The organism is Saccharospirillum sp. MSK14-1, assembly GCF_003054965.1.
Classification (GTDB): domain Bacteria; phylum Pseudomonadota; class Gammaproteobacteria; order Pseudomonadales; family Natronospirillaceae; genus Saccharospirillum.
In genome coordinates this window covers 518,920-576,590 of the sequence record NZ_MIES01000033.1, presented here as the reverse complement: position 1 = coordinate 576,590, position 57,671 = coordinate 518,920, and the positions used below count along the sequence as shown (strand labels likewise).

Below are 57,671 nucleotides of genomic sequence, written 5' to 3'. Positions count from 1 at the left end.
ATCTGCGCGCCTTTGCGAGCGACGTCTTTCATCAGCGCATCGTCGTCGAAATATTTCAGCGCTTCGACACCGGCCACAAAGGAGAAACCCTGACCGCGGAACGTGCCGGTATGTTCACCCGGGTTCCAGTGTTTGTCGTGCTCGGGCTTCACCAGGTTCATCGCCAGTGGAGTACCAAAACCGCCGATGCCTTTGGCCAGAGTAATGATGTCCGGATCCAGACCCAGACCATCGAAACTGAAGTAATTACCGGTGCGACCACAGCCCGCCTGGATGTCATCCAGAATCACCAGCGCACCCAGATCTTTCGCCAGTTTTTGCACCGCTTGCAGCCATTCGCGAGTGGCAACATGCACACCCCCTTCTGCCTGAATGGGTTCAATCAAGAAAGCGGCTGGCGCCTCCAGTCCACTGGACGGATCGGCAAAGAGCGCGCGCAATTCTTCAACCCGGTCAACGCCCAGAGACGGATCACCATTTTCAGCGCCGAAGGGTTCGCGGATGACGTTTTCCAGTGGTACACCGGCTGCATTACGGAAGGCCGCGTTGGCGGTGCACGCCAAAGCGCCCAATGTCATACCGTGGAAACCATTGGCATAAGCGACAATATTGCGGCGACCGGTGACCCGACGCGCCAGCTTCAGCGCCGCTTCAACGGCGTTGGTTCCGGTCGGTCCCATAAACTGCAGTTTGTGATTCATACCACGCGGCTTAAGCACGGTTTCAACAAACTTGTCGATAAAGGCGCGCTTGGGTGTGGTGTGCATATCCAGGCTGTGCGCGACACCGTCGTTTTGAATAAATTCAATCAGCGCCGCTTTCATGCGCTCGTTGTTGTGACCGAAATTCAACACCCCGGCACCGGCAAAAAAGTCGATGTATGATTTGCCGTTTTCATCCACCTGCCGGGCGTTAGAGGCCGATGTAAAAACCGTTGGGTACAAACGGCAGTATCCGCGTACATCGGATTCCCACTGTTCAAATGTGCTCAAATCCATAACAGCCTCTCCTCTGTTGAGCCGTGAAATTCGACGCTGGTTAGACTCGTTTTGCCAGCATCCGGTTTGAAAATTTTCGTGGCGCGACCTGATTATTTCGAGGTCGGTAAGGGTGCACCCACCAAGCGTGCATAGACCCGCGCCACATGGGCAATCAGCGCATCGTTAAAATCGTACTTCGGGCTGTGACAAGGCCAGTCGTGCCCGTCACCATCGTCCGACCCAATCAGAGCGAACGCACCCGGGATATGTTGAAGGTAGTAACTGAAGTCCTCGGACGCCATGATTGGCACGGCAACCTGAGTGGCCAGCGCTTGATCACCAAACTCGTCAAGCAGCGCCTGGCGGTACAAAGCCGCCTCATTGGAGTGATTGATGGTAGCGTCATAGCGCGGGTAAACCGTGACCTCACAGCGCACACCATAGGCGTCGGCGGTGGATTGGGAGACGGACTCAATCAACTCAGACAGCACCGCACGAGTGCTCGGATCTGCCAGTCGAAAGCTGCCTTCAAGCACCGCACGATCAGGAATCACCGTCACGCCCGAACGGGCATCAAAGGACGTGACACTCAATACGGTCGCTTGCTGAGGCGGCAAGCGACGCGCCACCACCTGCTGCAATGCCACGATTAACGCAGAGCCGGCCAAAACCGGGTCCCGACACAGTTCCGGCTGACTGGCGTGGCCACCTTGGCCAATGACTTCGATGCGGAACGTGCCGTTACCCGCCATGACGGTGCCATCCGGGCACACCGCCTGACCGTAGGGGATGGCTGGCCAGTTATGCCAACCGAAAATGGCATCAACCCCTTCCAGAGCACCCTCTTCAATCATCTTCTTGGCACCGTGCCCCCCTTCTTCTGCCGGTTGAAACAGTAACGTCACCGGGCCGGGCAAATCGGCTTCGTGCTGTTTTAACCAGCGGGCTGCAGCAAACAGCGCCGCCGTATGGCCATCGTGACCGCAAGCATGCATACAGCCTTCGGTTTCGGACGACCAGGCTACGCCACTGTCTTCCACAATGGGCAAGGCATCAATGTCGGCGCGCAACGCCAGATGTCGACCTTTCGCCTTCGGGTTCAGGGTTGCCACCGTGCCGGTTTCCGCACAGACCCGCCACTCGATGTCCAATTGCGTCAGACGTTCACGAATGGTCGCTGCGGTTTGCTGCTCCGCCCAGGTCAGCTCCGGCTGACGATGCAGGTCACGACGCAGTTCGACGGCGTCTTTTACCAGGGCTTTCCAGCTTGTCTTAGCGGACTGAGACACGGGGCACTTCCTTTCATCGAACAGCCGGTTCGAGAGCACAATATCGACCGACTGACGTTGCAATATTTTGGACGTTGGTACGTCCGATTTCATTCACCTGTTTATAAAATCAAACATGAATAATTAGGCTTTCGTAATAACCCAAGCCGAAGGTCAAACTACCCTAGATTTTTTAACCAAGGGCTTGCAAGTTTTTTTTGTTTTTTTGCGCAAAGTGGCGCGAGAAGACAGGCAAAGCGCGGCAAACCACACCCTATGGAATTACATAAAAATTCGATTAATAGCTTTATATTTCAATAGGTTAGCAGTTACTGATTTGGCTATCACTGATCGTATAGCGCAGCTATCGCGCGCTTTGACGGATTTTTTGAAAGATCGAGATCGTCAAATTTAAATCTCGAAAAAATGCCGTAAACCGAACGAAATATTTTTAAGGGGAATAATGGTTAGGTCCCTAAAAATTACGCCCCTGAGCATCGCTTTTGGCGCATCGAATCAACTCTCAGCGCCAAAATTGTGCAATTTATCGAACAACTATGACCAGGGCAGCCAACCGAAGTGATCGGCAATCTGACTGAATGACATCAACAGACAAATGGAGATAACCAGTGGCCGAATCAATCGCGCGCCCCCGGCTAACATGGTGTGACTGCCAATATAAGCGCCGGCCACCTGCCCTAACATCATGGCGCCACCGATCACCCACACCACCTGACCACCGGCAGCAAACAAGGCCAGGGAGGTGACATTGGTGGTGAAGTTCAGCAACTTAGCGCGGATGGTCGCCGTCAATAACGTTTGGCCGCGAAAGGCGACGCCACTGGCGGCAAAGAGCGACCCGGTTCCGGGCCCGAATACTCCGTCATAAAACCCGAGCAAAGGCACAACAAAACCGGCCCAGCGTTTTTCACTCATGCGAGCTTCAGCTTCCATTTCGCCCAGTTTGGGCGTAAGCAAAAAATACAGCGCTACCAGAATTAATAAGACGGGAATAAACCAACTGAGCCAATCGGTATTAATGTGCTGGACCAGCCAGGTTCCAAGTGCCGAACCAATGGCCGCCATTACCATCAACCACAATAGATGCCGACCACGCAGATGACCTTTAAAAAAGAGCGTTAACGTTGATGTTAAGGTGCCAACCACACCCTGGCTTTTATTCGTAGCCAAGGCGTTCACCGGCGGAACACCGGCCAATAATAAGGCGGGCAAAGCAATTAAACCGCCACCGCCGGCGAGCGTATCCACCCAACCAGCCACAAAGGCAACACAGAAAAAAATCAATAACAGGGAAACGGACCAATCCACTTCGACCACGACGGTCTCCAGCAATCAACAAGCCCGCTATTGTGCCTGAGCAAAAAGCGATAAGGCACTCAACCGCCCATAAAAAAAGCGCCACGAATGCAGCGCTTTTTAACATCACTATTGAGCGTTATGTGGGTTATTCCAGCGATGGCATCACACCGACACTGCTCAGACTTTGCCAAGCGCGACGCGCATCGGCTTCGTCATCAAAACCGGTCGCCAATAACTGATAGTTTTGATCGTTATCGGACCAGTTGACCACCAGTTCCAGCGGGCGATCGTTAATCGATTGATACGCTTGAAACCACAGCACTTCAGGCGAGACCAGTCTGGCCAGAACCGCATCGGCAGTGGTTTCGTTATCCAGCGACAAGCTGTAAGCGTCTGGCGTTTTACCCAGGGTATAGACGTAAATGTCACCCACCGGCAGACGCGGATTGTCACGATGCTGAGCGTCGAGTTCGCGACTTTCCAACCAAGCGCGCCAGCGATCGAGTTGAGCCGGGTTGGAAAAACCGTCGAGATAGAGCCAGCCCTGATTTTGCGCTGCGTTCCACACCAGGCGATGACGGCCAGGCAAGGTAGTATTCGCAGGGCTCAACACCGGCGTTCTGAACTCTGGGTCGGCAAGCCAGGCTTCGACGCGCTCGGCGCTGACCGGGCCCACCACCAAGGTGTCGGTCATCATCGGCACGGGCTTGGGTTCGACGCTGTTCATCGCCTCACGATCCGGCGCTGGCTTAGCGTCCTCTGGCACCTGATTCATGGCCGACACATCCGGTGCGGGTGGCCGCTGACCCGGCAATGAATTCATGCGAGCAATTTCTTCCGGTGTGTAGGTCGGCTCGGTGCTGCGTTCAATGGTTTCTGTGGCAAAGGCTTGCTGCTCCATTGCCTGTCCATCGCTGCCGGGAACCACACGTTTGACGCGCGCCTGAATGCCGGAACGACGCAACTGCCGGCGCCAGTGATCGGTCGCTTCCAAAGACGCATATTCACCCAGATAAAACCCGACGGCGCCGCCCTGACTGTTCTGTCCCAGGAAGACCGCCTGCGGGTCTCGCTCATAAGCCACGGTATTAAAAAACTGGCGCAAGCCTCGGTATTCCATAGCGCGAACCGCCTGTGACATCGACGAAAACTCGCCGAGCTGCAAGGTGTAAGGTCCTTCGGGATAGCACTTGCACAGCTGCGACAATTCAATAATAGGCGGCAACGATTGCGAGCTGTGACGCGGAATGTATTGCGGCACTTGGGGATCAATCTGCACCGGCGGCTCTTCAGGCGCTGGTTCAGCCCCCGACTGCGCACGCGTTTGCTCTGCCATCGCCTGGCTTTCCAACGGCGTTGGCTGCGTACCGAAGGTCAGACGCAGGCCATAGCGCCAGCGCCATTGATCGGGGATCTCTCCATCGAAAAAACCTTGATAACCGCCATTAGCAAAGACGCGCAAATGATCAAACACCGGCACGGAAATATCGGCATCGACGCGGTAACCAGGCGTGAACTGATCAATGACCGAGTCACCCAGGTTATTTTCCACACCGACGGTGGACATAATCAGGCCGCCGATGACCTGAAAGCGCGGACCCAGGTTGCCCTGTTGCAGAATTAATCCGGTTTCAGCCTGACTGAAGGTGCTTTGCAGCGTGTCGCCCTGGAAGTCGTATTCCAGAGCGCTGAGATAGCGATAGCCCAGATCGAGGCCAAGGTAGGAATTGAACATCCACTGACCGTGACCGGCGATGCCCCAGCCTGTTGCGTGGTCACTGCTGGCGGCACCCAGGTCCAGACTCAGTTCGTCGGCATGCGCCGGCACCAGACTGACCACCAGCCCAGCGAGTATATTGATCATCCCACGATGGCCTAAGTGCCATCTGTGAATCCGGCTTGCACGCATTGAGTTTCAACCTTTGTCTTGACGAAGCAGCCGGTGTCATCGGTACACAGGCTCCCCAAGGTTATCGCCCGCCAAGACAGAAAGTTTAGGCGCCCGCCTCGTCCGGGTTGAGGTTCACCTCTAATACGTAACGGCTGGCTTTGATTGGCTTGCGGATGTCGTGCTCCCACAACTCGGCGTCATAGCGTGATTTCGCCCACTCGGCCAGGTCGTAAAAAGGTTGGCGGCCTGGGTCAGCAATCAAAACCTGACGAACACCCGCTTTATCGGCACGCTTAATCAGTTTTTTCCAATCGTCACGCAGACTGTCCCAGAAACAAATGTCACCACCGACGATGGTATCGGCCATGGACAAATCATCGCGACTGAGTTGATTCAATTTACGCTGCCAGAAAACCGGTTTAAAACCGTTCAGTTCGCCGTGCAAATGCAGGTAGGGTTTGACGCTTTTATCGGCGTCGATCGACATGACTTTGGACTGAAAGTGTTTCTTTAAAAAGAACGTCGTGGGTCCCCAGCCACAGCCAATATCAAAGACAACCCGATGACTGGGAATGGGATCAAGCAACAGATAATCCATCAGTACAAAGCTGGAGTCCCAGACTTTGGTGCCATGAATATTGGCTTCACCGTGTTCTTCGCGAATGGCTCGAACGGATTTGTGACCGGGCTTTAAAAAGGTCAGACCATGAGCTTCGATATGCTGTTTGGGCAAGGACTGCTCCGCTGGTTTAGGCGCGAAAGCAGCAGCATAGCGGTTGAGGTCGGCGCCGCCAACCGCTGTCTTAATAACCGACGTATTGTGACCGGATTAGCCGTGCACTGGAATGCCCAGACGCCGATAGATAAAGCTCAACAACCAGGCTGGACCAACCATTAAAAACTGAATGTCCTGAAAGAAACTGGGTTTCTTACCTTCAATTTTATGACCGACAAATTGTCCGATCCACGCCAATACAAACAACCCAAGCGCAAATGCCCAAAGCGGTAAGGCAAACCCAGCCGATTGATACGCCAGGATCAGCCCGACCGACACGGCTGCCACCAGGGCCATACCCAACGTTAAGGTCCAGGACAATCGAGCGTAAAAAAGGACACCAAAGAGGATGAAAACACTGGCCCCATTCAGCCAGGGATGATCGGCCAGGCGCACTTGCCACAACAGCGCAAGAATGCACCACAAAATCACCGGCACACAGATCCAGTGGATGCGTTTATTGATTCGGTTTTGGTGGCTTTCGCCGTATTCGGACAACCATTGGTCTACGGATTTGTTCAGCATAGCGCCATCCTTTTTTATCGTTATAGATCGCACTGAACCATCCTGCCACCACCGTTTGAACCGTTCAAACGGTAATGCCTATTAGCCGTTAATGGTCACTCCCGGAAGACTCGGCAGGCGGCATTGATGCCAATTTGGCTCAACTTGCGGGTTGGCAAAGCCATTCGCCTGGTCCAGGTTTAAAACCGGTGATTCATCTTCGGGGACGCATAACCGTAAATGGATGGGTGTTAGATCGTTGATCTGCTTGGTCCGATCCAGCTGACCATCCCAAATCACCGGCGGCAAGCGCCCCCCAAAACCGAACAAGGTCCAGCGCAGCCACTTCAGTTTAAAGCCGTCCGGTTGCATACCACTGTCACCATATTGGTTGTCGTGTACGTAGATAGACTCCGGGTACGGATCGAGAACCGAGGGCTGTTGGGTTGCGTCATCGATCATGACGGTGCGCACATAGATATCGGCGGTATCGTTTTCTGCCATCCGGTTGCCGTAGACTTCAATCGCATCCCCACCGGCAATCTGAACTCCAATACCGCGCCACAGCTCAGCCAATTCCGATGCCTCGGCCGCGGTATTGTCTTTGTTGTTGCGCATAATATCGTTATCGAACAAACGAATGGCGTAGGCTGACAGGGTTTCGGTCGGTGCATTAATGATGCGAATGCCTTGGGTGTTATCGACCACGACGTTGCTGTGCAGATCGCTGTGCTGTGAGTTCCGCACATCAATGCCCATCAAACTGCCGTTAACCCGGCTCTGGCGTACCACCACAGCCGCACTGCTGCGCAGCAAAATACCCGTCTCTGTTGCACCATGAACGGTGATGTCATCGAGCAACACCCGCCGACTGTCACTGACCACGATGCCTCGGGGGCCTGCATCGACATCCTGCCACTGCACTTGCACGGCGCTCAGGGTGGCTGACTGAACACCGTCAACACGCATACCGGTATTGCGAGCGTCCGTAATACGGAGGTTACGAACCGAAATACCATCGGCCAGCAATTGCACGCTGGCCTCATCCGTCTGCTGACCAACAAACGACAGAACGGTGTCGCCATCCTCAGAACCCGCCAGCGTCAGTCCAGTAACGGTCAGCTTAATGGCTTCATCAAACTGAAACTGACCGGCGGGTAAATCAATCTGTTCGCCCGACTCTGCGGCAGCCAGCTGTTGCACTAAACGCTCTTGAAGCGACTGCGTTGGCTGCACGTCATTGTCACCCTGGCATGCCGCGAACACGACAGTTAGACACAACAACACGGCAATACGAACAAGGCGCAGACACGACAAAACAGCTTCTCCTATAAGCGGGCAACGCAGTCGAGATGTTTCTGGGAATAAGAAAAGGCGGGCAGTCTAACGAAAAAAGGACGCGAATGCGTCCTTCGATATCGATGGCTTACTCTGTCGAGTTTTTGAATAAATAAAATCCTCACCGAGCCCGAATACTTTGGATATAGGCATCCAGCTCAGTCAGGATTCCTTGGGAAGAACTGTCGATTATCGAATGATCACCAAGCGTCCCGAGCCCGACAATCTACCTTCGACAGCACCAGCGATCAGTTATCGCTGAGAACCGCTACGCCTGCAAACGTCAGTTCCTCACGCACTTCCGGCCGCGCCAGCTGGCTCAAGGTATTGTAGTTACCGCGACGACGTGACTTATGCTTGTTGACTGCACTGAGGAACGCCAGGAAGGATTTTTTAGCGGGTTCTTTCTTCTCCATTTCCGTTTCACCTTGGGATAAATGCTCTGATGGCTGTACCCCTCACCGTCAGATGACTATTGATCATTGGGTACCCTTACTACTTTAGTCCCGTTGACGACAGACATCTGCACAAATATTAGACAAACATTATTGACCTTAATTTCACAATGGTGGCTCATTGCCAATAAATCGTGAATTCGATCACACTTTTTAGGCCATTCAGTAACCAAGGTTCTTGTTGAGCGCAGTAAGACCGGTGCTTCCGGCAGTACCGGTCTTACTTGACTCATTATTGACTAAAACTCACTGAACGGCCGAATCAATGCCATGACTCTGCGTTCATTGATGAAGAATTAATCAATATTCCAGCCACTAAACAGCAGGCTGCGGTGTTCGTAGTGGCCAGTGCACCAGCAAACTCGCGCCCACCAACAAGACGGCGCCCAGGCACTGCAGCGGCGTCAGTGCAAAACCGAGGAACACCCAGTTAACGATGCCGGCGGCCACTGGAAAACACATTTCCGCCAACGCACTGTGGCGCGACGCTATGCGCTTCAGACCGCGATAATAAAATGCCATGCCCAGCAAACCGGAAATGGACACCATCAACGCGACCCAGCCCAGTTGAGGCGCCGTGACCATCAAGGCATCCGGCGCAATGGCGAATACCCACGGCAGTAAACACAGCAGGCCGACGGCAAAACGGCCGGTCATTAAGGCGCTGGTGCCATAACCCCGCTGACTCAGTTGTTTACCGAAGACGGTACTGGCACCCCAGCTCACCACCGCCAACAGCGTCAAACCGTAACCGGCCAGACGTGCCTGCAACCCGGGCTGGTAAAACCAGTCCTGACCGCCAATAAAGGGCAACAAGTCTTCCCACATCAACAACAGGCTGCCGGCCAGACAGACCGCCAGGTAGGCCAAAAACCCATGACTGATGCGCTCGCCCAGCACCCAGGCTGACAGACTGACCGCGACGATTGGTTGCAGTTTCTGCAACAGAATGACCAGCGTCGGGTTCATCAGGCTAAAGGCCTGAGTAAAGGCCACGGTGCCCAATGCCGAACCGAGTCCGCCAATGACTAACAGTGGCAACAGATCGCGCCGGGTAAACGGCCAAAGCCGAACCCCCGCAACACGGCTGACGACCACCATCATCAGCAACAACAGGCCATGCTCTAAAAACACCAGCTGCAAACTGCTTAAACCAGCGCTTAGCAGTGGGTAGCGAATGAGGGTATCGAGTGCCCACAGAACGCAGGCCAATAAAACATACAGAGTTCCTGTCACAACACTTCTCCGAGGTGACAGGGCTTGGCTTTTCGAAAGGATAAGAACGCAGACGGCCGTGCTCAGATCCACCGCGGTTAACGGCCCATCCGGAAACACCACCACCATCGCCCAACGGCGATGCTGCGATCAACTTCTTTCATCCGGACTATCACCGTCGGCTCAGGAATGAGTGAATGAATCACTGCACCTGATCTGCTGACCCTGCTTTGCATCACACAAAACAGGCGCTCGTGGGCTCTGCGAATTGGGCACCTACCCGATCGCACTACCACCGGTGGGGACTTTCACCCCGCCCTGAAGTTGAACAACGCCTTTATGTTACGCCGCGTGTTGCGCTCAAACAATGCAGTAAATTCGAACGAGTCGTTCACAGCCAAGCGACATCGCCGTGATTGTCCCAGGCCAGATTCAGCTGCCCCTGGGCTTGCACGCCCCCACCCTGCGTCGTGCGGGTGCGCCATTGGCCTAAGCCATTGGCTGCCCAAAGATCCCCGTCGGCCTCGGCAAGCATGGCAATGTCGCGCATGGGCTCGGCCGCAACCGGCTGTCCATTGCGCCAATGCAGCAAATGATGCCCCTTGGGCGAACTGACACTCACCCCACCCGGGTACGCCACCACACTGGCGATGTAATTGTTCATTTGCAGCCAGTGCCAGGGTTCGGCAGTCAGTGCTTGCCAACTCGGTTGGTGCCAACTGACTCGGTACACCAACGGCAAATCGGTGCGACCAGGGCCGTAATACTGCAATCCGACGTACACCCAGTCGGCGTCCACATCCAAATGCCGCACAGAAAACCCCGGCCCTGGTGACGGCAATTCAGCGCGCACGCCGCCCCGCTCATCGAGCAGTAACAAAGCACTGGAAAAATGGGTGTCACCCTGGCGAACGCCATTGCCCAGACCGCCCACGGCGAGCGCCGCGCCACCGGATGGGTGGGCCACAATTTGATGCGCCCCAATGCCCGGTAAAGGCAGGTCTTCAACCCAGTCATCGGCGGTTGCTGACCACTTCGCCAGATGCACGGCACTGGTTTGAGCGTGGCCTAAGGGTATCCAACATTCGTCGCCCTGCCAGCAACCGTGGCCGACAAAAATACGTTGCTCTGGTGGTGTCAGTTGCTGCTGCAGCTGACCATCCGCCGGGTTGAATAACCCCGCCCATTGACCCGGCCGACGCGCAAATACCCAGGCGCGCGGCTGCACGGAATCAACCGCAAAGCCATGAGCACGACCGGGCAAAGGCGTGCGATAGCGCAGCTGTCCGTCACTGTTCAGAGCGGCCAAGTAGTAGCCATCGTCCAAACCGTGAGCACTTCCCAGCCATATTCGCTGCTGTCCCTGGGCTCGAACCCAGGGCGCTAAAGCGGACAGCCCCGCCAGCGTTAAAAAGGTGCGCCGATCAATCGCCATCTTGATTGTTGAACCCGATCAATAAGGAATACCGCGCCGCCACGTCATCGCTGAGCCACGTCTCCACCGCGACATTCACCGCGCGGATGCGTGTACTGATGTCCCACGCTGCCTCGGCATCATCCATTGGCCAGCCCTCGGGTAATTGATCCGCCAATTGCTGCACATCGCTGCTGAGTGAATCGGCGGTGCGGTCCTGAGAATCGTCCGGGAAACCATCGGTGACCTCGACAATGCGCCGCGCCAGATCATTCAACGCCGCCTTCACTAAGGTCAGCGATTGGCCCGTTTCAGAAACGTCGCCCATAAAGGGGCGATAACGGCCGTCGGCTTCAGGTATGACTTCTCGCAAGCGCTGATTGATGCGACTGGCCTGCGCGTAGAGATCGTTGGTCGCCAGCGTCAGCGCACGATCAGCCGGTGTCAGCCGCAACGGCAATTGCTCGGTAATTTGGTCCAGATAGCCCTGATACACCTCAGCCCAATCCAGCAACAGCACACAGTCCGGTTCCGGTTGCGCCAGCAACCAATCCACCGCCTGAATACCATGGCCGGCTAACTGCAACGACTGGTAGGTTCCCTCAGCCCGTTCTTGTTGATGCGTCTGCATTTGTCGACCGACAATGCCACGACTGTCCGGCCAGAAGGCGACCCGGTAACCCAACCCCAGCTCATCGATCACCGCGGGCGACTGAGTAGTGATCACGCCCCACTGTGAGACCAGGTGCTGCCAAGCCGGTTGCACCGACTGGCGTTGCTCTGCTGATAAAAATTCCCGATCAGCACAGGCGATCTGCACTTGCTCGGCCAATTCAGACGCGGCCGCTTGCCAATCCAACACTGCCTGATTCTGTGCCGCTTCCCACTCGTCCAGCCAGGCTGCGTGCACCGGTAACACCACAGCCAGAAATACCACACCCAGATAACGCATCACTCACTACTCCTACAGGGAGTTAACAAACTCAATCAGCGCCGCACGCTGCTCCTCAGACAAGGTTTCAAACGCCTCACGGCTCGCTCGGGCTTCACCGTCGTGCCATAAAATCGCTTCGAACACCGAACTCGCCCGACCATCGTGCAGCAATTGCTGATGACCATTCACCGTCGGGACCAGACCAATGCCCCACAGCGGCGGAGTGCGCCATTCGGTGCCACTGGCGACAAATTCAGCACGATTATCCGCAAGACCCGGACCCATATCGTGCAACAACAAATCGGTAAAGGGGTGAAAGGTTTGATTCGATAACGCAGGCCGATCTGGCAAGGTTCCAGTCGTCATGGTCGGTCGATGACAAGCCGCACAGCCGGTATCACTGAACAGTGCTTCACCGCGCTGTACCTCGGGCCGGTCATGATTGCGCTGAGCCGGCACTGCCAAATGGCCGGAATAAAACGTCACTGCATCGAGTAACTCAGTGCGCACTTCCGGATCACCACCGTTGACCGACTGCGCACAAATTGGCTGACGCGGTGAACAGTTTTCACTGCGAAACAATTCGCTGGTCAGCCCCAAATCACCATTGAACGCCGCCGCATTCTGCTGCCGCAACGTTGGCTGGCCGGCTTTCCAGCCAAAGCGCCCCAACGCCTGTGATTGGCTCTGCACATCCCAGACGCGATTGGCGCGTCCTGAAACACCGTCGCCGTTGGCGTCGTCAGGGTCGGCCCAGGCCAACACCTCCTCTTCGGCCACGGCTTCGAGCAGTCCCAGACCAATCATCGCCGGGGCAAGGCGCACGGACACGCGCGTATCCGGATGCATATCGCCCGCACTTAACTGTGTGAAGACCGGCGCAGGTCGACGCAGCATCACCTCAGAGCCATCAAGTAGGTGATGTTTGTGATCGGTGAATTCGATCGTCACACGCCCTTCCGGTTGCGTGCCGGGAATGCTGGCATCCTGAAACTGACCACCATAGGTCGGCTCCGGTATCACACCATGACGGGCAATCCAGTCTTCGGCCACGCTGTCATCCGCTGGAATACTCAGACGAACCAACATGGAAACCGCATTATCGGCATCGCTTTCCGGCAAATGGCCGCGCCCATCTTTAATATGGCAACTCTGACAGGCGTTGGTATTGAACAACGGCCCCAGACCATCGCGTGCCGTGGTGGTCGCCGGGGCCGGTATCCAGGGATTGCGGAAAAACGAATTACCGACGCTGAAATCCAGCCGTTGCTCGAACGACAGATTGGCCGCTGGCAATGAAAACGCATTAACGCCGGTGCTGTGGACGGTGGTATCACCACCGGTCATGGGCAGATCGGCTGCCGACGGTAATGCCAACAAGACAGAAACAACGAAGCCGCCCAACCGAAACCGGTGGCGGCCTGGAGTCACAAGGTTCATGTGCGCTCACTTCATGATAGGCGAAGCCATACGAAGTCGGGGCCGGATCAACCAACCCCGAATCCCGTTAGAACTGATGGTCGGCATTATCCGGATTGAGACGATCAATATCCATCGCCAATGCCATCTCTTCAATAATGCGCGCTTCGGCAACCAAGGCATCGATGGCGGACTGAACCAACGCATGGCCTTCGGTATTGTCCATGGCGATCAGCTGATCGAAATGAACATTGTCCTGCTCGGCGGATGCAACCAGCTTGCTCATAGCGGCATCCACATCGGCAAAGGCGGCATCGGCACGCTCGGCCAATTGCGGATCGTTCGCCTGCAGATAACCTCGGATGGAACTGCCGTCTTCGTCGCCAAACTCACCACGGTACACATTGCGAATACCGCGAGCGTTATAGAAGTGAGAGTTGTGGGTGTTGTCGGAGAAACAGTCGTGTTCGTCTTCAGTGGAGAACGCCGACAGCGCCACCTTCATCCGCTCACCGGCCAACTCACCCAGCGCCAGGCTGCCCATGCCGTAGAAAACACGACGCAAGGCGTTGTCGGTCGGCTCGCTCAGCAACGCAGCGCGATAATTATCGGACTGATTCGGCGCCCACTGATCCACCATAAATTCCAGATCAGCGATCAACAGATCCATGGTCGCCTGCAAATAGGCACGACGGCGATGGCAATGATCGTTGGTGCAATCCGCACCCACCACGAAGTCGGTGTACGGACGCTCACCGGCACCGGCATTGGTGCCGTTCAAATCCTGACCCCACAGCAAAAATTCCACCGCGTGGTAACCCGTTGCAACGTTGGCTTCCGAGCCGCCCAGCTCATTCAGCGACGCCAGCAGTTCCGGTGACAGCGTGGTCACGTCCAACTGCTGTGAACCCACCTGAACACTGTCCGCCGCGATCAGGTTAGCGGTCGCGCCCGGGTTACCCAGCTCGTGAACGTAGCTGTCGTCCACGTAGTCAATCAACCCTTCATCCAGCGGCCAGGCGTTCAACTGACCTTCCCAGTCATCAACCACTGGGTTACCAAAACGAAAGACTTCCGATTGCTGATAATCTTCACGCGCGTCAATCCAGGCATCTTTGGCGGCTTGCAGGCCGGCTGCCGAGGGCGCACCCACAAAGCGTTCAATCGCGCGCTCCAGCGCTTTGGCCGACGTCAATGACGCCTGGTAGGTGGTCAAAGCCACATCTGCGTATTGCTCAACAACAGCATCCTTACTGGGTGCAGCGGCATGAGCGACGCCAAAAGCCAGGGAACAGGCCGTCAGCGGGACGATGAACAAGCGATGCATGGGTAACTCCTTGTTTTATGAAAATAGTTGTATGAAATAACGAGGGACTGCGATCCGCGTAATAGATGTAAAATAATCGTCATTAATGATAATGACTTGCATTAGCAAGAGCAACCGGAATTGGATCGTTACCCTTTGAAACTTGCAGCACCGGACCTGCTTTCGGCCTAATAGGCGGCTCGACACACTCAAGGAGCTAAGATGACTCAGGGTCCCATTCGTTCTGGACTGATCGGTTATGGCTTGTCCGGTCGCGTGTTTCACGCCCCCTTTATCGATGCACTGGATGCATTTTCGCTGGATGCCGTCGCCAGCCGACAAGCCGATACCGTTCAGGCGCGCTACCCTGACTGCCAGGTCGTAGCGGGCGCCAAAGATTTAATCGCTAACGATCATCTCGACCTGATCGTCATCACCGCTCCCAACGATCAACACTATCCGTTGGCCAAAGCCGCACTCGACGCGGGCAAGCATGTGCTGCTGGAAAAACCCGCCGTTACTCAATTAACGCAAATGGAAGACCTGGCCGCGCGGGCCGAACGCGCCGGACGGATACTTTGCGTCTACCAGAACCGTCGCTTTGATGGCGATTTCTTGCACCTGAAAACACTGCGCAGCGAGGCACCGCTGGGCCAATTGAAACACCTGGAATCACGTTTTGATCGTTTTCGTCCACAACCGCAGTCGCGTTGGCGGGAACAGCCCGGTGATGGCAGTGGCATCTTCTGGGATCTGGGGCCGCACTTGATTGATCAGGCCTTGCACCTGCTCGGCGCGCCTGAAGCGCTGACCGCAAACCTGAGAACCTTGCGCACCGGCAGCCAGACGACCGATTGGTTTGAACTGCAGCTGCACTACGCCGACTGCGAAGTGGTGCTGGGCTCAACACCCTATGAAGCGGGCGCCATGCGTCGCTTTAATGCCCGCTTTGAAGGCGGTGGCTGGCAGTGCTGGGGGCTGGATCCGCAAGAGGAAGCGTTGCGTGCCGATCAGGCGCCGACCGATCCGGCGTACCCCAATCTTGGTGCGCCGCAAAATGGCGAACTCGCTACCCTTGATGGCTTGCAGCACGCCACACCCACGCCCGGCGATTACCGGCACTTTTACCAACACCTGGCCCAGGCGATCACCGGACAAGGCGCCGCCCCGGTCAGCTTGGACGATGCTTGCGCACTGCTCTACACCTTAGAACGTGCAGAAGAATCCGCCCGCCTGGGTCAGCGTCTGGATTGGACGTATCAGCGGCCGACGCACAGCTGATTCGATGCGTTATTCGGCGTCAGCGCCGCGCTGTCGGTTCTGCCAATCCGTGAGGCCTGTCGACAGCAAGCGCTGAGCGGTGCCGTCTTCGATCACTTCGGTCAGAATGTGCGCCAGCTCGCCACGTAACGCTCCCGTGTTGCACGGCGAGCGATGCGACAACGTCAGGAACAGCTGTTCCTGGCTGATGGGTGGTTCCAGTGACCGCAACTGGCCGGTAAAGCCCAGTCGCTCAGCGTAAGCGGCGGCCGGAAACTCTTCGTAGAGCAGATAATCCACCCGACCCTGAACCAGCATGCGCATGGCTTGATCGAGTGTCGCCACACTGTCGATGTTCAGATGTTCGCGGGCGTAGCTGTCGAAATCCTGACCCAGGCTGTTATTAATCAGGCTGATGCCCTGCCAGCGGCTCAGGTCGGCCCAGTCCTGATACGTCAGCGTTTGATCCTGGCGCGTCCAGACCAGACTGCGAGTGGTGTAAAAAGCAGGATGGATATAGTCCATATATTGCAGGCGGGGTTTGGTTAAGAACGCGCCGGCAATCAAGTCGACTCGGCCTGCTCGTACTTCTTCCTGAGCTCGAGACCAGGAACCGGTATAAACCACCTCGATAGGAATGCCCAGTCGTTGCCCGACTTCCTCAAGCAACTGCTGATTGGCGCCGACTAAGGCGTTTTCATCCTCCGTCGAACGCCATAAATAAGGCGGATAATCCGGATTACCGGTCGCCAACAACCGATCACAATTGGATGCGACCGCGGGTAACGGTACCGACAGCGAGCACAGCCCTAACCAGAACAGTACAAACCGCCCCTGGACACTGAACATGACAATACTCCCGAGCAAGAAGACTGGGAGACGCTCCTTGTCCCGATCGTAGAGATCACATACTAGAAGTGCCCGGAGGCAATCACAACTGCCTAATTCGGTTCAGCGACGCTGCGCCAGCCAGTCTTTGAACACCGCCGAGCTGCGTTTAGGGGTACGCACCAGGGTGTCGTAATCGACATGCACAATGCCAAACCGCTGGCTGTAACCTTCAGCCCATTCAAAGTTATCCATCAGACTCCAGGCGAAATAGCCACGCACATCGACTCCGGCTGCAATGGCATTGTGCACCGCCTGCAAATGTTGATCGTAATAACCAACACGCAGCTGATCATCCACTGCACCATCAACAATGCCGGTGTTATCGGCCGCGCCGTTTTCGCTGATGTAAATCGGTGGCAGGTTGTCGTAGCGGGCATTGAAACCGGTCATCAAATCGGTCAACGCCTGCGGATAAATTTCCCAGCCGATGTCCGTTTTAGGGGCGTCTTGCTCAATCGATTCGTAGTCGCTGTTGTCGCCGGCACGAACCACAGCACGGGTATAGAAGTTGATACCCAGGAAGTCGATCGGTCGCGCCAGAATGTCCATGTCACCCGGGTATACCGTTGGCATCCATTCCGGATGGCGTTCGCGAACCGCTTGAGGGTATTCACCCGTCAGCAGCGGTTGCAGATACCAATGACTGTTTTCTTCATCGGAATAATCCGCCGCGGCTTTATCTTCGGCGCTGTCCGTCGCCGCGTAGGCGGGCGTAAAGTTCAGCACGATGCCGTGATCCGCCTTCGGAGCGTTGGCGCGCATTGCCGGCAATGCCAGACCATGACCCAGCAACAGATGATGCGCCGCCTGGAAACCCAGACGATCGTCTTTTAAACCCGGCGCATGAACACCGAGACGATAGCTCAGAAAACCGGCGCACCAGGGCTCGTTCAAGGTCGCATAACTTTCGACCCGATCCCCCAACACCCGCGTAATCTGATCCGCGTAATCGGCAAAGCGATACGCCGTATCGCGGTTAACCCAACCGCCACGGTCACCCAGATACTGCGGCAAGTCCCAATGGTAGAGAGTCGCGACCGGACGAATACCGCGCTCGAGCATGCCATCCACCAGACGATCATAAAAATCGAAACCGGCCTGATTCCAAACACCCGGCTGCGGTTCAATGCGCGGCCAGGCAATGGAGAAACGATACGCATCGAAGCCCAGTGATTGAATTAAGTCCAGATCGTCCGGCCAACGATGATAGTGATCACAGGCAACGTCGCCGTTGTCACCTCCCAGCACTTTACCCGGGGTCGCACAAAAACGATCCCAGATACTTTCGCCGCGACCATCTTCGTGGGCTGCCCCTTCAATCTGGAAGGACGCTGTGGCAACGCCAAACAAGAAGTCTTTCTGCGCCAACGGCGAATTCGCGGGTAAATTAAAACTCATAACACTCTCCAAAAATGAGCGGCCTCACGGCCTGGAAAATCAGTTTTTAACAGCGCCACTGGTCAGGCCATGAATCATTTGTCGACTGGCGAGCATGTAGATCGACACCAGCGGCAAGATGGAAATAAAGGTGCCGAGCATCAACGCGCCCCAAGGGGTATTGGGCACACCCTGCACACTGCGCAACATCTGAGTGATGACCATTTTGTCGCTGCTGGTCAGCACCACCAGTGGCTGCAAAAAGTTATTCCATAAGAACACGAACTGAACGATGGCCAAGGTTGCCAAACCCGGACGCAACAACGGCAGCGCGACACTCCAATAGGTCCGAAAGGCATTGGCACCGTCCAGGCGCGCCGCTTCCAATAAATCCTTCGGCACCGAGGCCATGACATACTGACGCATTAAAAATATGCCAAACGGATTGATTGAAAACGGCAACCAAACGGCCAGGTGGGTGTTAGTCAGGCCGAGCGCATCGATCACCATATAATACGGAATCAGCGTCAATATCGGCGGCAACATCATTGAGCAGATCATCATGGTGAACAGCACGTTACGGCCGCGGAATTTAAACACCGCCAGAGCATAACCACACATGCTGCAGAACAATAACGAAGCAGCCGTTCCAACGACCGACACCGAGAAGGAATTCAGCATACCGACCCAGAAATCCATCGCATCGAGCAAGCGTTGGTAGTTGTTCGCCAACTGATCACCGATGGCCAGATTCAAGCCGCTGCCAAACATGGTGCTGCGATCGTGCGTGGCCATCAACAATGACCAGAAAAATGGAAAAACCGTCAGAAAAACGGCTGTCAGCAACGCCGCCCACATCGCAGCCCGCAACAGCAGTTTCATAAATCGTCGAGTCAAATCTGCTTTGCTCGTTTGTTGCCAGTCATCGGCAAAGGTATCGATGGCCATCTCAGTCGCCTCCCAGGCCGCGACGGCCAAAGAACCAGAAATACAGACCGGTAAAAATGCCGATCACAACAAACAGAATCCAGGAAATAGCGGCCGCTCCGCCCATATCAAGCCACTCCCAGGCAACGCGATACAGATAGTTGGAGACGGTCATACCATTGGTCGACGCGAACTGCAGACCCCGCGTCAACACATAGGGCTCATCGAACAGATTCATGTTGCCGATGATGGTCAGCGTCACCGCAAAAAAGATAAAGGGCCGCAACAAGGGCAACGCAATATGCCGAAAACGCTGCCACGCGGACGCGCCATCCATGGTTGCCGCTTCGTACAACTCATCGGAAATGGTCGCCAGTCCGGCGGTGTATATCACGGTGTTAAAACCCACGTATTTCCAGAACACCACGAAGGCGACGGAATAACGAATCACCGAATTTTCCTGCACCCAGCCGATGGGCAGGAAATGATTTAACCAGCCAAATGCCCAAGCAGTGACCGGCCAGTTGGCCAGGCCCATCAACGCCTGGTTAATGATGCCGCTGTCGCGCGAATACATGATGTAGAAAATCATTGAGATGGCGATGGTTGAAGTGACGTAGGGCAGAAAATAGGCCGTGGTCAGCCAATGCCGCGCACGCTTACCCAGCTGCACCAACAAAAAGGCCAGTGGCAACGCCACCAGATGCTGAGGTACGCCGGAATACAACGCCATCAAGATGGTATTCCACAAGGTTTGCCACAACGTCGGGTCGGTTAACCCCAACGCATAATTTTCCAGCCCGACGAATTCCATCGACCCCAAACCCTGCACCGGGTTCCAGGTGTGGAAGGACAGAAAAATCATAAAGAAAACGGGAAAAATTCCGAACACACCGAAGATCAGAATGTACGGTGACATAAACCAGTAAGGTGTGCTTTTTGACCAGAACCGACGCCAGCGCTGATCCGGCTCCGAGGTCACAGAAGACTGCTTGGTTGTACTCATAAAACGGACCTGACAAGGCCTGCCAGATGACAGGCCAGAGGGTGTTCAGAGCCGGATAACCGGCTCGGGTTAATCAACGCACGCGACGACGAATCTGACGCTCTGCGTTGGCCAGGGCAGTATCGATATCGACACCGTCATTGAGCACTTGCTCCAAAGCCGTGGTCATCAGCGACTCGGCAATCTGGTCACCTTCGTGCGGCTGCACCGGCTCGATGTTTTCAGCGATGTCGGCAAACAACAAGCGCGCCTGTTGACCGCGCAGGAATTCGATCGACTCATCAAACATCGGGTCGTCATAGGTTTCAGTGTGCGCCGGGAAGGCGGCGATGTTTTCAAAACCCGCGCGCTGGATGTCTTCACTGATCATGTATTCAACCAGGTCCCAGGCGGCTTGCTGATGTTCAGACTGCTTGGGAATGGCAAGGAAAGAGCCGCCCCAGGTGCCGTAAATGCCGTCGGGCAGATTACTCACGCCCCAGTTACCGGACGTTTCCGGCGCCATCCAGTTTTGCAGGTGACCCAGCAGCCAGGCACCGGACAACTGAGTGGCAAAGCGGCCTTCGCGGAAACCGGCATACCACTCTTCGGTCCACTCAGAGATCTGACCATCCATGCCTTCATCACGGACCGCTTTCGCCAGTTCAAAGGCACGCTGGAAACGCGGACCGGTGACCAGCGGTTCACCATCGGCATCGAAGAACAGACCATTGCCCGGCTCAACATTAAAGTTCCAATACGCAGTGGCAACGGCCGTGGCATCACCAATCAGCAAAATGCCGTCTTCTTTCAGTTCACGGCCGTAGTCGAGATAGCTGTCCCAATCATCAATGACGTTATCGACGTCATAGCCTTTGTCTTCCATATAGTCGCGGCGGTAATACATGACGCCCGGGCCCAAATCGACCGGTACCGCATACTGACGACCATCCGCGCCCTGACCTTGAGCCACGGCGTATTCGGCAAAATCATCTTTGTAAGGCGCAAAGCGATCGGTCAGATCAACAAAGCCGCCAGAATTGATAAAGGAGCCTACAAAACCACGGTCCACCAGCACCACATCGCCGGCGCCACTGCCGGTGGCCAGGTTGGTTTTGAGTTTGTCGTGATGACCGCCGTGCTCGTTCATCAGCAATTCGACATTGTGCTGCGGAAACCCACCGAGGATGGCTTCCAGCTGGCTGTCGTAGTCGGGATAGCCGTCAAAACGAAGATCTGCAGCCAGGGTTGTGCCCGCCAGACCAGCGACGGCCATAGCGATACCAAGATTGCGCTTGAGGTTCATTGGTTGCCTCCAACCATTGTTGTTTTTGTTGTCGTCGGCCGCCGAAAAGCGGATACGACTGGCGTTGTCTGAGCGAAGTTTCAAACCCCGTGCTCGCCGAAGAAAGCCTCAGACGGTAAACGGTCCGGCGGCCAAATTGGCACATCCGATGGTTCTTATTGTGACCTTTGCCCGAGTTGGACAGAGATACTGTAACCGTTTACAGTTACCCTAAATTCGGCCGGCAGGCGTGTCAAGCGTGACCATCGTCTAACCCGGCGCAAACCTGAACCATTTCAGGATTCAGGTTTTTCACACCTTATAAAAAGAGCTCGGTATGACGCTCCAATCCAATGCCAACGCAAAAGCCCAGATGCAAGACAGCTCCGCTCTGACGGTCGGTGTTGTCGAACAGAGCCACCGAAATCTTTGCGCCGTCGGACACGCGGCGGAGCGTTATCGTCTGCACCGAGACCTGGCCTGGGGCGCCTTTCATTGGTTCAACAGCGATGCTTACCCGGGCGCACACCAGCAAGATAAACAGGCGCCGGTGTATGACCTCGACGACCGGCGGGACCTCAGTGGCGGCTGGTACGATGGACCGGATTACGGTCATTACAGCGTCACCGCCGCCTGGTCGATTGCACTGCCATTACTGACCTGGATGATCCGGCCACAAGCGCTGCCTGAGCGCATTCAACCGCTGCACAATTACCATCCGGAGCGCCCGGCGATTCTGGATCTGGTTCGCCCCCAACTGCGGTTTTTATTGGCCATGCAACGCGGCGATGGTGCGGTTCACCACCAACTGAGCAGCACCGACAGTGAAGCCCCCAGCGAGGCACCCGAGGCGGATCATCGAACCCGCTGGTTAATGCCCATCAGTACGGCAGCAACGGCAAACTTCAGTGCCACCCTTCATCTGGCCGCGCGCGCCTTTGAACGCTCGGCTTTGCCCGAAGACGGGTTATTAGCGCAGCGTTGCCGAAAAGCGGCACACCAGGCCGATCAATTTCTCAGCACCCACCTGGAATCCATCCCGTCGCCGACGACGCCTCACAAAGACGGCTTGGGCGGGGCGTACCCGGACATCGATGAACGCGACAACCGATTGTGGGCCAACGTCGCCCGTCACTGGAGCGATCCACGACCACTGAGCGATCGACAGTATTATCGGTTGTGGGAATTAGCAGGCAGCGCTCGATTGGGCGACGCCCAACCGGGTTGGCAACAGTTAAACTTCCTGGCGGTGTTTAACTATCTGGCCATGCCTGAACAGGACAGCACCCTCAAAGATGCCTTGTTAACACGCATGGAGAAGACCTTTCAGCGCGAACGTGAGCGCCAGCTCAGACACCCTTATGGTCGTCTCAATGGCCACAATGATACGCCTGCGGACGATCACAATGGCACGCTGGCAACCCTGGGAACTCAACTGCTTTGGTTGCATCAACTGACCGGACGCCCGCACTGGTACGACACCGCCTTCGATCTGAGCCCCTGGTTTTTTGGTCACAATCCCGATGCCACCATCTGGACCACCGGTGCGGCCGATACGCAAGTGCACCGTCCGAGTTTTGCGCCTCTGACCTCAGGCGCCTTAGCGGCAGCACCGGGCATGCTGGTGCGGGGACCATCGGTCAAACCGCCGGTCAACAACGAGCACAGCGCACCACCCGACAGCCACGCAGTCAGCATCGAATGGCAGGCCGCCTGGGCCTGCTATCTGTCGTTATTGGTGGCCGGGCCACGCTGAATCGCGCGGCCCGTTCAGGCCGTTTTCGGAGAGGAAGCTGGGTTGATCAGCGTAGAGCCACGTTCGATCAGGGTCGGCATAAAGCGGTTATGAATCTCACAGTCGATGCCTTCACCCAGTTTTAACGCCAGGCGACCGGCCTCACTGCCAAACTCGGCTACCGGTACGCGAACGGTTGTCAGCGGCGGCTCCAGATACCCGGCCATCAGCACATCATCGTATCCCACCAGACTGACGTCTTCGGGGATGCGCAACCCCGCTTGCTTAAAACCGTTGTAGGCACCGATGGCCATCAGATCGTTGCCCACCACCACCGCACTGAAATCCACCTTACGCTGCAACAGCGTTGTCACGGCCACTTCACCACCCGGTTCCATAAAGTCACCTTCGACCACCAATTGCTCATCGTAAGGCAAACCAGCGGCATCCAAGGCGCGGCGATAACCGGCTAAACGCTCTCGGGCATCCGCTTTATAGAGTGGCCCGGTCACGCACGCAATGCGGCGGTGGCCTTGCTGCAACAGATGCTCGGTGGCCAGACGACCACCCGCTTCGTTATCCAGGTAGACGCACTGTTCGGCCAGTTCTGGCACCAGACGGTTCACCAGAATCGCGGGCGTCGATTCGCGTTTTGACAACTCAATAATTTCCGCATCCGGAATTAAGTCCAGATGCAGAATCAACGCATCGCAGCGTCGTTTGAGCAGAAACTGAACCGCATCGCGCTCTTCTTCGAGGGTACTGTGACCGCTGGTGATGATCAGGTGCTTGCCCGCATCACGCACCGCCTGTTCGGCGAACTGCATCATTTCACCAAAGAAAGGACCGGCCAGATCGCCGACCACCATGCCAATGGTTTCCGACTTATTGGTCGCCAGACTGCGCGCAAAGGAATTCGGTTGATAGCCCAGCTCAGCCATGGCCTCGAGCACACGCTGCCGGGTCGATTCGGCCACCCATTTGTTGCCGTTAACCACGCGCGAGACCGTCGCCACCGATACCTGTGCGTGTTTGGATACTTCTCGGATGGTGGCCATCGAGCGGACGTCCTCTTGTCTGAACGGTAAGCAAAGCAGTCGGCAAGCCTACACCACTCTGCCCTCGCTTTCAGCCAAGGCTTGCTTTCTGGCGTCATTCATTAAATGATATTTATTATCAATTAAATAGTATCGAACGAGACACGCATGGCTCCCACTCCCCCTCGAATCCTCAAGGTCGTAGAGCGACAACGCCTGTCGACCAATATGCTGCGCATCCGCTTTACCGGCGACTCCCTGGCTGACTTCCCGACCGATCACAATGGCGCACATATCAAACTGCTGTTTCCGCTGCCAGGCCAGGACGAACCTCAGTTGCCGGTCTTTACGCCCAGCGGTATTCAGTGGCCATCGATGGATCTCAAACCCATTGCCCGAACCTACTCTGTGCGCCAGTTTGACGCCGAGCGTCAACTGCTGGATGTGGACTTTGTCGACCACGGTGACACCGGCCCGGCTTCCAGCTGGGCCCGCGCTTGCAAACCCGGTGACCGCATTGGTCTGGCGGGTCCAGGCGGACGCTGGCCCATGCTCAGTGATACCGAACACGCCATTCTGGTTGCCGACCTGTCAGCCTTACCGGCGCTCTATGGCATCTTGGAAGCCAAGCCGGAACGTCCGCACGCCAAGGTGTTTGTTGCGTTAGAAAGTGAGGAAGATCGTTTGACGCCACCCACGTCAGCCAACATCGAATGGCACTGGTTTGTCGGCCCTTACCCGGGCGCTTTCCGGCAATTACAAAGTGAACTGGAAGGCCATCTGCGCCCGTCAGGCAGTGTGTGCGGCTGGGTGGCCGGTGAGCGCGATCTGGTCTTGGCGGCGCGTGACTTTCTGACTCAGCAATGGCAACTGAGCAAAGCCAACCTTTATGCCGTGCCGTATTGGCGACTGGCCGAGACCGAAGAAGATTTTCACCAGGCCCGGCACGACATCATGGATGCCGAATACTGAGCCCCAGCCTCAGGTGATCTGGTATCGCCCTGGCTTGTGATTCAGGGCGATCACCACATTCAATGCGAGCGCGCCCAATATCGACAACGCCAGAATCGGCAGCGGCACCAGCAAGAAACCGATGCCGACAATGGCCACATCGACGCTCATCTGAAAGCGACCGGCGCTGAGACCAAAACGCTCCTGAACATAGAGCGCCAAAATGCCCACCCCACCCAAACTGGAGCGGTGGCGGAAAAACACCAGCATGCCGGTACCAATCAAAAAGCCGCCCATGATGGCGGCAAAAATCGGGTTAACCTGACCCAACTCAATGACCATCGACAGGTTATCGGCGAGCAACGACACCGCTGCCACAGAGATAAAGGTATTGAGCGAAAACCGCCAGCCCATGCGCGTGAATGCCAGCCAATAGAACGGTAGGTTAATCACAAAAAACACCTGGCCAAAGCTGTAGGGCACCACCTTGGTCAGCACCAGTGCCAGGCCAGCGGTGCCACCGGTCAGAAATCCCTGATGTTTGAACAACAACAGACCCAACGACACAAACAAGGCACCGGCGACCAGGGCCAGCAGATCCTCGGGGACAGAATGGGCAGTGGTTGTCGACTTCACAGGCGGCTCTCCGAATCTTGAAAGGGCCGCATCTTACCAGCGCCGCGGCCGCCGTGAAGTCATGGTCGTGGTAATGGGTGGAAAGTCTGGTTGCCAGTTGGCAAATACCACGAACGCAGGTCAGTCGCCGAGCAAGCTCACGCCATACACCGGCGGCAGTGTATGACTGAGCAACTGCCAGTGCGCGCCGCCATCGCGGCTGAACCAGCCATTGCCCGTGGTGGTGCCAAACACCAGGGTATCGCCACGGTGATCCACGGCCAGAGCGTGGCGATACACCAGATCGAAACTGCCCTGCTGTGGCAAGCCCTGACGCTGTGCCTGAAAGGAGTTGCCACCGTCGTCGCTGCGATTCACCAGCAACGCCTGATCGACCGGAAAGCGATACTCATCTTTCACACCAGGCACGAACCAGGCCGTCTTAGGTTGCTTGGGATGAACCGCCAGCGCAAAGCCAAAGGCGCTGGGTTCGGGATGGCATTCGGTGAAGGTTTCCGCGCCATCACTGGAGACAAACACGCCATTATGGTGCTGCACCCAGACCCATTGCGGATCGGACGGTGCGGCCACCAGTCGGTGCACATCCTGATGGGTCAGATTGAACTGCATATCTTCTGGCAGGTATTCCGCCCGCAGCCCCTGCCCGACCTGACGCCAATGATTACCCGCGTCCTCCGTTTTCCACACGCCACCGCTGGAAATGGCAACGGTCAGCGCATCGGAATCGTCGGGGTGAATGGCAATGGAATGCAGTCCCGGATGATCGAAGCCTCCGCCAAACCACTGTTTGCGTTCCGGGGTGTGCCACAGCGCCTCGTTCAACGACCAACTGTCACCCCCATCGTCACTGCGAAACAGACCACCGGGAAGGGTGCCCGCCCACAGCCGGCCGGGCATGTGCGAGTCCGCCTCCAGACACCAGATCTGCTCCAGCGCCCAGGGGTTTTTATCGTCGGGGTCATCGGGTTTTTCTGGATACACCGGCACTGCGACTTCCTGCCAATGCGCTCCGCGATCGGTCGAGCGATGCAGCTTACAACCAAAGTGACCCAGGGCCAGCGAACACCACCAGTCACCACCCGGCCCCACCGCAACCGCCGAGACCGGCTCACCCAGAAAATGCGTGCGGTTGTATTCAAAGCCATCGGCGCTGGCGCTGAATTCCACCAAGCCTTTGCGGGTCCAGAACAGAATGCTTTCCACCATGGTTCAACCTCTCGGTTCAGCCCCCAGACAGGGCCTGCATGATGTGCAGACGACTGCCCTGATCCAGCCGCTGACCGCGCGGTAAGGCACCTTGCACCAGTTGTTGATCGATGGCGAGCATCACGTGTTTGCGTAATTCGCCTTGATCATCGAGCACATACCCCGCCAGTGACGGATAGTCTTCAAACACCTGGGCCAGCACCTCATCAAGCGTGCCGGGCTTCACCGTCACTGCATCACAACGCAGATGTTTTTGCAGATTTTCGGTGAAGCTGACCGTAACCATAGTTGCACTCCCGGTTCAGCCGGCGGGCGTTGCTCTTTGGGTATAGATGGAAAAGTCCGGCTTGTTCGGATGATAGTTGCCGTACAACAGCGGTGAATGAATCATGTAATCGGCGCTGGCCTGATTGCAGGCCACCGGAATGTTGTACAAGGCGGCGATGCGCAGCAACGCTTTAATATCCGGATCGTGCGGTTGCGGCTCCAGCGGATCCCAAAAGAAAATCAACAGGTCGATTTCCCCTTCGGCGATCTTGGCACCAATTTGCTGGTCGCCACCCAACGGACCGCTGAGCAACTTAGTCACCGAACGCTCCAAGCCCTGCTCGATCAACTTACCCGTCGTGCCGGTGGCATAAATGCCCAACTGCGCTAACAGTTCACGGTTGGCTTGCGCCCAGGCCACCAATTCTTTTTTCTTGTTGTCGTGCGCCACCAAGGCAACATTACGGTCTGTCTTACTCATTCGGGCCTCCCGGCGCCTTGTCCAGATTGGGGGATTGATCGCATCTTATACCACAGCCAAAGCAACACAACGGCGAGCACCAGCCCGGCCAGATTGGCAAAGCCGTCGGCCACGCTGAACAACCGGTAAGCGGTCATTCCCTGCAACAGTTCGAGCAACCAACTATAGCCCCACAAAACCGGCCAAACGAACCAACGACGCGGCCAACCCAGACCCGCCAACAGGCCCAGAGCCCCCCAACCGAGCAGATGATTCAGTTTGTCATTGGGGGACAGATCCGGATGTTCCAGCGGCAGTAACGACAACACCGTCACCGCCACCAATAACCCAACACAGAGCCATCGATAAACGCGCACAACCACCTCACTGTTCGCCAACCAAAGCGTCACTCTAATGCAGTGCCGCACAGGGACAAAGCGCAACGCTTGGCTTATGCTGAGAGCTTATCGAATGCCGGAGCCTGATTTCGACATGCCGTCTGCACTGCGCCAGTTACTGTCTCGCCACGCCTTGCGCTGGGGCGCGTTATTACTCGGATTTATGATCACACTGTCGCTGGCCGGCTATCACCTGCTGGTCGCGCGTTACGATCAGAACTCCTTTATTCAGCGCCTCGATTACTTGTTTTACGACTGGCGTTTCCAGTTACTCGACAGCGGTGAGCGCTTTGCCCGCGCCGACGATCAGATCGTCATCGTCGACATCGACGAAGCCAGTCTCAAAACCGAAGGCCGCTGGCCCTGGCCGCGCGACAAACTGGCCACTCTCACCCATCAGCTAACCGAGGCGGGTGCCGTGGTCATCGGCTTCGATATTTTAATGTCGGAGCCGCAGCTAAACCCGACACGGCAGTTACAACAACAAGCACTGGCAGACGGCAACACTGAACTGGCCGATTCACTAACGCCTTTTATTGAACTCACCGAATACGATCAGATTCTGGCCGACAGCTTTGCCAACATCGACGTTGTCTTACCGTTTTTATTGCAGGCCGACGCCAGCCTGCGGGTCGGCCAATTGCCCGCTCCGGTGTATCAATTATCTCCGCAGCAAACCGAACGACTGTTGGTGGTCGAAGCTCAGGGTTATGCCGGCGCCGTGGACATTCTGCAAAACGCCGCGGTGACATCCGGCTCCATCGTGCCGACAATCGATGGCGACGGCACCTTGCGTTCCGCGCCACTGGTCACTCGATTTGAAGATGGGCTCTATCCATCGCTGTCGCTCGCCATGGGGTTAACCTACTACTTTCTCGACGGCATCGAACTCGACATCGTGCCGTTCAATCGTCAACTCGATGTCATCGAACGCCTGCACTTCGCCGATAAATCACTACGAGTGGATGCCGGCCGGGTACTGGTGCCCTACCTCGGTCCACAGGGACAATTTCCCTATGTATCGGCCACCGATGTGATCAATGGCCGAGCCGATACGGAAGTCTTTACCAACGCCTTAGTGCTGGTCGGAACCTCGTCCGTTGGCTTATCCGATTTACGAACCACACCCGTTGGTACGCAATTTCCCGGCGTTGAAGTGCACGCCAATTTGCTGAACGGTTTACTCGCCGGAAACTTTCCTTTTACGCCCGATTACGGCCACACAATGACCGCCGTTCTACTGGTCATCCTCGGTGTGATCTTCACACTTATTTCCGGTCGGCTCGGGCCGCTGGCACTGGCAACCGCTACCCTGCTGTTGCTGGCCATTCTGGTCGCCATCAATCTGTCGCTGTGGGTCTATCAGCAAATGGCGTTGCCATTAGCGAGCAGCGTATTGCTCACATTGGCGTTGGGAACACTGCATTTATTGGAAGGTTTTTTAAGCGAACGACGCCACAAACAACACGTTACCCATGTCTTTGGTCAGTACGTTCCCAAAGCGCACATCGACCGCATGCTCAACGAGCCTGAAGCGTATGGCTTTGAAGGCGAAAACCGCCAAATGACCGTGCTGTTTTCCGACGTACGTTCGTTCACCACCATTTCCGAATCGTTAAGTGCGACCCAACTCAAAGACTTACTGAACCGGTATTTCACGCCCATCACCGGCGTGATTTTTAATCATCAGGGCACCATCGATAAATACGTCGGCGATATGGTCATGGCGTTTTGGGGCGCCCCCCTGGAAGACCCAGAGCATCCGCGTCACGCCCTGGAAGCGGCGGTGGAAATGATCGACACCACCGACGCATTAAACCCGGAATTGCAGGCACTGGGGTATCCGGAAATTCAGGTGGGAATTGGATTGAACACCGGGCCGATGAACGTCGGTGACATGGGGTCAACTTACCGTCGCGCCTACACCGTACTTGGCGATGCGGTGAACCTGGGTTCGCGCCTGGAAAGCCTGACCAAATTTTACGGTGTGAAAATATTAATTGGCCCGCAGACCAGGGCGGCCATCGATGACTGGGCCTTCCGCCCCATCGACCGCATTCGCGTGAAAGGCAAAACCGAACCCGTTGCCGTGTTCGAACCCTGGGGAAAACTGGCAGACCTAACGGCCAACCAACAAGCCGAACTGGATGCCTTAGAGCACGCTCAACAACTGTACTTACAACAAGACTGGGCCGCAGCGCGCCAGGCGTTTGAGCAACTGAACGCGCACAGCGAGCACGCCAAATTGTACGAGGTGTACCTGGAACGCATTGCCATACTGGAGCACGAAACATTACCCGAAGACTGGGACGGAAGTTTCACCCACACCAGCAAATAAATGGCGGTTATTCGCTCAAGATAAAATCGACAGCGGCCTGCGCATGGATGGCGGTGGTGTCTACCAAGGGCACCACCGTATCGGGCTGTTGCACCAGCAAACCAATTTCAGTGCAGCCTAAAATCACCGCCTCGGCGCCATCGGCCGCCAATGCATCGATGATGCGCAGGTATTCGCGCTTCGATGCCGCGTCAGTTTTACCCAGACAAAGTTCCTGATAAATAACGCGATGCACAATGGCTCGATCGGCCTCATTCGGCACCACCACATCCAACCCGAATTGGTCGGCCAGTCGTCCCTTATAAAAATCCTGTTCCATGGTGAAGGCGGTGCCCAATAAACCGACGCGAGTGACGCCCTGCTTCAACAGAACGTTCGCGGTGGCATCGGCAATGTGCAAAATCGGAATGTTGAGCGCTGCTTCAATTTTCGGCGCCACTTTATGCATGGTGTTGGTACAAATCAGCAAGGCATCGGCCCCGGCATTTTGCACCTGCATTGCTGATTGACTGAGCAGGGTTGCGGTCGCGTCCCAGTCGCCAGCGTGCTGAAGTTTTTCAATGGGATCAAAATCAACGCTGTACATCGCAATCTGCGCAGAATGCAAACCGCCAAGGCGGGCTTTAACGCCTTCGTTAATCGCGCGGTAGTAACCGACCGTGCTTTCCCAGCTCATGCCGCCCAATAAACCAATGGTTTTCATTCTGCCTCGCAACCCGTCACACTTTATAGGCCACGATAATGGTCACAGGGCCGCGTGTGTGCAAGCCGACGTCAGCAGCAGCGCGGCACGACAAGCGCAGACTATTCCTCGGTCAATGCCGATCGCCAGCGATCACGAATGGGCTGCAGCAGATAATTCATCAGGCTGCGTTCGCCCGTCTTAATAAAGACTTCCACTGGCATGCCGGGGCGAACCTGATAATCGTCCAATAACCCCATCCCTTCGGGCGTTACCCGGGCATTGACCTGGTAGTACGGAACCCCGGTTTGGTTGTTGACCAGGCGGTCCGCAGAAACGGTTTCAACCCGGGCCGGAATACGCGGCGTGGTGCTGCGATTAAAGGCCGAAAAAATCAAATCGACCGCCAAACCTGGGTGCACACTGTCAACCTGATCAACCGCTATCTGCGCCTGCACTTCCAATCGCTGACCACTGGGCACAACATCCAACAGATGAGTATTGGCAGCAATAAAACCGCCTTCGGTGTGCACATTCAGATTCACCACGGTACCATCAACCGGGGCTGTGACGCGGGTATTATCGAGTTCATAACGCGCCATCTGCAGTTGCTGATCCAGCGTACGTACGCTGAGGGTGGTTTCTGCCAACTGACTGAGCACCGACTGACGGTTGTCTTCAATCTGTGCCTGTTTGCGCAATCGCGCCTCGGCGATCTGGCGCTGCAACGTGCCTTGCATGGCTCGATCTTCGGCGATGCTCGATTGCACTTCCGCCAAACGCCGCTGCATTTCCAGCACCTGGGTTTCGGTGGCAAAACGATCTCCGCTTAAACGTTGCAGACTGCTTAACTGGGTATCGAGTGTGCGTCTCTGTTCCAGTTTATTCACCAAGGTTTCAGCCACACCGGCCAGTTGTTGTTCATTCGCGGCGATGGCTTCATCCAGCGCTGCCAGCGTACTGCGCCGCGCGCTTAACCGGGCTTGCAACAACTGGTGTTCCGAAGCCAGTGCCGTTTGCAGATCGCCGTTCAGTGATGCCTTGGACGGCGCGATCAACTGATCCTGATCGCGATTTTCCGCCTGCAACCGGCTCTGCCGAGCCAGCGCCGAATGATATTGCGCGGTCAACGCATCGACCCGCGCCTGCAGTGGCACCCGGTTCATTTCCACCAGCAATTGGCCCTGCTGCACTTGCTGACCATCGCTGACCGCAATTCGCGCGACTTGTCCGCCGGTTAATTGCAGCACCGTTTTACGTTCGCCTTCGACCACCACCGAACCCGGTGCCGGTACGCCTTTATCGAGCGGTGCCAGGCTGGCCCAAAGCAGAAAGCCCACCAGACCGATCAGTAATGTTAACCAACCGGCGCGTAGCAGAGGCTGCACATTGTCGGGCAGGGTTATATCCGCAGACGCTGCCGTCCCTGCTGAGTTCATCGTAGAGAGTGTCACGCCTGACCTCCGCCACGGTTCTCAACCGGAGTACGCGGCACCGTCGATAAATGCCGCTGTTGGGCGTGACGTTGGGTGACCGCCTGAACCGAACCAAAGTCCTGCATGCGGCCCTGCCCCAGGACCATTAAATGACTGAACAGCGGCACCAGTTCACGACGATGACTGACAATAACAATCGAGCAACCGCGCTCACGTTCCGCAGCAATGGTTTTCAGCAACGCCTGAGTGCCGACTTCATCCAGGCTGGCATCAGGTTCATCCAACACCAGCAATGCCGGCTGACCATAGAGCGCACGCGCCAGACCTAATCGCTGTTTCTGCCCCTGAGACAAACCACGGCCGCCTTCACCCAAAGGCGTATCGTAGCCCTGAGCAAGCTGCAAAATGCTGTCGTGAATGCCCGCCGCCTGCGCTGCGGCAACAACCTGATCCGCATCCGCTGCACCGAAACGCGCAATGTTGTCGCGCACCGTGCCGGCGAATAACTCCACCGTTTGCGGCAAGTAACCCATGGCCGGGCCCACTTCATTTTTATTCCAGCGATACAGGTCGGCACCATCCAGCCGAACCGAACCCCCCATCGCCGGCCAGACACCGACCATCAACCGAACCAGCGTCGATTTTCCCGAACCCGACGGACCGATCAGCCCCAATACCGAGCCGGGTTCAAGGCGCGCATTAACCCCCCGCACAATGGCCGTTCGGGTGCCAGGAATGGCAGCGGTCACATTGTCCAGTGTCAAAATGCCCTGAGGCTTGGGCAACGACATGGCTTCACCGCGTTCAGGATTGGCCGCCAGCATTTCATCCAGCCGTTGCCACGCCTGGCGGGTATCCCCCCATTGTCGCCAACTGCCAATCAAGGCTTCAATCGGCGCCAGGGTACGGCTCATTAAAATGGATGCGGCGATCATCATGCCGGCGCTGATGCGCCCTTCGATCACCAACAATGCAGCCAGCCCCAACATCAACGATTGCAGCGCCAAACGCACGCCTTTGGTCACTGAGGAAATCGCCACACTGCGCGAACTGGCCTGACTTTGGTGCGCCAAAAACTGTCGTTGAAGATGCAGCCAGCGTTGTTGCAAGCCCGAGAGCATGCCCATGGCATCAATGGCCTCGGCGTTGCGCAAACTGCTGCCAGCAACTGTACTCGACTGAATCGATAACTCGCCCGCTTTCGTCAAAGGGGCCGCCGCCAGTCGTTCGTTAATTAACGTCAGCACAATCAACACAACCGCACCACCGAGCGCAAAAAAACCGAGCGTGATGTCGAACAAAAAAATGCACGACAGGTACAGCGGAAACCAGGGCGCATCCAGAAAGGCAAGGAAACCGGGACCGGTTAAAAACTGACGCACCGAGGTCAGATCGCGCATCGATTGAGCCGCATTCACATCACCACGTAACCGGTTCATCGCAAATGCCGCATGGTAAACGCGCTGGTTCAGGCTCATGTCAAACACATTTCCCAGACGCACCATCACCAAGCCACGCAACCATTCCATGGCCGCCATCAAACAGAACAAGCCGAGCACCAATAAGGTCAGCATCAGCAGCGTGGATTCGTTACTGGACGACAACACCCGGTCGTAGACCTGCAACATATAAATGGCCGGCGCCAGTAACAACAGATTGATCGCCGCACTGAAAGCAGCAACGCTGAACAAGGTGCTGCGATGTTGTGCAATGGTGGCCGCGATGTCGCCTTGCCAAAGACGGGATTTCATACCCGCTCAGCCCGACGACGGAATAATACGAGCACACCGAGTGACAACAGTGACCACAGAGAAAACGACCCGGCGTCGCTGGCATCGACGGCGTTGTCCAGATCATCGTTGTCGACCGAGAACACCTTCTCCAATTCAGTGCTGGCCGTTGCCCGGGTTTCAATGGCATTCAGGGTGCGGACGCAGTCAATATCAACGCGATACTCAACGGTACCTGTCGCATTGTCCGGGTAAGGCACAAAACGGGTTTCGGTATCTTCGAGTCCGTTGATGGCGTCGTCCGACAAGATATCCGGTGTCGAACTGACCTCGCATTCCAGCGAATCATTAAAGCTTGCGAGGTTGGAATTATTGGGGAATGACCAACCGAGATTGAAGCGTTGCGCACTGGCAATATCGTTGAGCGAAACGCTGACTTCTAACGGCGGCACCACACTGGCGGTCACAGTTGCGTCGGCGGTTTTAGTAATCACCTGTGAGGCGCTCTCGCACGTGAGCTTAAAGACGTTCTCGCCTTCAACCAGATTTAAGCTGCGTTCGATGGTCACCGAACCACTGCCTTTTTTTCTGCCCAGAGCGTCACCATCCATCGCCTGCAGGGTCAGCTCACCCGCCCAGGTTGTTTCCGTGGTACTGGTTTGACTTGCGGTGCAGATAGTATCGGCCGGTGCACCCGACACACTCCAGTCAAGTTCCAGATCCCCGGTGGTGGCGCCGATATAGGTCGAACTTCTTTCGCTGGATAGATCCACCGTAAAAGGCACACCCTGAGCCAACTGATAAAAAACAGAGCTGTCGGTTGTATCGCTGGTTGTGCCATAGAGCGCATCTGTGCCCGCATCGTAAGTCAGGCCGATGGGCGTTTTGCCGGTGGTGTCCGCGAAATCAAGGAGTGTTTCAAACACCGGGTTGGCGGTACCGATGTTATCGATATCGATCCGATACAGTACACCCACGTTGCCCGTACCACCGCTCAAGGTGGTGCCATAGAGGTGGTTGTCATCGTCCACCGCTAACGGACCTGTCGGATGGTAACCTTCCTCAATGTCACTGCCGAAATCGTGCAGAATTTCAAATTCAGTTCCATCCGGTTTTATTCTGAAGATCGCGCCACGCGTCGTGCCGGTTTTGCCGTAATCGGCGGTGGTTCCATACAGATAACCATCGTGCTCAAGCAATGCGGAGCGACTGACTGCATCGCCGCCCGGTTGACCTTGCGCTGCGCTGAAATTGTGCAAGGTTTGCAGCGCTGCCGAGCCATCGGTTTTGATGCGCCACAAACGGCCCAGACTGTTACTGCCACCGTCAGCGCCCAAGCCATACAGATAGTCGCCCACCACGAGCAAGGCTTGAGTCGTGTCTGCGGCGGTGAAGGTCTCGAATTCCGTCAGGTTATCGCCCGAATCCAGTGTCCAGATAACGCCATTGCCTTCGGCCCCAGCACCGTCACCGGTATCGGTGAAATACACACGACCGGAAGCGTCTGCCGCAATGGCACCGGTGGGCTGATACACATCGCCAACACCCAACAACGTCGACTCGGCGGACTGGCCTGGGGTGGCGTAACTGATGCCACCGGTGCAGGCTTGAGGGGCGGATGAACAGACGGGGAAAGGCAACGCCGGATTACCCGTAAAAGTTATGTAGAACCGATCACCTGTATACCCAATCGGGCTGAACGTACTGCCTGCGTTTGCACCGTATGAACTGTGCGTTGCAAACGCATAGTCGCTGCTCGGGTCGATGCTGTAATACGTATGGGCACTGCTGTTAACGCCCCCATAGATGAAGCCATCCGCCACCACGGGTGCTGTTTGCGCATGATCGCCGTTATCAAATTTCTTGATCAGACCATAACTAGGATCGTCCAGAGCAAAGGCCGGTCCGGTTAACAAAATTAACCCAACGCCCAACGTCATAAACCGTGATTTCTTTTTTGCGCAAGCACGCATTTCCATTTTCTCAACACCCACAATAAAAGGGAAAGCCTCACGGCTTTCCCTTAACACGCTTTTTAAGCAACAAATACTTCGAAGTCCGCAGCGGTCAGATTGGTCACGCCCATGACATACACCTGGTTACCATTGCCGTCGTCGATGACTGAGTAACCGGTGTAGACGGTGACGTTATCGAAGGCGTCGGCTGCGTCGGTGAATACATCATCAGCGAACGACAAGATGTCACCCGAACCGGCGGTGAAACCGTTGACCACATCCACGCCATAGTCTTCATAGAAACGGAAGGTGTCGTCACCGCCGCCGCCATTCATGACGTCATTGCCCTGGTAGCTGTCGAACGTTTCGTCAGCCGACGTACCGTCATAGGTCAGGTCATTGGCATTCAGAATGTCTTCCAGCACGCTGGTGCTGCCTGAACCACCCATACCCCCCATCAGGTCGTAAATCAGGTCGTGCGCTTCACCTTGTTCCAGAGCGTCGTAAGCGCCGTCGGAATCATTGTCGAGGAAGCCGCTGGTGATGGCGTCATCCAGGCCCGTGATGGTGAACAGTTCAGACGCCAGTGAGCCACCGCTGTAAGCGCCATCGCCAAATGTCAGCGACTCAATTTCCGCCGCGGTGGTGTGTGACGGGCTGGAGAACAGGGTGTACATGGCCACTTCTTCGGTGTACGCATCGCCGTTGCTGTCTTCCAACGTGACTTCACCACCGTCCACAACAAAGCTGACGTTATCCACCGAATCGGAGGCGTTACTCATTTCAGAACCGATGAGATCGGTGCCAAAAAACGAACCCAGATAGGTGGTAGAACCCACTTCCAGGTTGCCCGGATTGTTATGGAATTCGAGATCCGCGGCATGGCCAGAACTGCTGTAACTGTCCTGAAAATAATCCATGTAGGCGGCCAGACCGCTGGCACCGTTGTAGCTAAAGTTGGCAAAGTTGCTGTCATAACTGATCGTTAAACTCATGATCCTTCTCCAGTGATTGGTTCGAGTTTCGTGATGAGTCTGAAGACTCAGGAGCTACCGTCCCGGGCTCGGTAGTTTTGGCGGGCCGCCGCAAGGCGGCTCACCAAAATCGATCCCACCTGATGGGCGTGATACCTCGGTCAAAACGCTTTCCTTAGACGCTCTGACCGATGCCAGAACGCATCCCTGCCTGGCCGCTCGGCTTCACACTCAACTCAAGCTAATGAGAATCGTTACTATTTAGACGAAGAGGCGATTTGAATCCGTAATTATTTTTCTAAAATTTTTTAAGGCGGGTTTTCGGACGGTTCGCATCAGCCTGGGGTTTAAAAAGTCCATTGCACATTGGCGGTCAGGGTGCGACCGGGAGCGTAGGTTTTTACCACCCCATCGCCCATCGCCTGAATGTATTCGCGGTCGGTCACGTTCTTTAGGTGATACCCCAGTCTCAGGCTGTCACCCCATTGGTAAGTGCCGTATTGATCCAGCACGCAATATTCGGCCAGCCCGATTTTTTCACCGGATTCTTCGCCGTCCTGATAGCGGTAATCGCCGGTTTGGCTGGCGCAGGTCAGGTTCAATCCCAGGTCCAGCCGGCGTTGCAGCAAACGGGTTCCCAGCGTTAGTCGTCCGGTCCACTCCGGTACCGGCGGGGCATACAAATTACCGCCGACCGCGCAGACACCTTGATAGGTTCCATCGGTGTCGTAATCGCCATCCGGGTCGGGGCAATAACTATCAGGGCTTTGCCCTTCCGGGCCGCCCAACGGCCAGGCGGGAAAGACCAGCGCATGATCCGATTCATTAAACGGGCTGCCGGGGTTCGCCCTTTGCTCGGTATGCGTCACGTTTAACCCGCCATAAAAACGCCGCCACTGAAAATCCAGTTGCAGTTCCTGACCCAGAAATATTCGATCATTTAACGCATTGGCGTAGGCGCTGGGTGCGCTGACAGGCGGCTGACCTACATCGCCCGGGCGATTCACAAACATGACGTAGTCGATGTAATGCTCGGTACGGTTATAAAACTGGTTCAGCTTCAGGTTAAAGCGTTTCTGTTCATCCTCACTGCTGAGACTGACGTTAAACCCCGCCTCCCAACTGGTGGTCCGTTCCGGCTCCAAACGCCAGTTGGGAATCGTAACAACGGGCGGTGAATGAAACGGCACGGCGCTGGACGTCAGGGTTTCGGTAATCTGCGGTGGGCGCCAGGAAAGCCCCGCATTGGCAAACAATTGCAGCTGCTGCCGACGGCCGTCGATAACATCAAAAGCCGCCCCAAGGGAGGGTAAAAAGGCGGTGTCGTTGCGGTCGACATCAAAGTGCTGGAATTGCCACAGGGTTTCACCCTGATCGTCGGAATCCGGCCGATCATCCTGATCGTTGAAACCGGTTTCGCCCCACAACCGATAAGCTTCCCAGCGCAGCGCCGGGCTGAGCGTCAGTCGCTGGTATTCCCAGTCCGATGCCAGCCAGGTGCCGACCAGTAACCGCTGACCCTGAGGCGTTGCGTCAGCCAGCGCCTGGGATTGCGACGCCGTTAATTGATACGAATCGACGTCCGGTTGATTGGCATCGCGGAACGCTTCAACGCCGTAATTAAAATCCAGCCAGTGCGCGCCCAGCTCCAACGCCGATCGGTTTTGCACCACGGCACCCAGAGTGTCGGTGCGTGTCGTTAGCGTGTATTCGTTCAGCGTCGATGCGCTGTCGTTTTTGGTCGACACCCAATAGAGCTTGGTGGATAAATCGATGGCGCCCCCGACCGGGTTATAGTGGGTATCCAGCGCGTAGTTTTGCGTCAAGGTGCGGTTGTCGTTACTGACCTGATAGAGCGCTTCATCTCCCGGGTCGGACTGACAAAGCTCATGATTGGCCCAGTAATCGCTGATCGGCGGATCGCAGTACTGATCGTAATAACCCGCATCCTCAAGCATCGCACTGTTAATCGACTGGCTTTCACCGTAAGCCATCGCCGACCCCAACGCCGTCAGCTTGAGCGTCAGGTCATCCCCCAGATACCAGCTTCCTTCAGCCAACCAGGAATGCGCCTGCTGATCGGTGGCCTCAACCACATTAACCGACGCATCCGGATACAGATCTTCCGACTGCCCCCAGTACACGGCCTGACCATTCTGCCCGGGCCGATAGGATTCACTGCGCTGCACGCTGTACCCCAACAGCAGCTCGGTATCGGCACTGGGACGCAACGCCAACAGCGTTGAGCCCGACGGTTGCTGTCCGTTACCCCAGTCGCCGACGCCTGTCGTTGCGCGCACCCTGCCACCAAAGCGTTCGCCGTTATCCAGCAAATCCTCCGCATCGAGCGTGGTAAAGGTGGCCACGCCACCCGTTACGCCCGCGCCACCCGCACCAGCATAGGCGCCTTTTTGAATTTCGACTTCGTTGAGAAATTCCGGATCAAAAAACATCTCACCGTTGCGCTGACCATGACCGCTGCGCTGATAGTTCTGACGCATGCCATCAATGTTCATATTGACCCGACCAAAGTCTTTCAGGCCACGGATGTTCACCGACACACTGGGGTTTTGTTCGTTGGTCGCCGTTAAAACCCCGGCCGTTGCCTGCAAGATTTCACTGGCATGACGCGGCCCGGTGCGGTCCATCGCTTCGCGGCCGACCACAGAGGTGCCTGCCCCTTCATCGAACACCCGCTCTGGCGGGTCCACATCGCCACGCACCACCACCGCAGGCAACACCGACGAATCGCCGCTGCTGTTTTGCTGCACCAGCACCACGGTATTGCCACCACGAAACTCAAATGAAAGCCCGGTCCCGGACAACAGCAATTGCAGCGCCGACGCCGCAGTCATGTCGCCATTCACCGCCGGTGCCAGATGGCCCTGCGCCAGCTCCGTGCTGTAACCCACCTGCCAATCGGTCAGCGCAGCAAAGGCATCCAGACTGTTGGCCAACGGGCCGGCACTGAGCGCAAAGCGATACACTGAACTTGCGGAATCGGGTTCTTCAGAGGCAACAACGAACGGGAAGAGCACGTAGCAAAGCACCATCAGCCAGGAGCACGGCCGGAGCGCAGAGAGAAGTCCCCTGCGGTAGTCGGGGGTGAACAAGGGGTCTATCCTATACAAATGAGAATCGTTACTATTGATGACGACCCGGTTCCGCGAATCCGTAAATTCTCTGCACACCCGGCGCGACCCAATGGAAACCAAGCCCGATGGCCGATAGCCCCGACAAACAATTTGATGCCGTCTTCATCGCCCAGCGAGCGGTGCTGATCAGCCGGCTCAATCGACTGGTGGACAACGCGGCCGTGGCCGAAGAACTGACTCAGGAGTCCTATCTCAAGGTGCGACAATCGTTAATGCAGGGCGTGGAAATCGATCATCTGAAGGGGTTTCTGTTTCAAACCGGACGCAATCTGGCGCTCGACTATCTGCGTCAGCTCAAACGACAGAGCGGTGGTCCACTATCGGCCGACCCGCAGGAAAGCGCCGACCCGGACGATCATCCCAGTGCCCTGCCGAGCCCCGAGCAAACGCTGGCCGATACACGCCGGGTCGACGCGCTGGTGGAATCACTCAACCAACTGACCGAGCGCCAACGTCAGGTGTTTACCCTCAACCGCATCCAGGGCTGGAGCCACGCTCGCATTGCCGAGCACCTGGGCACCTCGGAAAGTACCGTGCAAAAAGAAGTCAAACTGGTCATGACCTACTGCATTAAGCGACTCTCACGTGCAGAAAAATGACGGATTGTTTAGTCTGCAACGTCTAACTATCAAACCCGATCTTCTTTTAGCTGCCGTGCCCGAGACTGCCTGTGACCAATAACACCCCATCTGACGCCGCTTTGGATGCCGCCATCGAATGGCTTGCGCTGCATCAGGGCGGCCAGCCGAACAAACAACAGCAGGCTGATTTTTTGCGTTGGCTGAATGAAAACGAGGCGCACCGCCGTGCATATGAGCAGGCCAAAAATCTCTGGCTGTCACCTGAGGTGGAGGCCGCGGCCCGACAACTGGATATGCCCGACCAACCTTCCTCGGCACACCCATTTAAATCCGTGAAATGGCTCAGCCTGGCCACAGCCGCAGCGGTGGTTGTCACCTTGAGCGTCAGCTTGCAATTGGTGGGACAAGCTCAGTACCAGACATCCGCAGGCGAACGTCAGAAAATTGCACTCAGCGATGGATCCATCGTCACCCTGAACAGCCGCACCGACATGGACACCCACTTTAGCGACAACGAGCGCCGCGTTGAGCTGCACGAAGGCGAAGCCTATTTTCAAATTGCGCGCGACGTGAACCGGCCGTTTTCCATCATCAGTGGTGATTCCCGGGTCAGCGTACTGGGCACGTCATTCAACGTCCGCACCCTGGACGACGGCATTCGCGTCAGTGTGTCCGAAGGCCTGGTCGCCGTTGCCCATCAAGGGCTCGACGAAGAACAGCTGCAAGGGGGCGACTGGGCACAAACATCCGCCAACGACATTGACGTCGCTCGCGTGGGTGTCGGCCCGGAAGATTTTGGCTGGATCAACGGTCGCTTAGTGGTCTACAACCGCAGCATGAGCAGCGTGGTCAATGAAGTGCGACGTTATGTGCCCGGTGTGATTGTGCTGCTCGGTGATGAACAACCGCAGCAGCGCGTCAGCGGTAATTTTTCGTTAGACGATCCCATTCATGCGTTGCAAACACTGGCGCAGTTGAACGATTACCAACTGATTCGACTGACCGACTACCTGCTGATCGTCCGCCCCACTCGTTAATCATCCGGCATAAAAAAAGCGACGCTCAAGGCGTCGCTTTTTGACGTTTCATTCCGTGCAATGAAGCGCACCGATGAACGGTTTATTTCAGATCAAAACGATCCAGGTTCATCACCTTATCCCAGGCTTTGATGAAGTCATTCACAAAGCGCTTCTCAGAATCGGCGCCGGCATAGACTTCACAAATGGCCCGCAATTGAGCGTTGGAACCAAACACCAGATCGTTGCGCGTACCAGTCCACTTCTGCTTACCGGTTTTGCGATCTTTGCCGACGAATTCAGATTCATCCGCATCGGTGGACGACCATTCGGTGTCCATGCTCAACAGGTTCACAAAGAAGTCGTTGGTCAGTTTGCCCGGACGATCGGTAAACACGCCGTGCTTGCTGCCACCGTGGTTGGCATCGAGCGCGCGCAGACCACCGACCAGCGCTGTCATTTCCGGCGCAGTTAAGGTCAGTAACTGAGCGCGGTCGACCAGCATGTCTTCAGCACGTACCGCATACTTCTTCTTCTGGAAGTTGCGGAAACCATCGGCAAAAGGTTCCAGCCAGTCGAAGTTTTCTTCATCGACCATATCTTGCGTCGCATCCATCCGACCCGGAGTGAACGGAACGGTGACGCCGTGACCAGCATCCTGCGCCGCTTTTTCAATCGCTGCACAACCCCCAAGCACAATCAGATCAGCCATCGACACCTGCTTGCCACCGGACTGGGCACTGTTAAATTCGCCCTGAATGCTTTCCAGTTTCTTCAGCACTTTCTCGGCTTGCTTCGGTTCAATGGCGTCCCAGTTCTTCGCAGGCGCCAAACGAATGTGCGCACCGTTGGCACCCCCACGCATGTCGGAACCGCGATAGGTGGAAGCAGACGACCAGGCCGTGGCTACCAGTTCCTGAATCGACAGACCCGAGCTGAGGATCTTCTGTTTCAGCTGGGCAATATCGGCTTCATCGACCACCGGGTGGTTCAGCGCCGGAATCGGGTCTTGCCACAGCAGATCTTCCTGCGGCACTTCTGGGCCGAGGTAACGCGTTTTTGGACCCATGTCGCGGTGCGTCAATTTAAACCAGGCCCGCGCAAACGCATCGGCAAACTGGTCCGGGTTTTCATAAAAACGGCGCGAGATTTTTTCGTACGCCGGGTCAAACCGTAGCGACAAATCCGTCGTCAGCATCGTTGGCTTACGCTTCTTCGATGGGTCGAACGGATCGGGAATAATCTCACCGGCGTCTTTTGCCACCCATTGTTTGGCACCGGCCGGACTGGTCGTTAATTCCCACTCAAATCCGAATAGGTTTTCGAAGAAATTATTGCTCCACTGCGTCGGCGTTGTGGTCCAGGTCACTTCCGGGCCACCGGTAATGGCGTCACCGGCTTTACCGCTGCCGTGCTTGCTGGTCCAACCAAAGCCCTGCTCGGCCATGCCAGCGGCTTCCGGTTCAGCACCCACCAAGGCCGCATCACCCGCGCCGTGCGTTTTACCAAAGGTGTGGCCACCGGCAATCAGCGCAACGGTTTCTTCATCGTTCATCGCCATGCGCTTAAAGGTTTCACGAATGTCCACCGCCGCTTTAACCGGATCCGGCTCACCATTCGGGCCTTCGGGGTTCACATAGATCAAACCCATCTGTACCGCCGCCAGCGGGTTTTCCAAATCGCGGTCTTGGGTGTAACGGCCATCATCGAGCCACTCTTTTTCCTGACCCCAATAAATGTCTTCTTCTGGCTCGTAAATATCTTCACGGCCGCCAGCAAAACCAAAGGTTTTAAAGCCCATGGATTCCAGTGCCACGTTGCCGGCGAGAATCATCAAATCAGCCCAGGAAATACGATTGCCGTATTTTTGTTTGACCGGCCACAGCAGACGACGCGCTTTATCGAGGTTGGCGTTATCCGGCCAACTGTTCAGCGGCGCAAAACGCTGGTTGCCGGTACCGCCACCACCACGGCCATCTTGCACGCGGTACGTACCCGCACTGTGCCAGGCCATACGAATCATAAAGCCGCCATAGTGACCGAAGTCGGCCGGCCACCAGTCTTTGGAATCGGTCATCAGGGCGTGCAGGTCCGATTTAACCGCCGCCAGATCGAGTTTTTTGAATTCTTCGGCGTAATCAAAATCAGCATCCATCGGGTTCGATTTGCGGGTGTGCTGATGCAGGATGTCCAGCCGCAGCTTTTTCGGCCACCAATCCTGATTGGTGGTACCGCCACCTGCGGCGTGATTAAACGGGCATTTGTTGTTGTCGGTCATGATGCGCTCTCCTGTGGGTGTTTGCGTTCTCACGAAACAACTCTGTCGTGGGACTATAGGTATAGTCGCTCGGGCGTCAATTACTCCAATTTATGATCTTTAAGTAGTCGATAGCTTTTAACTTAAATGATGGGAGAGCGCCGGCACAGCGGCCTTCAGACGCCGTTCACCAGCAAAAATGACAGCCGGATGACCGTCCGGTCATCGAGGTTTTTACAAGAAAAGGGTCTTAAAAAGTCCGGCGAGATAAAGAGGTTGTCTAAGCAATCCAACGGTTAAAATCCAAAACCGCCGCTCAGCGATCAAACAGCGTGGTGATCTGATAATCCTTATGCGGGCCCACCACCTGAAAACTCAGCTCAAAGCGATCGGCCGAGTGAAACACAAAGTGTCCGTCGTAATGATCGGCAATGCACAGATGATGCGATATCAGTTCGTGCGCCCGCGTAAAATCGAAGGCCAAAAATAATTCACCGGCACTGACGCCGTCGGCAAAATCGATCGTCAACCCAGAGTCGGTACGACGATACGTATAAGCCCGCTGAGCATGAATGGCCTGACCACTGGGACCCGGCCAGGAGAGTTTTTCCAAATAATCCAGCTGGTATTTGTGTACAGCGTTGTCGGTAAATTCGGCGATGCCCATCATCGCCGGTTGATCGCTCACCTCACGCTGCAAGCGCCACTGGCCGCGAAAATAATTCAGTAATTCAGTCGCGTTTAACTCAAACATAACCCTTCACTTTCATTCATCGCGACAGTAACCATCACCGGGTTCAACCTTCAGGCAGTGTTCATTATCCACTAACCATTTCATGCCCGTGCCTTCACCATCGGTGGCATAAATAGTGGCGGACTCATCATTCAGATCAAACAAAATCTGATCACCCTGCGCAACTCCGATGTAATCCACCGGTCCATCCAGACTGGCAATGGTCAGTTGAAATTGTTCCGGGCCACCGGCGATATCCAGATAAGTGCCTTCCGGCCCCCACCAGCGGCCTTGCCAATCTGATAGCGGTGGCGGGTCGTTGGTACAGGCTGAGAGACAAACCATCATAACGATCAGGGTGCTATGGATTTTCACCGGCCTTGGCCTTCTTCATTTTGCGCCGGTCAATCACGACGGTATTGGCAATACGATCGCGAACAGACAAGTAACGCCGATGCATGCCCAGTAAGACTGAATTAATCATCAGCCAAAGGGTTGGTATGCGCTGCATCAGCGTCTGAATGGTGCGGTTATTTTCAACATTCTGAGCATTTTGCATTAGCACTTCGACCGACTGGTAGGACGCCGATGCTGCTTCCAATTGCCACTGCTGCCAGTACAAATAGCCCATCAGAATGACAGCCACCGCCACGATAACCAGCTCCACCAGATAGCGTCGCACGATACCCCAAAAAAGAACGGGCTCACCGGATGAATAAACAACACTCAAGCCGAGCACCCACTTTCCGGGCGTTGCACCAAAGGCTAAATGTCCGCCTATCTTGAAGGCCGTAAAACCGAGATATAAGACAGCAATAACCAAGAGGTAAAAATAACGCGATAACATGATTGGCCAGAGGGAATACAGCAGACCGATCAAAATCAGATACAACATAATCCATATTGCACCCAAAAAAAGCCAATCGATCAGCCCCGCCAAATAGCGTTTCCATGGCGCAGCAAACCATTCAAAAACCACTGTTTCTGTTTTAAGACCGGCCATCTTTTTCCCCTGTAAATCATCCAACACGGCACCCATCAAAATGGATTCGTGTTATGAGCGTTGCAGTTTCCTACGCTTACGTTCGTTAATCACAAACGTACCGGCAATGCGGTCGTGCAAGGAACGCCGGTGACGGCCGAATAGCAACAGCACTAAGTTACCGAATAGCCATGCTGCCAATACAGACGCTGCAATGATTTCGACGATCATTTTTTGACGATTAAAATAAAACCGTTTTTCAAAATAACCCGTCGAAAAAGGATTCTGTCCGCCCTCGTACACGAAGAAAAACACCCAACAAAAATACGCTAAAGTACATAAGGCAACAGTGGTGACCATCAATTCAGCCATCGACCGTTTGAGAAGGTGCGTTTTACTTAACTGATTTCCGTGCGCAGTAACAACCGCCAACCCAAAAAGCTTCTTGCCCGGTGTCGAGCCCAGCGTTATGTGACTGCAAAACTCATAAATGAAATAGACAGAAAAGAGTAACAACACCAGCAGCAACATCATCAAATCATACAGCTCACCAAATAGCTGCCAATGAGATCTGCGGGCGGTATCCAGTATCATCGTGTTTAAATCACTGGCCACAATAAGCAATATAAACCCGTCAATGAATGCAGCCAGAAAACGCCGCCAGCGCGGTGCGATATAGTCTAAAACCAAATCTTTAGATGGCTGAGCAGATACAGATTCACTCATCGACAGCGCTTCGTTCTATGGAATTACCCGCTTTAACCACGCACGTTTTCCCAAGCCGGTCTCGAAAGGAACGTCGCTTTCCCTTCCATATAATGGCGACTGAATTAAGCAACAACCAGACGCTAGGCGCCATTTTAAACATAAAATAAGTAGACGCACTGACCATCATCGACGGATTAAGAGTCGTTTCCGCAGCACTCATAAAACGGCTCGCCTCACTGTAATGGTTCTGATAGTGAATGTAGGAAAATACAAGCGTGGCCATAACCGTCAGCACTACAATCCCCAGTTCAACACCCGACCGTCGGATTGCCTGATACACAGACAATGGTTGACCAGTCAGACTCACCACTTTCAACCGGAACAGAAGCTGACCGGGTGTAGCGCTGAAGCAGAGGTAAGAAATCGTTTTATAAAGAGAGAAAAAAACAAAAAACCATCCCACCCGAAGTAAGTAACCGTAATCGCTCCAAAAAAAAGGTTCGGTTTGAGCCGTCAGCCACCAAATGTGCGAGTAGATCTCTTTAAACACCAGGTACAGCAGAAAATAGTCAACAATTCCTGCTAAATAGCGTTTCCAGGGTGAGGCAAATAAATCAGTGCGAACCCCATCAGACGGTATTTCGGGCATGAACAATCTCTAACACAGCTCCCATGTTTAGCCGATTGGAGCACAGGGTCATGCCCAAACCAAGACCCTACTCATTATTTCCTGCGCGAAGATCAGGCCTCAATATCCACCGCTCCACCCGACACCACAATACCGCCCGTCGGTTTTACAGCCACGGTGATCAAACTGGGCCGCCCCATCGCTACGCCTTGATGGATGGTCAGTTGCGCTGGCATGGCCGACAATGCGTTGATTTCTCGCAAGTAACCCCCTAAGGCCGCGGCTGAGGCACCGGTTGCCGGGTCTTCAACCACACCGCCAACCGGGAAAGGGTTGCGAGAATGGATCACGGTGTCTGACTCGCGCCAGATCAACTGCAAGGTGGTTAGACCATCGGCTTCCATCAGATGTTTCAGCGCATCAAAGTCGTAGTTCAGTTGCTCAAGCCGCGAAGCGTCTTTCGCCGCCAACACCAGATGCCAGGCACCGGCATAGGCACGTCGAGGAGGAATACGCTCATCCAGGTCTGACGCTTGCCAGCCCAATATCTGTAAAGCGTTTTCCAAAACCTCTGCCGAAACTGTTTCAGATCTTGGCTCTACTGACGTTAAGGCCGCGGTGTAACGCTGGCCCTGCTCGTCTACCTGAACGCTCACCTCGCCCGCTCGGGTTGAAAACAAATAGTTACCAGAACCCTCACGTTGCCCTAAGGCCACACCCGAGGCGATGGTCGCGTGGCCGCAAAACGGCACCTCCGCTTCCGGGCTGTAGTAACGAACCGTGCGTCGGGCTCCGCTGGCGGGTGCGATAAAAGCGGTTTCGGAGTAACCCACTTCCGCCGCAATCTGCTGCATTTGTTCAGCCGTTGGCAGGGTTTCACCCACCCAAACACCGGCCGGGTTGCCGCCTTCGGGACGATCCGTAAAGGCGCTGTAGCGTTTTAATTGTCCTGCCAACATCAACGTTTCCTGCGGTTGCTCGTGTTTCATCGTTCCGAACTCTGTCGACCGACGTGCCGTCTGGCCATGATCTGTCGATCGGCAGAGTGATCCAGATCGCTCATTCTTTCCAGAACGGCTTACTGGCTTCACGGCGTAAGGTTCCGGGCGTCAGGCCAGCGTCTTTTTCCACCCGGCTGACGTTCATCACGATCAGCTCGGTGCGCAAGCGGGCGCGTGATTCATAGCGGCGGTGCCACTCGCTCAGCGTGGCCCATACCCGCTTCAATCGACTGACAACAACGGACTGGCCGTGTTCAACGGCGCCTTCCACCCGGTTTTCGTGAGAATCCAGCCATGCAGTGTTCATCGCTCCACCTCCATGAAATATGAATTGAGATCACCCTGCAATTGCTATTAAAGTGCTCTATAGTGGCTTTATCCATCAGTCTTTGGCGAAGGAGGCGTTCGTAAAACATGAACATCAACAACATCAAGCTCGATAAGCTCCGCTCCTTCGTGCTGGTCGCCGACGAAGGCAACCTGACGCGCGCTGCCAAGCAGCGCCATACCACGCCTTCGGCCGTCAGCGAACACTTACGTCAACTGGAAGAGCAGTTTGGGGTGCCGCTGTTCGACCGTTCCAGTCGCGGCATGGAACTGACGCCCGAGGGTCGCAAGTTGCTGCCCCCGGCGCGCCAGGCGTTGATGCAAATTGCCGAACTGGATGAAATTGCCCGGTCGCTGCGCACCGAAAAACCCACCACTTTATTGCTGGGTTTGAACGCACCGCCGGAATACCTGAAGGTCGATCAGTTGCTGCGTCAGGTCGCGCGCGATCTGCCCGAAGCCCAGTTGGAACTGGTCACCAGCAGCTCTTACATGATTGCGGACCAAGTGCGCGAAGGTAAGCTCGACCTGGGCTTTATGTACGGCGACCCGCAGCACGAAGCGGTGCTGCCCATCCGCCTCGCGGACATTGAATTTTGCGTGGTCGGCCCGCCCGATTGCGGCCACGAGGCGCTGCCCGCCACCGCCGAAGAACGCCGCCAGCTGCCGTGGATCTGGGCGTCGTGCAATTGCCCGGTATCGCACCTGATGCCCGGCATCATTGGTTATGAACGCGAACAAACCAAGGTGGTATCGTCGTCGGAAGACGAGCACGTAACGCTGTCGATGATTCGCGCCGGTCTGGGTTATGGCGTGGTGGAAAAGGAACTGTCGCAGCACTGGGAAGATCGCGGCAGCGTGCGCATTATGAAAGACAAACCCATAACCGCTGGGCTCAATCTGGTGATTCGCCGCGACCGCAAAGACCGCAAAACCCTGGCGTCCGTCATCGAGCTGGCACAACAGCTCTGGTCGACACAAACGGCCGGCCACGACACGCACACCGACAACACCGAATCCAGCCACGCCGCCTAAGCGCGGCGTTGCGCTCAGTAAGGATTAATCAACAAGGAGAACACCATGGTCTTGCGCTTTGGCAGCGCTGCACTGCTAACGGTTATCTGTTGCTTGAGGCCGGCTCTAACACTGGCCGACGAACCCATCCAAATTATGCTGCTCGGTGTCGATCACCTGCATCAACTCTACAACGACAGCCCGCAGTCCGATGTCTACAGCACCAAAAAACAAAACGAACTGGCCGCATTGCGTGACGACCTCGCCGCCTTTGCGCCGCAGCAGATCATGCTGGAAGCTGAACGCGGCGAACAAGCGCAACTGAGTGACGACTATCAGGCGTATTTAAACGGCGAGCTGTCGATTAACGACCAGCCTTATGGCCGCAGTGAACGCTACCAGCTGGGTTTTAAACTGGCACAAACACTTGAATTAAACGACCTCACCGCCGCCGATTTTTACGCCTATACACCGCAGTCGGCATTAAACAGCGGTCAGAATATTGAGCACTATCAGGCTGCTCTGGGAAATTTACAGCGCAACATTCGCCCACTGATTCAGGCCGTGCAAAACGATGAACTGTCGCTCTACGATTACCTGACGTTGATGAACCAACCGCAAACCATCAGCTTTACGCATCGCATTCTGTTCAACACGCCGGCCTATGTGATGCACGGCGATTTCAACGAGAACGCCAAGCAACAGATCGATATGGAGGGCGTCAACACCGACTATATTGGCGCCGAATTCATCGGTCTGTTTTACCAGCGCAACCTGAATATTTATTCCAATATTCTGAACGCGCAACTGGCGTCGGGTGCGCAGCGGGTGCTGGTTATTTTTGGTCAGTTGCACGTGGGTGTGTTGCAGGAACTACTCGCCAATAACCCTCACTACGAGATCGTCTCGCCGCTGAATTATCTGCACAGCGACGAAGCCGAACGTCTGGCAACGTCGTTCGCTCAGTAATCTGCACAGCGTTCGAGAGCGGCAACCGACCGGATATTGGTTGTCGCTATCGCCCCCTTTTATAAAATCCGATTCGCATTCGAACGCCGTCGTTTTTTAATAACGGCGTCTTAAGCGACGAGGATGCGCTGATGAACCCACTGCCCATCGACCACCCGGAGCTGGCCAACGGCCTGACCAACCACGAACCCATGGTGGTCAGTGCGCTGAATGAACTGGGCGCCAGTGAACTTACCGTGCGCCGTTACCAACAACACACCCAGGCCAAATTACAGCCGATTACCGAACCACCCACCGACATTTCTGACGACACCGTGCTGCAAGGCTGGCTCGGGCGGCAAACCAATTACAGCGGCCTGTACCGGTATTTCTATCAGCAAACCCAGCGCTACCCGCTGGATGATTTGCTCAATCGCTACCTGCCGGGCTTGGCCGATGGTTTAACCAGCCGCGCCTTCCACCCACTGATTCGGCTCGGCCACGCCGTGCACGATCGCAACAACGAAGAAGTGGCGGCAGCACTGGCTTACTGGGTGTGGGCCTATCAGCCGTTGCCGTACCCCAACGAGGATCAGCCGGCGAATAAAACACCGGCCGAGGTGTTCCCCACCCTATTGGATTCGGTGGACTGGCCCGACGAGAGCATCGATGGCGGCCCGCTCATCAGCGACGATTTTCTCGCCGTCACCCGCCTGCTTCCCTACCAGCAACTGCGCTTTCAATTGCGCCCACAGCAACTGGAACTGGGTGCGCTGAGCCAACTCGCCATCCAGGCTTACTGGATGCACGACAACTTTACGCTGTTGCACGGCGTCACCGGTTCGCTTGCCATCGCAAGGCTCAGCCAATGGCTGGAACGGCCTGCGGTGTTACTGGAACCCTATTGGAAAGGCTTGGTCATTGCCTGGTTATCAACCGGGTTACGATGGCAGGAACAGGAGTGGCCGAACGAACCACCCAGACTGTCGGTCGAGCAGTTACGCCAGCGCGCGACGCAAACCATGAACGATCACCCCATCAAACTGGTCGCCGCCTGCCTGAATTTTTATCAGCACAGCGGTGAGGTGCTTTATCTCCACTGCGCCGAACGAGCGGTTCATAAAACGCTGAGCTAGGGTGTCGTTTTGGAAAATGCGCCTGCGCGCTAAAACCGGCGGACTCAGCCGCCAGTCAGTAGTATCAGTAATGCCATTGCCCGGTTTCACTCACCAAAACATCCGACTCGCCTCTCACCACTTCCAGCAGACCGTCCTGGTGAACCCGGTAGTGAACGTTGCCATTGGCAAAGCGATATCCTAAAAACCGACAGGGCGAACCGTCGGCGCATTCGGTGTGCCAGGTGGTGCCATTCAGTTTAATGGCACTGCCCGAACGCTTTGATGTGCCTTCGTAGGTGACGTTATCGCAAGTGACGTTCCCTTCAGCACAATGCACGGTAATGCTGACACTGTAGTGTTCGGTTTCAAGCCGGCTTTGGCGACCGCCTTCCGCATGGGCGGTGCCGAGTACGAGAAGCAACAGGGTGAATAATAGACTGCATTTTTTCATGGATAACCTTTAGTTTGCGGACGATGACGAGCGGAGGCGCGCCATTAAATACACATCGACCAGTTGGCCATTGCGGAAGGCGAAGTCTTTGCTTTGGCCTTCGGTGACAAAATTAAACGCCTTGTACAAACCAATGGCCGGTTCGTTATCGACGTACACTTCCATCTCAATGCGGGTCAGGTTGAGCCAGTTGTCAGCCAGTTCGAGCATGGCTTCCATCAAGGCCCGGCCCACACCGCGACGCAGTGAATCGGCACGCACGCCCATACCGAAAGTGCCGGCATGACGGCGGCGCGGCTGCACATACTGCTGTAAACCCAACTGACCCACCACCTCACCATCCAGTTCTGCGACCAGGTTATAGCTGCTTGCATTGGGTTCGGCCAATCGCTTCTCCCAGGTACGCAAAGCGGGATACGGCAGTTGCAGCGTGCTGCCGAACGCTTGCTCGCCACCGTAAATGGCGTGAATGGCCGCAGCGTCGGAAAGCTCGGCGTGGCGCACAGTGATGGACGACATGGTTGCTCCGTTTATTGATCAGCAAAGGCATCCGTTGCCTGAACAAGGCGACGCAAAATCTCCGGTTCGCCCATGGTGTGACCGGCTGCTTCAACAACATGCAACTGAGCATCGGTCCATTGTTTCGATAAATTCCAGGCGGTGCGCAGCGGGCATGGCATGTCGTAACGACCGTGCACAATGACGCCGGGAATACCTGCCAGTTTATGGGCGTCGCGCAGCAATTGACCTTCTTCGAGCCAGCCGCCGTTCATGAAGAAGTGGTTTTCAATGCGTGCAAAGGCGAGTGCAAAATGATCGCCGCCGAAATCTTCAACGCGATCGGGCGCGGGCAGCAAAGAAATGGTGGACCCTTCCCACTGGCTCCAGGCTTTGGCGCAGGCGAGTTTTTCGGTTTCGTTATCGCCGGTTAAACGACGGTGGTAAGCGGCCATTAAATCATCGCGTTCAGCGACAGGGATGGGCGCAATAAAATGCTCCCAGCGATCGGGGTACATTTCTGAAACGCCGTATTGGTAGTACCAATTGAGCTCGGCTTTGGTCAGGGTGTAGACGCCGCGCAGAATGAGTTCGCTGACGCGTTCGGGGTGGGTTTGCGAATAAGCCAGCGCCAACGTTGAGCCCCAACTGCCACCAAACACCTGCCATTTTTCCACGCCGCACAATTCGCGCAGCCGTTCGATATCGGCCACCAGATGCCAGGTGGTGTTGGCGTTCAGATCGGCGTGCGGTAACGAACGGCCGCAGCCGCGCTGGTCGAACAACAGCACGTCGTATTGGGCGGGGTTAAACACGCGACGGTGGTCAGCGTCGCAACCACCACCGGGGCCGCCGTGCAAAAACACAGCGGGTTTGGCACCGGGTGTGCCGACCCGTTCCCAGTAAATCTGATGGCCATCGCCCACGTCGAGCATGCCGGAATCGTAGGGTTCGATGGGTGGGTAAGCGATTTGATCGAAGACCGTATCAGCGGACATAACGCACCAGTGCCTGTGTGTGAACCGACGATACTAGCACGTCACCTGCGCTGATAAAGCCAATCCGTTAAGCCGGATGGCGTTGATAAAATTCAGCTCGATCAATGGTGTAGATGTCGCACCATTTGCCAGCCACATCCTGTTGATTGCGGAAGCGTTCACCCACCCGCAGCGCGAGTTTTTTTGAGGCTTGGTTATCGGGGTGGATCAGGCTGATTAATTCATCGAGCTTTAACTCATCAAAGCCCCAGCGCATGGCCGCGACCGCCGCCTCAAAGGCGTAACCGCGACTCCAGAACTCCGGCGCAATGCCCCAACCGACTTCGATACCGGGCCAACCCGGCAAGTTCAACAAACCGACCCGACCCACAAAACGTCCGCTGTCTTTTTCTTCCACCAGCCAAAGGCCGTAACCAAGTAATTGCCAATGCCCAACGATGGTCGCCATGACTCGCCAGCTAGCAGCGGCATCGATGGGCTCACCCTGACCGAGAAACCGCGTAAAGTCAGCGTTGGCATTCAGGGCAGCAAAATTTTCTGCGTCGTTTTGAGTGAACGCTCGCAAGCGCAAACGTTCTGTTTCAAGCACCGGAATGTTCATTGCATCTGTTCAGCCGCGCTGGGTTGGAAGCGGGCATCATAGCCTGTACTCAGGTGACGCTACTATTCACATCAGACCTTGCAGAGCGACGAATTTATCAAAGAGTTCGTCCTCGCTTTCGCGACGCTGGGGGTCGGGCACCACGCACCGACTGATCGGGCACACCGTCTGGCAGGTGGGTGCGTCGTAATGCCCTTTGCATTCAGTGCATAAATTTGGATCAATTTGGTACTGCCAATCGCCCATGGCAATGGCTTCGTTCGGGCATTCCGGTTCGCACATATCGCAATTGATGCACCGCTCGTTAATCATTAACGCCATCAGGCTGCGCCCTGAGTTTGTGCCTTACGGGTGGTTTGCCCGGGTTTGAAGTTGCGCATCAACAAGGCGTATTCCAGATTGATGTCTTCCGGCAATGAGATAAAGACGCGGTGACCACTGCCTTTAGCGTCGTCTATTTCTGCACCCTGAGCATTGCGCATGACTCGCAGTGTGAAGGTGACATTGCCTTGTGGCGTCATCAGTTCCAGGCTGTCGCCGCTGCAAAATTTATTTTTAACAATCACCTCGGCCCAGCCATCGTGACGTTCACCGCTGAACTCGCCAACAAACTGTTGCTGTTCAGACACCGAATGGCCGTAGTCATAATTCTGATACGCATCGTGGGTATGGCGGCGCAAAAAACCTTCGGTGTAACCGCGATGCGCCAGGTTTTCCAGGGTGCCCATCAGGCTGTCATCGAAGGGTTTTCCGGCAACCGCATCATCGATGGCTTGGCGGTACACCTGAGCGGTGCGCGCGCAGTAATAGAATGACTTAGTGCGGCCTTCAATCTTTAACGAATGAACGCCCAGTTGGGTGAGGCGTTCAACGTGTTGCACCGCGCGCAGATCGCGCGAATTAAAAATGTAGGTACCGTGCTCGTCTTCGAACGCGGTCATGGTTTCGTCGGACCGATTGGCTTCGGTGATCAGCACCGGTTCGCTGTGAACCGGGCCTTCGCCCAGTGTTGGCTCAACGACCTCCACGATCTGACCGGTGTCGTCTTCATGACCCGGTTCAACGGAGTACGACCAACGACAGGCATTGGTGCAGGTTCCCTGATTCGGATCGCGCCGGTTCATATAACCCGACAACAAACAGCGCCCGGAATACGCCATGCACAACGCGCCGTGCACAAAAACTTCCAGTTCCGTGTCCGGACAGTGTTCGCGGATATCGGCAATTTCATCGAGCGAAAGTTCACGCGATAAAATGACCCGTTCAATGCCCTGCCCGGCCCAGAATTTAACCGACGCCCAGTTCACCGCATTGGCCTGTACCGACAGATGAATCGGCATGTCCGGAAAGGCCTCGCGCACCATCATGATTAAACCGGGGTCCGACATAATCAGTGCATCGGGCGCCATCTCCACCACCGGCGCTAGATCGCGGATAAAGGTTTTCAGCTTGGCGTTATGCGGTTGGATATTGCACACCACATAAAACCGCTTACCCAATGCATGGGCTTCATCGATACCGATCTTCAGGTTGGCGTGGTCGAATTCATTGTTACGTACGCGCAGGCTGTAGCGCGGCTGACCGGCATAAACCGCATCGGCGCCATAGGCGAAGGCATAGCGCATGTTTTTCAGGCTGCCAGCGGGAGACAGGAGTTCGGGGGTAAAATGAGTCAATTCAGGCACGCAGTACAGACAGTGAGCGGGCTGCTATTAAACGGAAAACCGGGCCAGGCCGATCTGACCCAGATCAACATCCCGGCGATTTAACCGCTGTTCGAGTGATTCAGCGTTACCTCAATGCCACCGATGACCTTTGAAACCCAGTGATTGAGCACGGCACCTAGGGCAGTGGCCAGCGCACGGGTGAGCGCCAGATTATGGACCGAGAATGTCGTGATGGATGCTTTAACGGGGGCTGATGCTTCTTGAAAAAAGCGATTTTCTATCGCTTAAAAAGCAACGTTTAAGTACAACGAACGTTCAATTATTCAGGCCGGTAAACACCATATAACCACCCGAAACTGTAGACCCCCATAAAGCCCCAGGTATCATCCGAATCGCTGTACCCCAGACCACCACCAACTTCTACAGGCATTGACCAGGCATTGTGTCTATCAATAAAAAATTCCCGACCGACTGCCAGGAACGGGCCTCGCTCGCCCCGGTCATACACTGACCGCCCTGAATAGCCTGCGACGACGTAATGATCCTCTTCGTCGATATAGGTTTTTGAAGCGATGCTGACAGAGAGCGCTTCTGGGAATCCAGGAAACAGCCCCAGCTCAACGCTGTTCACATTGTTGAATTGATAACCAATGATTAGACCTGCTCGCGTAGGACCGGGAACCGTAAACCCGACATAAAAATCATTAGCCATGGATAACGCCGGGAATGTTAGTAATAAAAAAATCAGCGCTTTACGCATTGATACATCCTTTTATAAATCGACAACACTCTACAGGCCCACAACAAACCATCAGTTTTTACGGGTCTTCTCAAGGTGTTGATCCAGGTTTTGAAACAACCGAATAACGCTGCTGTACTGAGGTTTGTAGCGCCTCAGGCTGAGCGGAAAACGGCCTTTCAAGCGAACGATTAAAGTGAGATTGATCCGACCGGGATCTTGCCTGTCCGTATCTTTAAAATTAAATGCCAAGGTGCGGTGTCGGGTATAAAGACAATAGGTAAAATCGCGTGCCTTTGATGTGAGCAGATCGAGCACCGGCTCTACCGGGTCCATCCGTTCAATCACATAATGACTGGGCATATTGCCCGTTGCCAAAGGCGCGACTCTTAACACGGGTGACGCACTGGGCGTATCTATCAGGTAAAACTGGGCCGACTTAAAATCGTAATAGCCGTGTAGCTTGACCATGCGGCATCGATACCGAGAGTAGGCAATGAGAGCAATGACCAGCACCAACAACAGTAATTTAACCATCGATGCGTGGCTCCCGATTACTCTTTGAACTCCGCTTTATCCAGCCCATGCTTACGCATCTTGTCGTAAAGCGTCTTTCGTGCCAAGCCCAGGCTGACCATGGTGTCTTTGATCGAACCCTGGTTATCGCGCAAGGCTGATTGCAACAGTGAGCGCTCGAAACCATCCATCATCTCCGCCAGTGTGCGTCGATTGGCGACTTCCGGTTGCGTTGGCTCGTTGGCTTCATCCAGCGCCGCAGGGCCCATTAACACATAACGCTCGGCTAAGTTGCGCAGTTCACGCACGTTTCCGGGCCAGGAATGATGCAGCAACCGCGCGGTTTGATCGGGCAGCAACGGTACACTTTCGCGGTCATAACGG

Annotated in this window: 56 protein-coding genes and 1 riboswitch (2 of these 57 only partly in view); of the genes, 9 read left to right on the top strand and 47 right to left on the bottom strand. The window is 55.6% G+C overall.

Going from position 1 to position 57,671, the window contains the following annotated elements; all coding sequences use genetic code 11:
• From BGP77_RS11665 to BGP77_RS11610, 13 genes are all read right to left on the bottom strand, one after another.
• Positions 1 to 992, bottom strand: the 5' portion of a protein-coding gene (locus BGP77_RS11665) for an aspartate aminotransferase family protein (protein ID WP_158269419.1). It extends 265 nt beyond the left edge of the window; 992 of the gene's 1,257 nt are visible here — the first part of the coding sequence; it begins with the start codon at positions 990 to 992; its stop codon lies beyond the left edge, outside the window.
• A gap of 98 nt (positions 993 to 1,090) precedes the next feature.
• Positions 1,091 to 2,269, bottom strand: coding sequence for a N(2)-acetyl-L-2,4-diaminobutanoate deacetylase DoeB2 (gene doeB2 / locus BGP77_RS11660; protein ID WP_233252351.1), 1,179 nt, complete (start codon positions 2,267 to 2,269; stop codon positions 1,091 to 1,093).
• Between the two features lie 534 nt (positions 2,270 to 2,803).
• Positions 2,804 to 3,586, bottom strand: a complete 783-nt coding sequence (locus BGP77_RS11655) for a TSUP family transporter (RefSeq protein ID WP_233252350.1) — start codon at positions 3,584 to 3,586, stop codon at positions 2,804 to 2,806.
• 127 nt (positions 3,587 to 3,713) lie between these two features.
• Positions 3,714 to 5,432, bottom strand: coding sequence for a porin family protein (locus tag BGP77_RS11650; protein WP_108164903.1), 1,719 nt, complete (start codon positions 5,430 to 5,432; stop codon positions 3,714 to 3,716).
• Between the two features lie 130 nt (positions 5,433 to 5,562).
• Entirely contained in the window at positions 5,563 to 6,192 is a 630-nt protein-coding gene (locus BGP77_RS11645; RefSeq protein ID WP_108164902.1) for a methyltransferase, read from the bottom strand.
• 96 nt (positions 6,193 to 6,288) lie between these two features.
• Positions 6,289 to 6,759 (bottom strand): DUF962 domain-containing protein, encoded by a 471-nt coding sequence (locus BGP77_RS11640; protein ID WP_108164901.1) that lies wholly within the window; start codon positions 6,757 to 6,759, stop codon positions 6,289 to 6,291.
• 81 nt (positions 6,760 to 6,840) lie between these two features.
• Entirely contained in the window at positions 6,841 to 7,941 is a 1,101-nt protein-coding gene (locus BGP77_RS11635; RefSeq protein ID WP_158269357.1) for a parallel beta-helix domain-containing protein, read from the bottom strand.
• Positions 7,942 to 8,324: 383 nt separating this feature from the next.
• On the bottom strand, positions 8,325 to 8,492 hold the full coding sequence (locus BGP77_RS18065) for a hypothetical protein (protein ID WP_158269356.1): 168 nt from the start codon (positions 8,490 to 8,492) through the stop codon (positions 8,325 to 8,327).
• A 354-nt stretch (positions 8,493 to 8,846) separates the two neighbouring features.
• On the bottom strand, positions 8,847 to 9,767 hold the full coding sequence (locus BGP77_RS11630) for a DMT family transporter (protein ID WP_158269355.1): 921 nt from the start codon (positions 9,765 to 9,767) through the stop codon (positions 8,847 to 8,849).
• A gap of 127 nt (positions 9,768 to 9,894) precedes the next feature.
• Positions 9,895 to 10,076: riboswitch (FMN riboswitch) on the bottom strand.
• 61 nt (positions 10,077 to 10,137) lie between these two features.
• Positions 10,138 to 11,181 (bottom strand): DUF1513 domain-containing protein, encoded by a 1,044-nt coding sequence (locus tag BGP77_RS11625; protein WP_108164898.1) that lies wholly within the window; start codon positions 11,179 to 11,181, stop codon positions 10,138 to 10,140.
• A complete protein-coding gene (locus BGP77_RS11620) occupies positions 11,171 to 12,112 on the bottom strand; it encodes an imelysin family protein (protein ID WP_108164897.1) in 942 nt (313 codons plus the stop codon). The genes BGP77_RS11625 and BGP77_RS11620 overlap by 11 nt, the downstream gene beginning before the upstream one ends.
• A gap of 12 nt (positions 12,113 to 12,124) precedes the next feature.
• Positions 12,125 to 13,534, bottom strand: coding sequence for a di-heme oxidoredictase family protein (locus tag BGP77_RS11615; RefSeq protein ID WP_108164896.1), 1,410 nt, complete (start codon positions 13,532 to 13,534; stop codon positions 12,125 to 12,127).
• Positions 13,535 to 13,601: 67 nt separating this feature from the next.
• On the bottom strand, positions 13,602 to 14,840 hold the full coding sequence (locus tag BGP77_RS11610; RefSeq protein WP_108164895.1) for an imelysin family protein: 1,239 nt from the start codon (positions 14,838 to 14,840) through the stop codon (positions 13,602 to 13,604).
• A 201-nt stretch (positions 14,841 to 15,041) separates the two neighbouring features.
• Between BGP77_RS11610 and BGP77_RS11605 the strand changes: the two genes are divergently transcribed.
• Entirely contained in the window at positions 15,042 to 16,100 is a 1,059-nt protein-coding gene (locus BGP77_RS11605) for a Gfo/Idh/MocA family oxidoreductase (RefSeq protein ID WP_108164894.1), read from the top strand.
• 9 nt (positions 16,101 to 16,109) lie between these two features.
• Here the strand turns inward: BGP77_RS11605 and BGP77_RS11600 are convergent, their stop codons facing one another.
• The 5 genes from BGP77_RS11600 to BGP77_RS11580 form a co-directional block, all read right to left on the bottom strand.
• Positions 16,110 to 16,928, bottom strand: coding sequence for an ABC transporter substrate-binding protein (locus BGP77_RS11600; protein WP_108164893.1), 819 nt, complete (start codon positions 16,926 to 16,928; stop codon positions 16,110 to 16,112).
• A 102-nt stretch (positions 16,929 to 17,030) separates the two neighbouring features.
• A complete protein-coding gene (locus BGP77_RS11595; RefSeq protein WP_108164892.1) occupies positions 17,031 to 18,368 on the bottom strand; it encodes a GH1 family beta-glucosidase in 1,338 nt (445 codons plus the stop codon).
• Between the two features lie 39 nt (positions 18,369 to 18,407).
• Positions 18,408 to 19,295, bottom strand: coding sequence for a carbohydrate ABC transporter permease (locus BGP77_RS11590; RefSeq protein ID WP_233252349.1), 888 nt, complete (start codon positions 19,293 to 19,295; stop codon positions 18,408 to 18,410).
• A gap of 1 nt (position 19,296) precedes the next feature.
• Entirely contained in the window at positions 19,297 to 20,280 is a 984-nt protein-coding gene (locus BGP77_RS11585) for a carbohydrate ABC transporter permease (protein WP_108164891.1), read from the bottom strand.
• 73 nt (positions 20,281 to 20,353) lie between these two features.
• A complete protein-coding gene (locus tag BGP77_RS11580; protein WP_108164890.1) occupies positions 20,354 to 21,565 on the bottom strand; it encodes an extracellular solute-binding protein in 1,212 nt (403 codons plus the stop codon).
• A gap of 316 nt (positions 21,566 to 21,881) precedes the next feature.
• On the opposite strand from BGP77_RS11580, the gene BGP77_RS11575 reads away from it, so the two are divergent.
• Positions 21,882 to 23,300 carry a glycoside hydrolase family 9 protein gene (locus BGP77_RS11575; protein WP_108164889.1) on the top strand — a complete coding sequence of 473 codons (1,419 nt, stop codon included), beginning with the start codon at positions 21,882 to 21,884 and terminating at the stop codon, positions 23,298 to 23,300.
• Between the two features lie 14 nt (positions 23,301 to 23,314).
• Here the strand turns inward: BGP77_RS11575 and BGP77_RS11570 are convergent, their stop codons facing one another.
• Positions 23,315 to 24,337, bottom strand: a complete 1,023-nt coding sequence (locus BGP77_RS11570; RefSeq protein ID WP_108164888.1) for a LacI family DNA-binding transcriptional regulator — start codon at positions 24,335 to 24,337, stop codon at positions 23,315 to 23,317.
• A 147-nt stretch (positions 24,338 to 24,484) separates the two neighbouring features.
• On the opposite strand from BGP77_RS11570, the gene BGP77_RS11565 reads away from it, so the two are divergent.
• Positions 24,485 to 25,288 carry a siderophore-interacting protein gene (locus BGP77_RS11565; RefSeq protein ID WP_108164887.1) on the top strand — a complete coding sequence of 268 codons (804 nt, stop codon included), beginning with the start codon at positions 24,485 to 24,487 and terminating at the stop codon, positions 25,286 to 25,288.
• A 9-nt stretch (positions 25,289 to 25,297) separates the two neighbouring features.
• Here the strand turns inward: BGP77_RS11565 and BGP77_RS11560 are convergent, their stop codons facing one another.
• The 5 genes from BGP77_RS11560 to BGP77_RS11540 form a co-directional block, all read right to left on the bottom strand.
• Positions 25,298 to 25,903 (bottom strand): YitT family protein, encoded by a 606-nt coding sequence (locus tag BGP77_RS11560; RefSeq protein ID WP_108164886.1) that lies wholly within the window; start codon positions 25,901 to 25,903, stop codon positions 25,298 to 25,300.
• A 120-nt stretch (positions 25,904 to 26,023) separates the two neighbouring features.
• On the bottom strand, positions 26,024 to 27,109 hold the full coding sequence (locus tag BGP77_RS11555) for a sialidase (RefSeq protein WP_108164885.1): 1,086 nt from the start codon (positions 27,107 to 27,109) through the stop codon (positions 26,024 to 26,026).
• Between the two features lie 16 nt (positions 27,110 to 27,125).
• Positions 27,126 to 27,395: a MoaD/ThiS family protein gene (locus BGP77_RS11550; RefSeq protein ID WP_108164884.1), complete on the bottom strand. Its 270-nt coding sequence runs from the start codon at positions 27,393 to 27,395 to the stop codon at positions 27,126 to 27,128.
• A 15-nt stretch (positions 27,396 to 27,410) separates the two neighbouring features.
• On the bottom strand, positions 27,411 to 27,857 hold the full coding sequence (locus tag BGP77_RS11545) for a methylglyoxal synthase (protein ID WP_108164883.1): 447 nt from the start codon (positions 27,855 to 27,857) through the stop codon (positions 27,411 to 27,413).
• The gene (locus BGP77_RS11540; protein WP_146171237.1) at positions 27,854 to 28,213 is read right to left on the bottom strand and encodes a hypothetical protein; all 360 of its coding nucleotides are present in this window, start codon (positions 28,211 to 28,213) and stop codon (positions 27,854 to 27,856) included. The genes BGP77_RS11545 and BGP77_RS11540 overlap by 4 nt, the downstream gene beginning before the upstream one ends.
• 94 nt (positions 28,214 to 28,307) lie before the next feature.
• On the opposite strand from BGP77_RS11540, the gene BGP77_RS11535 reads away from it, so the two are divergent.
• Positions 28,308 to 30,572 carry a CHASE2 domain-containing protein gene (locus BGP77_RS11535; protein WP_158269354.1) on the top strand — a complete coding sequence of 755 codons (2,265 nt, stop codon included), beginning with the start codon at positions 28,308 to 28,310 and terminating at the stop codon, positions 30,570 to 30,572.
• A 7-nt stretch (positions 30,573 to 30,579) separates the two neighbouring features.
• Here the strand turns inward: BGP77_RS11535 and BGP77_RS11530 are convergent, their stop codons facing one another.
• The 6 genes from BGP77_RS11530 to BGP77_RS11505 form a co-directional block, all read right to left on the bottom strand.
• Positions 30,580 to 31,275, bottom strand: a complete 696-nt coding sequence (locus BGP77_RS11530) for an aspartate/glutamate racemase family protein (protein WP_108164880.1) — start codon at positions 31,273 to 31,275, stop codon at positions 30,580 to 30,582.
• Positions 31,276 to 31,376: 101 nt separating this feature from the next.
• Positions 31,377 to 32,708, bottom strand: coding sequence for an HlyD family type I secretion periplasmic adaptor subunit (locus BGP77_RS11525; protein WP_146171236.1), 1,332 nt, complete (start codon positions 32,706 to 32,708; stop codon positions 31,377 to 31,379).
• Entirely contained in the window at positions 32,705 to 34,441 is a 1,737-nt protein-coding gene (locus tag BGP77_RS11520) for a type I secretion system permease/ATPase (RefSeq protein WP_108164878.1), read from the bottom strand. Before BGP77_RS11520 ends, BGP77_RS11525 begins: the two co-directional genes overlap by 4 nt.
• Positions 34,438 to 36,360 (bottom strand): choice-of-anchor tandem repeat GloVer-containing protein, encoded by a 1,923-nt coding sequence (locus tag BGP77_RS11515; RefSeq protein WP_158269353.1) that lies wholly within the window; start codon positions 36,358 to 36,360, stop codon positions 34,438 to 34,440. The genes BGP77_RS11520 and BGP77_RS11515 overlap by 4 nt, the downstream gene beginning before the upstream one ends.
• A gap of 95 nt (positions 36,361 to 36,455) precedes the next feature.
• A complete protein-coding gene (locus tag BGP77_RS11510; RefSeq protein WP_108164876.1) occupies positions 36,456 to 37,370 on the bottom strand; it encodes a hypothetical protein in 915 nt (304 codons plus the stop codon).
• 326 nt (positions 37,371 to 37,696) lie between these two features.
• Complete coding sequence (locus BGP77_RS11505) at positions 37,697 to 40,387, bottom strand: TonB-dependent receptor (protein WP_158269352.1); 2,691 nt, start codon at positions 40,385 to 40,387, stop codon at positions 37,697 to 37,699.
• Positions 40,388 to 40,569: 182 nt separating this feature from the next.
• On the opposite strand from BGP77_RS11505, the gene BGP77_RS11500 reads away from it, so the two are divergent.
• Positions 40,570 to 41,103: an RNA polymerase sigma factor gene (locus BGP77_RS11500; protein ID WP_108164874.1), complete on the top strand. Its 534-nt coding sequence runs from the start codon at positions 40,570 to 40,572 to the stop codon at positions 41,101 to 41,103.
• 71 nt (positions 41,104 to 41,174) lie between these two features.
• A complete protein-coding gene (locus BGP77_RS11495) occupies positions 41,175 to 42,122 on the top strand; it encodes a FecR domain-containing protein (protein ID WP_108164873.1) in 948 nt (315 codons plus the stop codon).
• An 82-nt stretch (positions 42,123 to 42,204) separates the two neighbouring features.
• On the opposite strand, the gene katG is transcribed toward BGP77_RS11495, so the two are convergent.
• The 8 genes from katG to BGP77_RS11455 form a co-directional block, all read right to left on the bottom strand.
• Positions 42,205 to 44,379, bottom strand: a complete 2,175-nt coding sequence (katG, locus tag BGP77_RS11490) for a catalase/peroxidase HPI (RefSeq protein WP_108164872.1) — start codon at positions 44,377 to 44,379, stop codon at positions 42,205 to 42,207.
• 295 nt (positions 44,380 to 44,674) lie between these two features.
• Positions 44,675 to 45,112 carry a DUF6314 family protein gene (locus BGP77_RS11485; protein WP_108164871.1) on the bottom strand — a complete coding sequence of 146 codons (438 nt, stop codon included), beginning with the start codon at positions 45,110 to 45,112 and terminating at the stop codon, positions 44,675 to 44,677.
• 12 nt (positions 45,113 to 45,124) lie between these two features.
• Positions 45,125 to 45,466 carry a hypothetical protein gene (locus BGP77_RS11480; RefSeq protein ID WP_146171235.1) on the bottom strand — a complete coding sequence of 114 codons (342 nt, stop codon included), beginning with the start codon at positions 45,464 to 45,466 and terminating at the stop codon, positions 45,125 to 45,127.
• Positions 45,453 to 46,130, bottom strand: coding sequence for an RDD family protein (locus BGP77_RS11475; RefSeq protein ID WP_108164869.1), 678 nt, complete (start codon positions 46,128 to 46,130; stop codon positions 45,453 to 45,455). Before BGP77_RS11475 ends, BGP77_RS11480 begins: the two co-directional genes overlap by 14 nt.
• A 15-nt stretch (positions 46,131 to 46,145) precedes the next feature.
• The gene (locus BGP77_RS11470; RefSeq protein ID WP_108164868.1) at positions 46,146 to 46,799 is read right to left on the bottom strand and encodes an RDD family protein; all 654 of its coding nucleotides are present in this window, start codon (positions 46,797 to 46,799) and stop codon (positions 46,146 to 46,148) included.
• A complete protein-coding gene (locus BGP77_RS11465) occupies positions 46,792 to 47,430 on the bottom strand; it encodes an RDD family protein (protein ID WP_108164867.1) in 639 nt (212 codons plus the stop codon). Before BGP77_RS11465 ends, BGP77_RS11470 begins: the two co-directional genes overlap by 8 nt.
• A 92-nt stretch (positions 47,431 to 47,522) precedes the next feature.
• Positions 47,523 to 48,398, bottom strand: coding sequence for a PhzF family phenazine biosynthesis protein (locus tag BGP77_RS11460; RefSeq protein ID WP_233252348.1), 876 nt, complete (start codon positions 48,396 to 48,398; stop codon positions 47,523 to 47,525).
• Between the two features lie 70 nt (positions 48,399 to 48,468).
• Positions 48,469 to 48,717, bottom strand: a complete 249-nt coding sequence (locus BGP77_RS11455; protein WP_108164866.1) for a DUF1127 domain-containing protein — start codon at positions 48,715 to 48,717, stop codon at positions 48,469 to 48,471.
• Positions 48,718 to 48,824: 107 nt separating this feature from the next.
• Between BGP77_RS11455 and BGP77_RS11450 the strand changes: the two genes are divergently transcribed.
• From BGP77_RS11450 to BGP77_RS11440, 3 genes are all read left to right on the top strand, one after another.
• Complete coding sequence (locus tag BGP77_RS11450) at positions 48,825 to 49,772, top strand: LysR family transcriptional regulator (protein ID WP_108164865.1); 948 nt, start codon at positions 48,825 to 48,827, stop codon at positions 49,770 to 49,772.
• A 45-nt stretch (positions 49,773 to 49,817) separates the two neighbouring features.
• A complete protein-coding gene (locus BGP77_RS11445) occupies positions 49,818 to 50,720 on the top strand; it encodes a DUF5694 domain-containing protein (protein ID WP_199224268.1) in 903 nt (300 codons plus the stop codon).
• 131 nt (positions 50,721 to 50,851) lie between these two features.
• Positions 50,852 to 51,835, top strand: coding sequence for a questin oxidase family protein (locus tag BGP77_RS11440; RefSeq protein WP_108164864.1), 984 nt, complete (start codon positions 50,852 to 50,854; stop codon positions 51,833 to 51,835).
• A 64-nt stretch (positions 51,836 to 51,899) separates the two neighbouring features.
• On the opposite strand, the gene BGP77_RS11435 is transcribed toward BGP77_RS11440, so the two are convergent.
• From BGP77_RS11435 to BGP77_RS11395, 9 genes are all read right to left on the bottom strand, one after another.
• Complete coding sequence (locus tag BGP77_RS11435; RefSeq protein ID WP_199224267.1) at positions 51,900 to 52,268, bottom strand: hypothetical protein; 369 nt, start codon at positions 52,266 to 52,268, stop codon at positions 51,900 to 51,902.
• Positions 52,269 to 52,277: 9 nt separating this feature from the next.
• Positions 52,278 to 52,787, bottom strand: a complete 510-nt coding sequence (locus BGP77_RS11430; protein ID WP_108164863.1) for a GNAT family N-acetyltransferase — start codon at positions 52,785 to 52,787, stop codon at positions 52,278 to 52,280.
• Between the two features lie 11 nt (positions 52,788 to 52,798).
• Positions 52,799 to 53,764 carry a prolyl aminopeptidase gene (gene pip, locus BGP77_RS11425; RefSeq protein WP_108164862.1) on the bottom strand — a complete coding sequence of 322 codons (966 nt, stop codon included), beginning with the start codon at positions 53,762 to 53,764 and terminating at the stop codon, positions 52,799 to 52,801.
• 67 nt (positions 53,765 to 53,831) lie between these two features.
• Positions 53,832 to 54,353, bottom strand: coding sequence for a GNAT family N-acetyltransferase (locus BGP77_RS11420; RefSeq protein ID WP_158269351.1), 522 nt, complete (start codon positions 54,351 to 54,353; stop codon positions 53,832 to 53,834).
• A gap of 78 nt (positions 54,354 to 54,431) precedes the next feature.
• A complete protein-coding gene (locus BGP77_RS11415) occupies positions 54,432 to 54,686 on the bottom strand; it encodes a YfhL family 4Fe-4S dicluster ferredoxin (protein WP_108164860.1) in 255 nt (84 codons plus the stop codon).
• Complete coding sequence (gene yegQ, locus BGP77_RS11410; protein WP_255414356.1) at positions 54,686 to 56,050, bottom strand: tRNA 5-hydroxyuridine modification protein YegQ; 1,365 nt, start codon at positions 56,048 to 56,050, stop codon at positions 54,686 to 54,688. Before yegQ ends, BGP77_RS11415 begins: the two co-directional genes overlap by 1 nt.
• 301 nt (positions 56,051 to 56,351) lie before the next feature.
• Positions 56,352 to 56,792: a hypothetical protein gene (locus BGP77_RS11405; protein WP_108164859.1), complete on the bottom strand. Its 441-nt coding sequence runs from the start codon at positions 56,790 to 56,792 to the stop codon at positions 56,352 to 56,354.
• A gap of 51 nt (positions 56,793 to 56,843) precedes the next feature.
• Positions 56,844 to 57,308, bottom strand: coding sequence for a hypothetical protein (locus BGP77_RS11400; protein ID WP_108164858.1), 465 nt, complete (start codon positions 57,306 to 57,308; stop codon positions 56,844 to 56,846).
• Between the two features lie 17 nt (positions 57,309 to 57,325).
• A protein-coding gene (locus BGP77_RS11395) for a sigma-54 dependent transcriptional regulator (protein WP_108164857.1) crosses the window boundary here: on the bottom strand, positions 57,326 to 57,671 show its final stretch. The gene runs 1,007 nt beyond the window's last position; only the last 346 of its 1,353 coding nucleotides appear in the window; its start codon lies off the right edge, out of view — the gene reads right to left on this strand; its stop codon occupies positions 57,326 to 57,328.

Excerpts from the sequence above, each read along its gene's own strand:
- BGP77_RS11585 (WP_108164891.1), bottom strand. The coding sequence starts at position 20,280 with ATGAGTACAACCAAGCAGTCTTCTGTGACCTCGGAGCCGGATCAGCGC.
- BGP77_RS11575 (WP_108164889.1), top strand. The coding sequence starts at position 21,882 with ATGACGCTCCAATCCAATGCCAACGCAAAAGCCCAGATGCAAGACAGC.
- BGP77_RS11470 (WP_108164868.1), bottom strand. The coding sequence starts at position 46,799 with ATGAGTGAATCTGTATCTGCTCAGCCATCTAAAGATTTGGTTTTAGAC.
- BGP77_RS11400 (WP_108164858.1), bottom strand. The coding sequence starts at position 57,308 with ATGGTTAAATTACTGTTGTTGGTGCTGGTCATTGCTCTCATTGCCTAC.
- BGP77_RS11615 (WP_108164896.1), bottom strand. The coding sequence starts at position 13,534 with ATGAACCTTGTGACTCCAGGCCGCCACCGGTTTCGGTTGGGCGGCTTC.
- BGP77_RS11485 (WP_108164871.1), bottom strand. The coding sequence starts at position 45,112 with ATGTTTGAGTTAAACGCGACTGAATTACTGAATTATTTTCGCGGCCAG.
- BGP77_RS11550 (WP_108164884.1), bottom strand. The coding sequence starts at position 27,395 with ATGGTTACGGTCAGCTTCACCGAAAATCTGCAAAAACATCTGCGTTGT.
- BGP77_RS11405 (WP_108164859.1), bottom strand. The coding sequence starts at position 56,792 with ATGCGTAAAGCGCTGATTTTTTTATTACTAACATTCCCGGCGTTATCC.
- BGP77_RS11435 (WP_199224267.1), bottom strand. The coding sequence starts at position 52,268 with ATGAAAAAATGCAGTCTATTATTCACCCTGTTGCTTCTCGTACTCGGC.
- BGP77_RS11530 (WP_108164880.1), bottom strand. The coding sequence starts at position 31,275 with ATGAAAACCATTGGTTTATTGGGCGGCATGAGCTGGGAAAGCACGGTC.
- BGP77_RS11580 (WP_108164890.1), bottom strand. The coding sequence starts at position 21,565 with ATGAACCTCAAGCGCAATCTTGGTATCGCTATGGCCGTCGCTGGTCTG.
- BGP77_RS11545 (WP_108164883.1), bottom strand. The coding sequence starts at position 27,857 with ATGAGTAAGACAGACCGTAATGTTGCCTTGGTGGCGCACGACAACAAG.
- pip (WP_108164862.1), bottom strand. The coding sequence starts at position 53,764 with ATGTCCGCTGATACGGTCTTCGATCAAATCGCTTACCCACCCATCGAA.
- BGP77_RS11430 (WP_108164863.1), bottom strand. The coding sequence starts at position 52,787 with ATGTCGTCCATCACTGTGCGCCACGCCGAGCTTTCCGACGCTGCGGCC.
- katG (WP_108164872.1), bottom strand. The coding sequence starts at position 44,379 with ATGACCGACAACAACAAATGCCCGTTTAATCACGCCGCAGGTGGCGGT.
- BGP77_RS11450 (WP_108164865.1), top strand. The coding sequence starts at position 48,825 with ATGAACATCAACAACATCAAGCTCGATAAGCTCCGCTCCTTCGTGCTG.
- BGP77_RS11500 (WP_108164874.1), top strand. The coding sequence starts at position 40,570 with ATGGCCGATAGCCCCGACAAACAATTTGATGCCGTCTTCATCGCCCAG.
- BGP77_RS11460 (WP_233252348.1), bottom strand. The coding sequence starts at position 48,398 with ATGAAACACGAGCAACCGCAGGAAACGTTGATGTTGGCAGGACAATTA.
- BGP77_RS11445 (WP_199224268.1), top strand. The coding sequence starts at position 49,818 with ATGGTCTTGCGCTTTGGCAGCGCTGCACTGCTAACGGTTATCTGTTGC.
- BGP77_RS11415 (WP_108164860.1), bottom strand. The coding sequence starts at position 54,686 with ATGGCGTTAATGATTAACGAGCGGTGCATCAATTGCGATATGTGCGAA.
- BGP77_RS11640 (WP_108164901.1), bottom strand. The coding sequence starts at position 6,759 with ATGCTGAACAAATCCGTAGACCAATGGTTGTCCGAATACGGCGAAAGC.
- BGP77_RS11570 (WP_108164888.1), bottom strand. The coding sequence starts at position 24,337 with ATGGCCACCATCCGAGAAGTATCCAAACACGCACAGGTATCGGTGGCG.
- BGP77_RS11610 (WP_108164895.1), bottom strand. The coding sequence starts at position 14,840 with ATGCATCGCTTGTTCATCGTCCCGCTGACGGCCTGTTCCCTGGCTTTT.
- BGP77_RS11440 (WP_108164864.1), top strand. The coding sequence starts at position 50,852 with ATGAACCCACTGCCCATCGACCACCCGGAGCTGGCCAACGGCCTGACC.
- BGP77_RS11595 (WP_108164892.1), bottom strand. The coding sequence starts at position 18,368 with ATGAGTTTTAATTTACCCGCGAATTCGCCGTTGGCGCAGAAAGACTTC.
- BGP77_RS11565 (WP_108164887.1), top strand. The coding sequence starts at position 24,485 with ATGGCTCCCACTCCCCCTCGAATCCTCAAGGTCGTAGAGCGACAACGC.
- BGP77_RS11625 (WP_108164898.1), bottom strand. The coding sequence starts at position 11,181 with ATGGCGATTGATCGGCGCACCTTTTTAACGCTGGCGGGGCTGTCCGCT.
- BGP77_RS11455 (WP_108164866.1), bottom strand. The coding sequence starts at position 48,717 with ATGAACACTGCATGGCTGGATTCTCACGAAAACCGGGTGGAAGGCGCC.
- BGP77_RS11535 (WP_158269354.1), top strand. The coding sequence starts at position 28,308 with ATGCCGGAGCCTGATTTCGACATGCCGTCTGCACTGCGCCAGTTACTG.
- BGP77_RS11475 (WP_108164869.1), bottom strand. The coding sequence starts at position 46,130 with ATGGGTGCCGTGTTGGATGATTTACAGGGGAAAAAGATGGCCGGTCTT.
- BGP77_RS11600 (WP_108164893.1), bottom strand. The coding sequence starts at position 16,928 with ATGTTCAGTGTCCAGGGGCGGTTTGTACTGTTCTGGTTAGGGCTGTGC.
- BGP77_RS11650 (WP_108164903.1), bottom strand. The coding sequence starts at position 5,432 with ATGATCAATATACTCGCTGGGCTGGTGGTCAGTCTGGTGCCGGCGCAT.
- BGP77_RS11620 (WP_108164897.1), bottom strand. The coding sequence starts at position 12,112 with ATGCGTTATCTGGGTGTGGTATTTCTGGCTGTGGTGTTACCGGTGCAC.
- BGP77_RS11520 (WP_108164878.1), bottom strand. The coding sequence starts at position 34,441 with ATGAAATCCCGTCTTTGGCAAGGCGACATCGCGGCCACCATTGCACAA.
- BGP77_RS11515 (WP_158269353.1), bottom strand. The coding sequence starts at position 36,360 with ATGACGTTGGGCGTTGGGTTAATTTTGTTAACCGGACCGGCCTTTGCT.
- BGP77_RS11605 (WP_108164894.1), top strand. The coding sequence starts at position 15,042 with ATGACTCAGGGTCCCATTCGTTCTGGACTGATCGGTTATGGCTTGTCC.
- BGP77_RS11555 (WP_108164885.1), bottom strand. The coding sequence starts at position 27,109 with ATGGTGGAAAGCATTCTGTTCTGGACCCGCAAAGGCTTGGTGGAATTC.
- BGP77_RS11465 (WP_108164867.1), bottom strand. The coding sequence starts at position 47,430 with ATGCCCGAAATACCGTCTGATGGGGTTCGCACTGATTTATTTGCCTCA.
- BGP77_RS11510 (WP_108164876.1), bottom strand. The coding sequence starts at position 37,370 with ATGAGTTTAACGATCAGTTATGACAGCAACTTTGCCAACTTTAGCTAC.
- BGP77_RS11590 (WP_233252349.1), bottom strand. The coding sequence starts at position 19,295 with ATGGCCATCGATACCTTTGCCGATGACTGGCAACAAACGAGCAAAGCA.
- BGP77_RS18065 (WP_158269356.1), bottom strand. The coding sequence starts at position 8,492 with ATGGAGAAGAAAGAACCCGCTAAAAAATCCTTCCTGGCGTTCCTCAGT.